Raw genomic sequence first — 55462 nt, 5'->3', positions numbered from 1 at the left:
GACGGCGTCTCGCGCTCACCCCGGTGGCAGGCGCCAAGGAGATCGGCGAGATGCAGCCGATCAGCTCGATGAACCGTCTCATCGCCGAGTTGAACCAGAACGTGGTCGGCGTGGTCGGCGGCGCGCTGCTCGGCGGACTGCTCGGGGCCCTGATCGGCCTGGGCTTCTTCAGCATCATCACCGGCCCGATCGGCCTGGTCGTCGGCGCGATCGCGGGCGGAGCCATTCAGGGTGGACAGCCGTTCACCGACGCGCTGATGGCGGTCGTCAACGGCGAACCCTGATCGATGGCGCGGATCGGATGCGGCAGGCGCACCGCAGCGCGCCTGCCGCACCCGGACCGGGTTGTCGATCGTCGTGGCGTTCGTCGAGGGCGGAGGTTCGGTCCCCGCCGGGACGGCGCCACGGCAGAGCGATGAAATCGCGCGAACGCCGGATACCGCTGGACGCGTGCTATCGCGCGGGTACTGCGAAGATCAACGCTCGGCGGAACCGGACTCGCCGTCACGGTGCTGGCGAGATAGTCGCCAGAGGAACTCCGGGTCGTCGTCGGGTCCGATGACGCGCTTGCGCCGTGGTGAACGCGATTGCGGGGCAGTGGGTCCAGTCCGCTCGGGGCCGAACGCCTTCCAGCACAACACCGCTATTGCCACCACCGCGATGAGTGCCAACAGGTACGTCACGTCGCTCACCTCCTGATTACGAGGGTAGCCGCGGACGTGACTCCAGCACACCGCAGACGCGAAAATGGTCTGCGGGCGAGCGCGGACCCGAGCACGACAGGTCCGCGCGCCCTGCGATCAGCGTGCTGCGGTCGCCTCGGTGGTCAGCGACTTGAGCAGCTGGAGTACTTCCGATTCGCGGAACCGGCGATGTCCGCCCGGTGTGCGCAGCGACCCGAGGCGCCCGGCGTGAGCCCAGCGCGTCACGGTCTTGGGGTCGACGTGGAACAGGGCAGCAACCTGGCCCGGAGTCAGCAGGGTGTCCTGGCCGCCGACGGTGATCGCAGTCATAGCAAACCTCTCCGTTCTCGACAGTTCCCTCATCAGATGGCGCCATCGTCGCACTGAAACCCCTAGGTACTCGAACCACCTACAGTTGGTAAAGGGGAGGTAATAGACAAATCGGATGCGCGCCCCACCCCCGGCTGTTGGGCGTGCACCGGGGGCGGGCAACAGCTTCGCATAGGCTGAGGGATGTGCGTGACGCGAATCCACCAAAAGGTGCTTCCGGACAGCAAACGGCTGGCGCTGGTCGTCGTCTGGCCCGCAATCTGGCCCTTTACACCGTCGCCAGGTTGGGTCTCGTGGTAGTGCTCGCCGCGCTGATCGTGCTGGCCGCGCGGCTGGTGTCGGTGGACATCCCCATCGTGGTCGCCGCCTTGTTCGCGCTCATCATCGCGATGCCGCTGTCGCTGGTGCTGTTCCAGCGGCTGCGGGCCAAGGTGAACGAGGACATCGCCCTGGTCGACGAGCGCAGGCGCCGCGACAAGGCCGAGCTACGGGCGAGGTTGCGGGGCGACGAGCCGCCCGCTCCGCCGGAGTCGGGGACTTCTTCGTGAAGTCCTGCGATCACACCGCTCCGCGCGACTGGGTCGACAACGCGGTGCGGTTGATCGACGCCGACACCCAGCGCAGCGCGGACACCCACTTGCTGCGCTACCCGCTGCCCGCCGAGTGGAACATCCAGCTCTATCTCAAGGACGAGTCCACCCACATCACCGGCAGCCTCAAGCACCGCCTGGCTCGCTCGCTGTTCCTGTACGCGATCTGCAACGGCTGGGTCGGCGAGGGGACGACCGTGGTGGAGGCGTCCTCGGGTTCGACGGCGGTCAGCGAGGCCTATTTCGCGAAACTGCTCGGCTTGGACTTCGTCGCGGTGATGCCCGCGAGCACCTCTCCGCAGAAGATCGCGCTCATCGAGGCGCAGGGCGGGCGCTGTCATTTCGTGCAACGCCCGCCGGACATGTACACCGAGGCGGCGCGGCTGGCGGCCGAGTGCGGCGGTCACTACATGGACCAGTTCACCCACGCCGAGCGCGCCACCGACTGGCGCGGCAACAACAACATCGCCGAGTCGATCTTCCAGCAGATGGCGTTGGAGACCAATCCGGTGCCGGAGTGGATCGTGGTCGGAGCGGGCACGGGCGGCACCAGCGCCACGATCGGCCGCTACATCCGGTATCGCAGGCATGCGACCAAGCTGGCCGTGGTCGATCCGGAGAACTCCGCCTTCTACGGCGGCTACGAGACGGGCGATGCGGGTTACCAGACCGGAATGCCCTCCCGGATCGAAGGCATCGGCCGCCCCCGCGTGGAACCCTCGTTCGTCGGTCAGGTGGTGGACCGAATGTTCGAGGTGCCCGACGCGGCATCCATCGCTGCGGCCCGGTTCGCGAGCGTGCGGCTCGGCCGCCGGGTCGGCGGCTCCACCGGCACCAACCTGTGGGGCGTTTTCGCCTTGATCGCCGAGATGCTCTCCGAAGGGCGCGGCGGCAGTGTCGTCACCCTGCTGTGTGACGGCGGGGATCGCTATGCCGGAACGTATTTCGACGACGCGTGGGTGGCGTCCCAGGGGCTGGAGCTCGCGGAGTCCACGGCTGTCCTGGAGAAGTTCGTGGCGACCGGAATCTGGGACGCCTGATCGGTTCGTGCCCCGGCCAGGGGTTTTGTTCGCCTGAGGCGGAACGGGGTCGAATCGCGCCCGCGGTTGTCAATTTTTGTTGACATCGCGAGCATGTGTCAATCAAAATTGACGTCATGACGGAAGCAACCACACTCGCGGCAGCCGCGGGCAGCCCCGATCCGAAGGTCGGGCTGCGCGCGGTGCTCGCGCTACGCAGGCTGCTCGAACGTCTCGAGGCGATCCAGGTGGCCAACGCCCGTGCTCAGGGCTGGTCGTGGCAGGCGATCGCGGAGGCGCTCGAGGTCAGCAGGCAAGCAGTCCACCAGAAGTACAACCGGAAAGGCAGGATCCGCTGATGTTCGAGCGGTTCAGCAGGTCTGCGCGCACGGCGATCATCGTCGCTCAGGAGGACGCGCGCGAACTCCACGCGTCGAATATCGAGGTGGAGCACGTATTGCTCGGCGTGCTCGCGCATGCCGAGCCGGAATTGGCGGCGTTGCTCGCGGACGCGGGACTCACTCGCGACGGCGTGCGCAGCGCGCTGGCCGAGCAGGGCAACGGGATACCGCTCGGCCCCGAGGACGCCGAGGCCTTGCGCTCCATCGGCATTGATCTGGACGCCGTCCGGGAGTCGCTGGATACGCATTTCGGCGAGGACGCGCTCGACCGCGCCGCGCCGGACCCGCGCCGTGGGCCGTTCCCGTGGAGCCGCGGTGGGTACTACGGGCACATTCCGTTCACGAAGGAAGCGAAGAAGGTGCTCGAGCTCTCCCTGCGTGAGGCGCTCGGTCGCAAGGACAAGACCATCGAGTCGGGGCACATGCTGCTCGGCATCCTGCGCGCCCCGAACGAGACGACGGTGCGCCTGTTCGGCGGCTCCGACGCGATCGGTGAATTGCGGCCCAAGGTGCACGCCCTGCTCGACCGTGCGGCTTGAGCAGGCGGACATGCGCTGCGGGAGTTCGTGTTTTCCAGCGGCGCGTGTCCGCCTCCGACGCCTAGCATTGGGCCATGCAGCTCGTGATTCGGTTGATCATCAACGCGGTGGCCATCTGGCTGGCCGCCGTCTGGGTCGACAAGATCGACATTCTCGCTCCGGAAGGCGGCAACGGCGCCAAGATCGGTGTGGTCCTCGCGGTGGCCGCGGTTTTCACGGCGGTGAACGCCCTGGTCAAGCCGATAGTGAAACTGCTGTCGCTACCGCTGGTGATCGTGACGCTCGGCCTGTTCCTGCTTCTGATCAACGCGCTCATGCTGTGGCTGACCGCCGAGATCACCGGAGCATTCAGCCATTACGGCCTGCGCGTCGAGGGCTTCTGGGCCGCGGTGTTCGGCGGCATCATCGTCTCGCTGGTGAACTGGGTGCTCGGCATCCTGGTTCCGGACGAGGATTAGTCCGCGCCGCCGCGAACCCACGACGCTCGGTCACGCATCGCGCCATCGAGTCCACCTGGTCGGTGCGGTCCGCGATCGCGAGGTCCGCGCTAACCCAGCCCGACCGCCAGCGCGGTGATCGCCGACCAGACCAGCAGTGCCAGGCCGGAATCCCGCAGCGCGGGAATCAGTTCCAGCCCGCCCTTGCCGCCGCGCACCGGGGCGTTGGCGCGGACGGCGAGCGGTATCGCGAGCAACCCGGCCAGTGCCCATGGCGTGCGGGCGACCAGCGTCAACGTCACGAGGAACGGCACGGTGAGCAGGGCCAGGTGCAGCGTGCGGGTGCGCGGATCGCCGAGTTTGACCGCGAGTGTGACCTTTCCGGACCCGGTGTCGGTGGGGATGTCACGCAGGTTGTTCGCGACGAGCACGGCACTGGAGAACGCGCCCACCGCGATCGCCAGCAGCGCACCGACCCAGTCGATCCGGCCCGCCTGCACGAACTGGGTGCCGAGCACGGCGATCAGGCCGAAGAAGACGAACACCGCCACTTCACCGAATCCGCTGTAGCCGTAGGGCTTGCTGCCGCCGGTGTAGTACCAGGCGCCGGCCAGGCAGGCCGCGCCGACGAGCAGCAGCCACCAGGCGCTGGTGAGCACCAGCACCAGGCCGAAGACGGCCCCGACGACCAAGCTGACGATCGCGGCGGTCTTCACCGCGGTGGGCGAGGCCAATTTCTGCCCGACCAGGCGCAGCGGGCCGACCCGGACGTCGTCGGTGCCGCGGATGCCGTCGGAGTAGTCGTTGGCGAAGTTCACGCCGATGATCAGCGCCAGCGAAACGAACAGCGCGAGAATCGCTTTCCACCACACCGCACCGTCGATCGACGCGGCGGCGCCGGTCCCGGCGAGCACCGGGGCGATCGCGTTCGGCAGGGTACGGGGTCGCGCGCCCTCGATCCATTGCGCTGCAGTAGCCATGTTCGCAGCATAATCGGCGCAGTCGGACGCAGTCCGGTCCTCAGTCCGCGCATGGCCGGAGCGAAGGCGGAGGTACGCATAATGGGCAGAGTCGGACGTAGTCCGTTCTCAGCTCGCGCACGGCGATCAGGCCGTTTCGGCCGTCACCGCCTCCTGCATGCGCGCGAGTCCCTTCTCGAAGTCCCGGCCGACGAACTTGTCCATCGGGATGAGTTTGCCGATGACGGCCATCAGCCCGGTCTGCCGGCCGGTCATCCGCCAGGTCACTTCGGTGCCGGTCTCGACCGGGTCCAGGATGAAGGTCACCATGTTGGTGGCCTTCATGGGCTTCATGAACTCCAGGCGCACGCCGATCTCGCGCTCGGCGCTGCCGACGATCTCCATGCTGCCCGCTCCCGCCTTGCGGTTGCCGCTCCAGGCGTAGCGCGCGCCGACACCGGATTCCGCGCCGGAGTAACTGCGCTGGAGCTGCGGGTCGAGGTCCTCCCACGGCGACCACTCGACCCACTTGTGGAAATCGTTGATCAGCCCGTGCACGCGCGCGGGGTCGGCCGTGATCACGGCCGATCGGACCACCTCGAACTCAGCCATGGGGGTCACACTATGCGACCGACCGCTCGTAGTCGCGGCAAAGAATTCGTGTCGAGCTTCTCGGGCCTGCTCGCCTACGATGACCGCGGGATGTTTCCGGAGCACAGCGGCCCGCACGGCCACAGTCGAGCAGTGACGACGCCCGCAGGCGAATCGGTCGTGGTGGCCTTGCTGGGCGAGGTCGCGCTGCGCCGCGACGGCACGCTGACGCCGCTGCCCGGTGCGCGCTCCCGGCTGCTGCTCACCGCCCTGGCCCTGCGGCCGGGTCGCAGCCGCGGCGCGCAGGCCCTGATCGAGGACGTCTGGGGCGAACAGCCGCCGCGCTCGCCGATGAACGCGCTACACACCCAGGTTTCCCGGTTGCGTTCGGCGCTGCCGGAGGGCGCGCTGGAAATCGGCCCTGCGGGCTATCGGTTGACCCTCGGCGCCGATCAGGTCGACTTGTCCTCGGTGGGCGAGCGCGTGGCGCGGGCGCACGGGCTGCGCGCGGCGGGAGACCTTCCGGGATGCCTGGCGGAAATCACCCGGGCGCGGGGTCTGTGGCGCGGGGATCCCGGTGCCGATCTGCCGCCGGGCGACCTCGCCGACGAGCTGCGGGCGGCGGCCGGGCGGCGTCTGACCGAACTGGACGAACTCGAACTCGCCGCACGCGAGGACGGCGGCGACGTCGATGGAGCCTTGCGTCTCGCTCGGCTGCGCGCCGCCGCCGAACCGCTGGACGAGCCCGCCCAACAGACCCTCATGCGCCTGTTGGCGGCAGCGGGGCGGCCCAACGAGGCGGTGGAATCGTTCGCCGCTTTCCGCTCCCGGTTGGCCGAGGAACTCGGCACGGACCCGGGGCCCGCGCTCGTCGAGATGCATACGGCGATCCTGCGTGGGGACCGGATAGGCCACGTCGCGCCGCCGCGCTCGGGCAGCGCGGCGAGCGAAGACGGCGGTTCCCGAAGCGGGCTCGCGGCCGAGCCGACGCCCTCGGCCGCTGACGTACCGACACCGCACCTCGCCGCGATCGGCCTGCGTGCCGCGCCCAACGCACTGCTCGGCCGGGCCGCCGACATCACCGAGCTGATCGAGCTGCTCCGCGATGCCCGGGTGGTGACCGTGCTCGGCCCCGGCGGTGCGGGCAAGACCAGGGTCGCCAACGAGATCGGTTGGCAGGCGGCGGCCACCTGTCCGGTGGCGCTGGTCGAGCTGGCCTCGGTGCGCGCCGAAGGCGACGAAGCCAGGGTCGAGATCGAGGCGGCGATCGCCGCGGTACTCGGGCTCAGCGAGGTCACCTTCGACGCGGCCACGCTGCGTTCCGGGCAGATCGTCGATCTGCGCGGGCGGCTGCACGACGCGGTGTCGGCGCGCTCGATGCTGCTGATCCTGGACAACTGTGAGCATCTGATCGACGCCGTCGCCGTGGTGGTCGCCGATCTGATCGGCGTCGCTCCGAGGCTGACCGTGCTCACCACGAGCCGTTCGCCGCTGACCATCACCGCCGAGACGGTCTATCCTTTGCCTCCGCTGACCATCGATCCGGCGGGCTCGCCCGCCACCGAGCTGTTCGCCGCGCGCGCCAGGGCGGTGCGGCCCGGCGTCCGGCTGGATCCGGACGTGGTCGCCCAGCTGTGCCACACCCTCGACGGGCTGCCGCTGGCCATCGAGCTGGCGGCGGCCCGCGTGCGCGTGATGAGCGTCGAGGAGATCAACGAGCGGCTGGCCGACCGGTTCGCGCTGCTGCGCCACGGCGATCGCAGTTCGCCCGAACGGCATCGCACGCTGCACGCGGTGATCGACTGGAGCTGGAACCTGCTCGACACCGAACAGCAAGCCACGTTGCGCCGGTTGTGCCGATTTCCCGCCGGTTTCACGCTGTCGGCGGCCGAGGCGGTCGCGGGCGGAGCCGACGTGGTCGATGTCGCCGCGGCCGTCGACGGCCTGGTCAACCAATCGCTGCTCACCGTGCTGGACGACGAAGTGCTCGGCACCCGCTACCGGATGTTGGAGACGGTGCGGGAATACGGTGAAGAGCAGCTGGCCGCCGCGGCGGGAGAGCCGGAATCGGTCGATACCCGGATGATGCGGTGGGCCAAGGACTACGCCGATGACGTGGCGAGCCGGTATATGACCGGCGATCAGTTCCACCTCGCGCTCTCCGTGGCGGCGGAGGTGGACAACTTGCTCGCCGCGTTGCGTTGCGCGATCGAAAGGCGGGATGCCGCGACGGCCTACACGGTGTTCCCGGTCGTCGCCACGCTGTGGATCATCCGAGGATCGCACTTGGAAGTGATCGCCTGGGCTCAGCGGGTCATCGAATTGGAGCCGGCCGACTTCGGGCAGGAAGGTCCGCGTCCGGATCTGGTGCTCGTCACCTACCAGATGACGTTCTTGCATCTCGCTTACACCAACGGCAGCGCCAGGGAGATCGCCGTGCTCCGCAAGCGCGTGCGCCGACTGCTTCATCTTCCCGTCGAACTCACCGAGAACAGCCGATTCATCGCCCGGGTCGTGCTAACCAGGGCCGACGGACGCGGCTTCAGCAGGCTCCTCGCCGAGGCGGCGCGTTCGGCAGATCCGGAGACCAGGGGTTCGGCGCTGTTGTTGCGAGCCAACATCCGGGAGAACCTCGGCGATGTGCGCGGCTCCACCATCGATGCGATCAAGGCGCTGGAGGTGCTCGGGCGCGAGAACGTCTGGAGCGTGGCCATGGTGAGCAGGCACCTCGGACAGGTTTGTGGACAGATCGCCCGCTACGACCAGTCGGTGACCTATTACCGCCGCGCGCTCGAGGTGTTGCAGCGGCTCGGCGCCTACGAGGACACGGTGGAGATCCGCAGCCTGCTGGTGGCTTCACTGGTCGGAATCGGCGAGCTGGAGCAGGCGCGGCGGGAACTCGACCTCGCGTTCGGCACGCCCGACTTGGACAACTCGTCCCTCGGACAGAACCGGCTGCTGTCCACCGTGATGCAGAGCTCGGCGGAGTTGGCGTTCGCGGAAGGTGACACCGCGGGCGGGTTCACTCGCTACGAACGCGCGCTGGAACTGTTCGGCTGGCCGGACAACGCGCTCGGCCCCGGGCCCGGCGCCCTGATGCTGGCCGCGGCGGCGCTCGCCGCGCAGGTGATAAACGGCGCCGCCGACCCGGACGCGACTCTGCCCACGCAGCTTGCCGAGACGGCTCTGCCGACCATGACCCAGTACCGCGACCTGCCGCAGATCGGCGGCGTCGCCTGCGCGATCGGCTCGTACCTCATCGCCGTCGACCGCGAGGTCACGGTGGGACTCGACTTGCTCGTCCTGGCCCCGAACGTCCTCTGCCGACAGGACTTTCCCTCGATGCGGTGGCAACGGCACTTGGACGCGGCGACCGCGAAGCTCGGTCCCGGCCCGGTCGCCGAAGCCCGCCGCCGCCTCGGCCACCTGCGCCGGAACAGGTCCGCGGATCGCATCATGGAATTGCTGCAAGGCCTGGTCGACGCTCGCTGATCAGCCGACGCCGGTGATCTGGTTTGCGCGAGGAATCGAACCGTCGTGCGCGGCAGCACAGCGAAAGCGGGCCGGGTGACGATGGTCACCCGGCCCGCCGTGGTGCGGTGATCGGTCACGCCCGGCGCATGTACGCCTTGACCGTGAGCGGGGCGAAGATCGCGATGACGACCAGCGAGCCGATCAGCGACCAAGCCAGATCGCTGCCGAAGGCGGCGCCGTTCATCAACCCGCGGCACGTGTTCACCATGTAATACACCGGGTTCACGTGATTGAGGCCCTGCATCCAGCCCGGCATCGTGCTCACCAGCGCGAAGGCGCCGGACATGAAGGTCAGCGGGAACATGATCATCATCGAGATGCCCTGCACGCCTGCCGCGCTCTTGCCGGTGACCCCGACCAGCGCCCAGATCCAGCTGATCGCGAACGAGCAGAAGACGATGACCAGACCCGCCGCGACGACCCCGAGCACACCGCCCTCCGGGCGATAACCGATGGCGACGCCGACGACGATGGTGAGCACGGTGGCGAGGGCGTAGCGCACCATATCCGCCAGCAGAGCGCCGGCCAGCGCCGAGACACGGGCGATCGGCAGGGATTTGAACCGGTCGAAGACGCCCTTGTCCATGTCCTCGCGCAACTGGGTGCCGGTGACGACCGAGGTGAGCACCACGGTCTGCACCAGGATGCCGGGAATCAGGACCGGCAGGTAGTCCTGCACGCTGCCGCCGATGGCGCCGCCGAAGATGTAGGCGAACAGGGCGGTGAACAGGATCGGCTGGATCGTCACGTCGAACAGCTGCTCGGGCTTGTGCTTGATCTTCAGCAGGCCGCGGTAGGCCATGGTGAACGAGTTCGCCGCCGCTTGGACGAGCGGAACGTGGTTGCTCACTTCGGGGATCTTCGTCGGCGCCGTTCGGCGCGTCTCGGTCGCGGTGATGGTGGTCATGGTCGTGCTCCTTCTCTGCGTGCGCGGGATCCGGCGTGGTCACGCGGGCTGCTGCCTGCGGTCCGGACGCTCATGCCGCGCTTTTCGCGGAATCGTCGGTGGTGTCCTCGGCCGGGTGGCCGGTGATGGTGAGGAAGACCTCGTCCAGGCTCGGTTTGGTCACGGTGATCTCATCGATGCCGATCTCCCACTCGCGCAGGCGGATCAGCAGATCGGCGGTGACTCCGGCGTCGGTCAACGGCGCGGTGAGCCGCCCGGCCTCCGGGGTGATCTGCGCTTCGACCCCGAGGAAATCGCCGACGATGCGGCGCGCCTCGTCGAGCTGGCCGCGATCGACCAGCGTCAGATGCAGCGACGAACCGCCCACGGAGGCCTTCAGTTCGTCGGCCGTGCCGTCGGCGATCACCTTGCCGCGGTCGATCACCGCGATGCGGTCGGCCAGTTGGTCGGCCTCGTCCAGGTATTGGGTGGTGAGCAGCACCGTCGCGCCTTCGCGGACGAGGCGGCGGATGGTCTCCCACATCTGGGCGCGGGTGCGCGGGTCGAGCCCGGTGGTCGGTTCGTCGAGGAACAGCAGCGGCGGCGTCGCGATGAGACTGGCCGCCAGGTCGAGGCGGCGTCGCATACCGCCGGAGAAGTGCCGCAGCGGCTTGTTCGCCGCCTCGGTGAGATCGAATTCCTCCAGCAGCTCGGCCGCCTTGCGCCGGGCGTCGACGCGACTCAGGCCGAGCAGTCGGGAGAAGACGATCAGGTTCTCGGTGGCGCTCAGGTCCTCGTCGACCGAGGCGTACTGCCCCGTGACACCGATGAGCGAGCGGACGGCGGTCGGCTCGGCGACCACGTCGTGGCCGAAGATGCGTCCGCTGCCGCCGTCCGGTCGCAACAGGGTCGCGAGCATCCGGATGGTCGTGGTCTTGCCTGCGCCGTTCGGTCCGAGCACGCCGTACACCGAGCCCTGCGGCACCGCCAGGCTCACGCCGTCGACGGCCCGCTGTTCCCCGAACACCTTGACCAGGCCGTCCGCCTCGACGGCGAGCGCTGAAGTTGGTGCGAAAGAAGTCATGTGGACAACTGTGGATGCCCGGACTTGCACGGCTCTTGCGTCGTGCTGGCTTGATTTCCGCCGCTACCCTCACGAATGTGAGCACAGCCGCTGATACGACTGCCGTGACGAACCTGATCATGAAGTACGCGGAACTGGTCGACGCCGGGGATTTCGCCGGTGTCGGCGCGCTGTTCGCCGACGGCGTCTTCGTCGGCAGCGGTACGACGATCAGGGGCCGGGAAGGCGTCGAGAAGATGCAACCCGTGGCGGCAGGCCGCTACCACGACCGCTTCGAACGCGTCGACGGGCAGTGGCGATTCGTGGAGCGCCGGGTTCATATTCACCTGACGGGCGATCTGAGCCGTTACTTGCGCGCCTAGCCATGGCCGGGAGAGCTTCGCCGGACGCGTACGCTGCCCGGCGATCCGCTAGCGGGTCGACTCGGCCAAGAGGTATTCGCGCAGTTTGGCGCGGTCGGGCTTGCCGGGGCCGCGGAGCGGGAATTCGTCGAGGACGGCTAGTTCGCGGGGGGCCGCGATGGAGTCCAGTTCGGCGGAGACGTATTCGCGCAGCTCGGGGAGGCTGGGGGTGGCGCCTGGGGCGGGGATCACCGCGACCGCGACGCGCTGGCCGAGCCGTTCGTCGGGCAAGCCGAGGACGACCACCTCGCTGATGGCCGGGTGGTTGATCAGCACGGCCTCGACCACCTGCGGGATCACCAGCAGGCCGCCGGTCGTGATCGCCTCGTCCAGTCGCCCGGTGATGCTCAATACGCCGTTGTCGAAGGTGCCCGCGTCCTCGGTGCGGAACCAGCCCGGCTCGGCGAAGGCGGGATGGTCGGGCTGATTGCGGTAGCCGGAGGCGATCATCGCGCCGCCCAGCACCACCCGGCCCTCTTCGATACGGACCTTCGTGCCCTCCAGCGGCACGCCGTCGTACACGCAACCGCCGCAGGTCTCGCTCATGCCGTAGGTGCGCACCACGGTGATGCCCGCGGCTCGCGCGCGCTCGTAGACCGGCAGCGGAGTTGCCGCGCCGCCCACCAGCACACCGTCGAGCTCGGCCAGCGCGGTGGCGGCGACCGGCGACTCCAACGCTTTGATCAGCTGGGTCGGCACCAGGGCCGTGTAGCGCCGCTCCCCGCGCATACCCGAGATGGCGCCCGCCAAGGCCTCGGGCAGGAATCCGCCGGACACGTCGAGCACGGTGGGTTCGGTCCCCGCCAGGATGCTGCGCAACAGCACCTGGATACCGGCGATGTGATGGGTCGGCAGGGCCAGCAACCAGTTGCCGGGGCCACCGAGCCGGTCGTGGGTAGCGGTGCCGCTGGCGCGAAGGGCCGACGAGCTGAGCATCGCGCCCTTCGGTATGCCCGTGGTGCCCGAGGTGGTCACCACCAGAGCGATGTCCTCGTCGATCGGCTCGCCCGGCGACAAAGCGTCGCTCAGGCGCCTCGCCTCGCGCCGATCGCTGGTGGGAATGGGGAGCCAGGCGGCCCCGTTACCTTCCAGCGCCTCCCGTAGGTGGGGCATGACGTCGCCGAGACCGGACCCGGTCGGCATCGGCAAGGTACGCAGTTTCTTGGTCATGCCATGCCTCGCCGCTCGCCCGGCTCGGTGGTGCCCAGAGCCGCTGTGCCCATGGCTCGCTCGCTGCACTCCCTCACGGTAGGGATCGTGTCATGCCCGCGCCGCCGCGTGCGGAACGGGTCGGTATGCCGGAGTGGCGCGCCCGTAGCGCGGCCATCCGGTCGGATCGGGGCTCAAGTGGGACAGGCATCGAGACTGCGATTCACTCGTCGGACGGGACACGGACACAGCCGGCCCGGACGTCGGCGGTCGGGTGGCCATCCGAGCGTTATCGTCCTCGCCGGTCGACGCGTTGGCAACTCGGTGCGGCCCGCCGAACTACCGAATGGAACCGTTGCTACGACGCCTGCCAGCGGGAATCCCGCCGGATCGGATGGGCAGGCGGAACCTCCACCAGAACGATCGGCACACCGTCTGGATCGCGTATCCACATCTCGTGCAGACCCCACGGCTCCTCGACGGGGGCGCGATCGATCGCGATGCCCTTCAGCGCCAGTTCCACGGCGGCGGCGGAGACGTCGCGCACCTGGAGCCAGATCGCGCCCTCGAACGACGACGATTCTCCGGACCCGCCGTGCGCGGCCACCTCGATCAGCGACTGTCCCGCGAAGAAGACCGTGCCGCCCGGATACTCCCGCGCGATGGCCAGTTCCAGCCCGTCCCGGTAGAACGCGAGCGTGGCCTGGTAGTCGGCGGGCCGCAGGATGATCCGGCTGCTGAGGATGTCCATGTCAGAAGTACCAGGGGTAGGGGGTCCAGTCCGGCTTGCGTTTCTGCAGGAACGCGTCGCGGCCCTCGACGGCTTCGTCGGTCATGTAGGCCATCCTGGTCGCCTCGCCCGCGAAAAGTTGCTGGCCCACGAGTCCGTCGTCCAGCAAATTGAACGCGTACTTCAGCATGCGCTGCGCCTGCGGGGACTTGCCGTTGATGTCGGCGGTCCACTCCAGCGCGACGTCCTCCAGCTCCGCGTGGTCGACGACCTTGTTCACCGCGCCCATCTGGTGCATCTCCTCGGCGGTGTAGGGGCGGCCAAGGAAGAAGATCTCGCGGGCGAACTTCTGGCCGACCATCTTGGCCAGGTACGCGCTGCCGTAGCCGCCGTCGAAGCTGCCCACGTCGGCGTCGGTCTGCTTGAACCGGGCGTGCTCGCGGCTGGCCAAGGTCAGATCGCAGACCACGTGCAGGCTGTGACCTCCGCCCGCGGCCCAGCCGTTCACCAGCGCGATCACCACCTTCGGCATGAAACGGATCAACCGCTGCACCTCCAGGATGTGCAGGCGGCCCGCACGGGCCTGGTCGACCGTGTCGGCCGTCTCGCCGCTGGCGTACTGGTATCCGCTGCGACCGCGGATGCGCTGGTCACCCCCGGAGCAGAAGGCCCAACCGCCGTCCTTGGGGCTGGGCCCGTTGCCGGTGAGCAGCACCGCGCCGACGTCCGGAGTCATCCGCGCGTGGTCGAGTGCCCGGTAGAGTTCGTCGACCGTGTGCGGGCGGAACGCGTTGCGCACCTCCGGCCGGTCGAACGCGACACGCACGGTGCCCTGCTCGATGTGCCGGTGATAGGTGATGTCGGTCAGGTTCTCGAATCCCGGAACGGGGCGCCACAGCTTCGGATTGAACGTCACCGGGCAATGCTAGGTCTCGCTTCGCCTGAAAGTCGTGGTCGGGCCCGTAAGCGGCGACGACCCGGGACTTGCGATCCAGCGGCGGCGGAGGCGAGCGGTGCGGTCGAGGTCCCGCGAACCCGGGCATTCGCGCGGGGTTGGCCGGACTTCGATTTGACGGTGTAAAACTACGCGTTACCGTGCAAGTATGAGCGAGCGAGTGAAACCGGTTATAGACCGGAGCGCGGTGGACGGGTCCCGGTACGAGAAGCACGGCGGGTTTCCGAAGGTCACACCCGCGAAGGTCGGGCCGAACTTCGGCGGGTTCATCGAAGCCATGCGGACGTTGCAGGATCTCGCGGTGAGCGCGAACGCGCCGGACGACGTCTTCGGGGCCGCGCAGGCCAAAGCCCGCGAGCTGATCGACCTGCTCGAGCCCTACCGCGCCCCCGAGTTGCATGGACCGGCGGGCCGCGCGGTCGAATTGCCTGGGCGGGGAAGCCTTCTGCTGTTGCCGTGGCGGGTGGTCGAGGCGGGCCCGGACGGCCTCGAGATGACGGGTGTGTTCCGCCGCTTCCATCTCGGCGGCAACGGCGCCGCGCACGGCGGTGTGCTGCCGCTGCTGTTCGACGATCTGCTCGGCATGATCGTGCATTACGCCGGACGGCCGATCAGCCGCACCGCGTATCTTCACGTCAACTACCGCAAGATCACTCCGCTCGAGACGGAACTGACGGTTCGCGGACGGGTCGATCGGATCGAAGGGCGAAAAACTTTTATCACCGCCGAATTGCTCGATGAGCAGGGCGATCTCCTCGCGGACTGCGAAGGTCTGATGGTCGAGTTGCTACCGTGGCAGCCGTAGCCGGGTGAATGCTGGCGCGGGCACGTATAGTTGCCCTCGCTCGTTCATCGATACCGATCCGGAGGAACCTGAAAGTGGTTGCAGCACTGTCTGAATCCCTGCTCGACGACGCGAAGCGCCCGGCTTTCCTTGCCGATGCCGTCGAGGTTCTCGACGCCGAGGTGTCGGACAAGGGTGGTGCGTCCGGCCTGGCTGTGAAGGGTGGCTACGCGGCGGTCAAGAAGATCAGCCCGTCCATCGTGCCCGATGCGCTGGAGTCGTTGGCGCCCAAACTGGTCGCGCAGCTGGAGCCGTTCTGGCAGGAGTACACGGCGTCGGGCTCCGGCAAGTTCGCCGATCTGCTCGTCGCCAAGTCCGATGAGGTCGCCGAGGCGTTGCTCGCCGTCACCGACGCCCGGGCCGAGTCCTCCAGCCGTCCTGCCCTGCAGAAGGTCTACTCCTCGATGCGTTCCTCGGCGAAGAAGAACGTCATCGAGGCGCTGCCGCGGGTCGGCGACCTGATCCAGAAGCACGCTGGATGATTTTGTGACTCGCGTCCGAGCGACCGCCGCCGGCGACTTCGTCGCGTACGCGGCGGCACTCGGACGCGAGCCCGGCCGTGGATGGGCCCGTGTGCGACGACACAGTGTGATTGCGAACCTCCCGGCGCGGACTTCTAGTTGACTGTCTGCCAGTCTGGAGGCGTGAACCCGTCTACAGCACAAGCGCAGGTCGTCGTCGACGAACTCGTGCGCGGGGGCGTGCGGGATGTCGTCCTGTGCCCCGGCTCCCGGAACGCTCCGCTGGCATTCGCCCTGCAAGCCGCCGATTCGGCCGGGCGACTGCGCCTGCACATGCGGATCGACGAGCGAACGGCGGGCTTCCTCGCCGTCGGGCTCGCGATCGCGAGCCGACTCCCGGTCCCGGTCGTGATGACCTCGGGTACCGCGGTGGCCAATCTCGGGCCTGCCGTGCTCGAGGCGAACTACGCTCGGGTCCCGCTGGTGGTGCTCAGCGCGAACCGGCCCTACGAGCTGCTCGGCTCCGGCGCCAATCAGACCGTCGAACAGTTCGGCCTGTTCGGCAGCCAGGTTCGCGCCACCATCTCGCTCGGTCTCGCGGAGGAGGAGCCGGGCGACGCCGAGCATCCGCCCTATGGCCGGCAGAACAGCCAGTGGCGCTCGGCGGTCTGCCGGGTGCTTGCGGCGGCGCGCGGTACCCGCTCCGGCAACGCCGGCCCGGTGCACTTCGATGTGCCGCTGCGCGAGCCCTTGGTCCCCGACTTGAAACCGGGTGAGACGGCTCCGGGGGGCCGCGCGGGGGAGTGCGCCTGGACCGACACCCAATACGCCACCTTGGACGTGCCGCTCGATCTCGACCTCACGCCCGACACGGTCGTGATCTCCGGACACGGCGCAGGCTTGCGGCCGGAGCTGGCGAATCTGCCCACCGTCGCCGAACCCACCGCCCCGATGCACGGTCCCGCGCTGCATCCCCTCGTGCTGCCGCTGTTGCGGCCGACGCAGGCGATCATCACCGGCCGCCCGACCCTGCACCGGCAGGTATCGAAGGTGCTCGCCGACCCGGACGTCCGGGTCTACGCGCTGACCACCGGTCCGCGTTGGCCCGACGTGTCCGGCAACGTGGTCGGCACCGGTACCCGCGCCGTCACCGTCGGCGCACCCGGCGCGCAATGGCTCGAGCACTGCCGCGAACTGAACGCGAAAGCCGACCAAGTGGTGCGTGGCGCACTCGCGCGGCACCCCAAGCCGACCGGGCTGCACGTCGCCGCGGTCGTGATGGACGCACTGCGCGACGGTGACCAACTCCTGCTCGGCGCCTCGAACCCGGTGCGGGACGCGGCGCTGGTGTCGCATCCGCGTCCGGGGATCAGGGTGCTGTCGAATCGCGGCGTAGCGGGTATCGACGGCACGGTGTCCACCGCGGTCGGCGCCGCTCTGCACCACGACGGGCGCACCATCGCCCTGATCGGTGACCTGACCTTCCTGCACGACGCGTCCGGCCTGCTGATCGGGCCCGGCGAACCGCGGCCCGCCGATCTGACCATCGTCGTCGCCAACGACGACGGCGGCGGCATCTTCGAACTGCTCGAGCAGGGCGACCCGCAATACGCGGGCGTGTTCGAGCGGGTCTTCGGCACCCCGCACGGCATGGATCTCGCCGCCTTGTGCGCCGCCTATCGCATTCCGCACCGGCAGGTGGATCCGCAGCAGCTGGCCGTCGAGCTGACCGGGCACGCCCATGGCATGCGGGTGCTCGAGGTGGCCACCGAGCGGTCCAGCCTGCGGGAACTGCACGCGACGGTGCGGGCCGAGATTCAGCCCTGACCGGGTCAGTAGCCGGATTCGTCCTCGGGTTCGTCATCGAGCGGAACCGCGATGGACTGTTCGATCACGTCCGCCGGGTTCGCCTCGAAGGTGTCGCGCTCCGGAGTCGCCCGTCCGACGGCTTCGTCCTGCTCGGGCTCGTCGGCGAGCACCGGCTCCTCCGGATACGCCGGAACGGACTGCTCGGCGAGATCGGCCTCCGGGATCGCGTCGGCAAGGGGATCTGACATCGTGCGCTCCTCTCCGCGTAGGCCTCTCGATCGGCATACCCGTCGTGGCACGCCGCAATCGAGGCGGACGATCAACTCGGACTGCATCGAGGATGCCCGCGGTCCGGGCGTACGGCAAGCACCCGGCGCTCAGTGTTGTCGCGCTTCGCCCACCTGCGCCGCCGTCGCGTCCGCGGGGTGCTCGACCAGCGCGAGCATGCGCCCGGCCATGAACCGCGCGGTCCGCACGGCCGTCCCCGATCGCGTCACTTCGCTGACTTCGACCACGCCTCGCGCGATCCTCACCTCGACCCGCCTACCCGCTCGGGTTGCCGCGATTTCGTAACTGCGGGACCCGTCGCCGACGTCGACGACGATCTCGACCCGATCACCCTTCATCTTTCAATTATCCGCTTTTCCAGGGCTTTTCGCCGCTACAGGTTGATTGCGGAACGACTCGCCGCTCAATTTCGGCGTCTCGCTCCGTCTCTATTTCCGGAGACGTCCCACACCGAGGAGGCCCGATGAATCCCGAGTTCGATTTCGAGCCCGCGGCCGCCACTCTGGCGACCGTCGTCGGCGGCATCGCCGACGACCAGCTCACGGCGCCGACACCGTGCGCCGACACCACGGTCCGCGATCTGCTCGCCCACGTAGTCGATCTGACCGAGGCATTCCGTCAGTCGGCGACCAAGGAGGCCGTCGGCGGATCCGTCGCGCCCGGCGCCCCTGCCGAGCGCGCCTTGGCAGAGGACTGGCGCGAGCGCATTCCGGCTCAGCTCGATGCCTTGGTGGCGGCGTGGCGGGAGCCGGCGGCCTGGGACGGCGACACGGAGGCGGGCGGGGTGAACGAGCCCGCCCCGGTGATGGCCAGGATCGCGCTGGACGAGGTGGTCGTGCACGGCTGGGATCTCGCGAAGGCCACCGGTCAGCCGTTTTCGTGTGCCGCCGAAGATCTGGCGACCTTGCTGGACATGCTGCGCGGCACACCCGCCGAAGGGGTGCCGGGTCTGTTCGGGCCGGTGGTGCCGGTCGCGCCCGATGCCACCGCCTTGGAGCGAGTCCTCGCTTTCACCGGTCGCCGCGCCGACTGGACCGCGGGTGACCGGGGAGCGGTGCTGGGCTAGTCGGCGGCGGACACGAACGTGCCCGCCCGTACGGCATCGACGGCGGCGCGGGCGGCGCGGTCCGCGACGATGTCATCGATCGGATCGCCGCTGGCGAGCAGCCGGTAGTACAGCGGTGCCGACACCGCGGACAGCACCGCGCGTGCGTCGGTGCGCTCGGGCGCTTCGCCGCGCGCGATGGCGGCCGCCACGCAGACCGACCATTCGGTGAGTCGCACGTCGTAGAAGCGGCGCAGGGCGGCTGCGGTGGACTCGTCGCAGGTGGCGGCCGCGATTACGGCGCGGAAGAGCCTGCCTTGGCGGGGATCGGACAGGGTTTTCGCGACCAGGCGGGCATTGGCGGTGAGGTCGCCGAGGAGCGAGCCGGTGTCGGCGTGCGGCAGCGACTGCTCGGCCATGTCGACCAACAGGTCCGCGATCAGGCCGGTGGGTGTGCGCCAGCGGCGGTAGACGGTGGTCTTGCCGACCTCGGCGCGCGTGGCGACTTCGGCGAGGTCCAGGTGGGCGAAGCCGCGTTCGGTCAGCAGGTCGCCCGCGGCGCGCAGGACGGCCGTCCGGACCCGGGCGGTCCGTCCGCCGGGCCGGACGGAGCCGGGTGTCGCGTCATCCATGGCTAATAACGGTACTCCAGTTTCATTTACGCGCGAAGCGGTGTACCGTCCGAAGTGTTAATGGAACTACAGACCCTTTAGGAGGGCGGTCCAGTGAACGTTCGGATGGTTGAGACGCAGATGGAGTACCGGCGGCTCGGCGCGTCGGGCCTGCACGTCCCGGCATTGAGCTTCGGGGCGGGCACCTTCGGCGGTCGCGGCGAGCTGTTCGGAGCATGGGGCGATACCGATGCCCAACAGGCGCGACGGCTGGTCGACATCAGTTTGGACGCAGGCGTGACCATGTTCGACACCGCCGATGTCTATTCCGACGGTGCCTCCGAAGAAGTGCTCGGCGCCGCCGTGAAGGGCAGACGCGATCGGCTGCTGCTGTCCACCAAGGCGACGCTGCCGACCGGACCGGGTCCGCGGGACGCCGGTTCCGGCCGGGCCAGGTTGATCGGTGCGGTGGAGGGATCGCTGCGCAGGCTGGGCACCGACTACATCGATCTGTTCCAGCTGCACGCATTCGACGCGGGCACGCCGGTCGAGGAAGTCGTCGCCGCGCTGGACGATCTGGTGCGCGCGGGCAAGATCCGCTATGTCGGCGCGTCCAACTTCGCGGGTTGGCAGTTGATGAAATCCCTTGCCGCGGCGGATCGCAACGGGCTGACCAGGTACGTCGCGCACCAGGTCTACTACTCGCTGGTCGGGCGGGACTACGAATGGGAGCTCATGCCGCTCGGCCGCGACCAGGGCGTAGGCGCGGTGGTCTGGAGTCCGCTCGGCTGGGGCAGGCTCACCGGCAAGATCCGCCGCGGACAACCGCTTCCGGAAGGTAGCCGCCTGCACCGGACCGCCGAGGCAGGCCCTCCGGTGGACGACGCGAAGCTCTACGACGTGGTCGACGTCCTCGACGAGTTGGCCGCCGAAACCGGCAAGACGGTCCCGCAGATCGCGCTCAATTGGCTGCTGCGCCGCCCCACCGTCGCGACGGTCATCGTCGGCGCCCGCAACGAGGAGCAACTGCGCCAGAACCTCGGCGCGATCGGCTGGGAACTCGACGCCGACCAGATCGCCCGCCTGGACAAAGCCAGCGCCACCACCCCGCCCTACCCCTACTACCCGTACTACCGCCTCCCGGACTTCACCCGCCTGAACCCACCCGCGGTGTGAGCAAGTATCGACGGCGGGCGGTCAGCACCCTCGGATCGGCGTCGCGGTGAAGCCGAACTTGCCGATCGTGATCACGGCCGGACCGTCGATGCGGTCCAGGTCGTATATCGCCTCGCCGAGGTGGGTGGACATCAGGACCATCCACCAGTCCCACGAAGTTGTGGCGCTGCCTCGTGAACCGTCCCGCGCGATACGCCGGTAGTACGCGAGCAGCGTGTCGGGCGAGAACCGCATGGCGATCGGCGGAGTCAGCGCCGCCTCGTCGCGTTCGACAATGTGTGGGATGCCATGAAATAACTGGATTTTCAAGCCTTCCCAGGTCCCGGCTCGAACGATGGAGTCCGTCAGTTCGTCGTGTGTCGGCTCTTCCACGGCAGCCTCGTCCCCCAGCGGTCGGTGACGGTCGCTTCGAACCCGTCGTGTTCTCGACGGAGCGGGGTGCGACCGCGTTCCATGATGTGATATATATCACTGAATCGGGCGCTGTGAGCCTGGCGATACGGTCGGTCAGTACACGTCGCGGACATAGCGCTTCTCGGCGACGAGTTGCTTCTTGAAGGCCAGTGCGCCGTCCTCGTCGAGTTTGCCGTGGATGCGGGCGATTCGTAGGAGCGCCTCGTCGACGTCCTTGGCCATGCGGCTGGCGTCGCCGCAGACGTAGAAGTGGCCGCCGTCGCGCAGCCAGGACCACAGCTCGGCGCCGTGCTCGATCATGCGGTGCTGCACGTAGATCCGTTCGCGCTGGTCTCGGGAGAAGGCCAGGTCGAGCCGGGTCAGGAAGCCGGAACGGAACATGTCCTCCAGCTCGGTGCGGTAGTAGAAATTGTGCGCCGCGTGCTGATCGCCGAAGAACAGCCAGTTGCGTCCGGTGCAGCCGAGGGCCCTGCGCTCCTGGAGGAATCCGCGGAATGGGGCGATGCCGGTGCCGGGGCCCACCATGATCATCGGCGCGGTCGGGTCGGCCGGAGGACGGAAATGCGGTGCGCGCTGCAGGAAGATCGGCACCGCCGTGTCGGTGAGGTCGGCGCGATCGGCGAGAAAGGTCGAGCAAACGCCGCCGCGCCGCGCCGCCGAACCGGTGGCCGCCGGGTCGCCGTAGCGCACGATGCCGACGGTCAGCTCCACTTCATCCGGGCTGACCCGCGGACTCGACGAGATCGAATACTGGCGCGGCTGCAGCTTTTTCAGAGTGCCGAGCCACTCCACCAGATCGGCCCGCACGGGGAAATCGCGCAGCACGTCGACGGCCTGCCGATCCCACAGGTAGTTCGCCAGCTCGTTGCGATTGTCTCGGCGCAGCAGTTTGGCGAGTTTGCCGCTGGCGTTGCGCTCGGCGAGGAAGCCGAGCAGATCCTGACCGACCTTGGTGATGTCGAAGTGCGTGCGCAGCGCATCGGCCAGGGGAACTTCGCGCTCGTCGACTTCCACCACGCGGCGACCGTCCAGCCCGGCGGCGGATAGCCATTCGCTGACCAGAGCGGTGCTGTTCACCGGCCAGACGCCCAGCGAATCGCCCACTTCGTACGCGGCGTCCAAGCCGCGCAGATCGAACGCGAAGCGGCGCACCTCCTTCGATGATCCCGCGGCGGAGAGTAACTCGTTGCGCACCAGTGCGGCACGCAGCGGCGCGGCCCGGGTGAACGGTGCGGTGCGGGTGCGGCCGAGCGCCGGGGCCATGCTCGGCGACTCCACCGTGGCCACCCCGCCGCCACGGGGCGTGGGTCGGCTCGGCGCGGCCGCACCGGTCACCGGCGAATCGGCGGGGTCCTCGGCCGGGCCGTCGCCCAAGGCGGCGAGCACGTCATCGAGCCAGCGCTGTGCCGCGTCTTGGTAGTCGGGTTCACTGTCGACGCGCGAGAGCAATCGGGTCGCGCCCAGTTCGGCGAATTTCTGGTCGAGTTTGCGACCGTAACCGCAGAAGTCGTCATAGGAGGAGTCGCCGAGCGCGAACACGGCGTAACGCATACCGGTCAGCCGCACGACGCTGTCGGCCAGCCGATCCCAGAAATCGGCTCCGTTGTCCGGCGGCCCTCCGTCGCCGAACGTGCTGCTGACCACCAGCACGTCGCCCTGGAGCGCACCCGGATCGCAGGAGTCCAGGTCCGATAGGCGCGGTGTGAATTCGTGCTCGGCGAGATGTGCCGCGACGGCGGCGGCGAACTCTTCGGCGTTGCCGGTCTGCGAGGCCCACAGCACGGTGACCGTGCGAGCGGCGGCGCCCGTGTCCGTCGTGGTCGCCGCACTACGCGAATACATCCCGGCCAGCAGCCCGTCGACCCACAGCCTGGTGTGCGCGGACATCGGCGCCGTCTCCGGAAGCACCGGCTGACCGGTCACCGGAAGCGCTTGCAACGCCGCCAGATAGCCGCTGAGGTAGATCCGCTCGGTCTCGCTGAGCGTGGGGGCGGTGCCGCTGTCGAGGCCGAGCACGGCGGCCAGCGGGTGCGCCGCCTGAGCCGCGGGCAGCGCGGCGGGATCCTGCGGCCACGGCACGGAAGCCACCCGGCGTAGCGCCACCGCGCAGGCCTTGAACTCCGGTTGCAGCGAGGCCGGATCGACCGCGTCGTTGGTGACCGCGTTGATGGTCAGGTATTCGCCTTGCTCGTCGTTCCAGTGGAACGGCACGAAGCAGTCGCCCTGCCGCACCCGGTCGCTGACCTGCACCGGCAGCACCGCACGGCCACGGCGGGAGGCGATCTCGAGCTGGTCGCCCGTGCGCAGACCGAGCCGCTCGGCGTCGGCCGGATGCACCTCGACGAACGGCGTGCCGTTCAGCTTGGTCAGTTTGTCGATCTTGCCGGTCTTGGTCATCGTGTGCCACTGATGCTGCAGGCGACCGGTGTTCAGCAGGAACGGATAGTCGTCGTCGGGCATCTCCTCCGGCAGCAGGTGCGGCCGGGGCCAGAACACCGCGCGGCGGCTCGGCGTGGCGAAGGCCAGCCGGGGCCGGTGGCCGTTCTCGTCGATGAACAGCGTCTGGCTGACGCCGTCGTTGACGTAACGGATCGGGTTGCGCCTGCGGTCCGGCTCCGCGCACGGCCACTGCATCGGCCCTTCGCGCAGCGCCGCATAGGTCACGCCGCGCAGGTCGTAGCCGGTGGCGGGATTCGCGAACCGCTTGATCTCGTCGAACACCTCGGCGCTGGAGGCGAAGTCGAAGCCGGGGAAACCCATGGCGGTGGCGACGTCGGCGATGATCCGCCAGTCCGGCCGCGCGTCGCCGATGGGCGGGACCGACTGCTGCAGCAGGGTGAGGTTGCGTTCGGAATTCACCATCACCGCGTCGGCTTCCGCCCACAGCGTGGCGGGGAGCAGCAGGTCGGCGTAGGCGTTGGTCGCGGTCTCGGTGTAGGCGTCCTGGGCGATCACCAGTTCGGCCGCCTCCAACCCCGCGATAACGGTCTTCCGGTTCGACACCGTGGCGACGGGGTTGGTGCAGATGATCCAGGCCGCTTTGATCGTTCCTTCGGCCAGTTCACGGAACATCTCCACCGTGCCGGGTCCGGCTTCGGTGCGCAGGGTGCCGGGCGCCAGTTCCCACGCGGTCTCCACGAACGTGCGGTCCTCGGCGGAGAGCAGGCTGCGCTGGCCGGGCAGGCCGGGGCCCATGTACCCCATCTCGCGCCCGCCCATCGCGTTCGGCTGCCCGGTGAGCGAGAACGGCCCGCTGCCGGGACGGCAGATCGCGCCGGTGGCCAGGTGCAGGTTGCACAGCGCGTTGGTGTTCCAGGTGCCGTGTGTGGACTGGTTGAGTCCCATCGTCCACAGCGACATCCACTCGCCCGCCGCGCCGATCCATTCGGCCGCGGTCCGGATGTCGGCCTCGGCCAGTCCGGTGATCTCCGCCACGCGCTCCGGCGGATAGTCGGCCAGGAACTCCGGCATCGCGTCCCAGCCCTCGGTGTGCTCGGCGATGAACTCCGCGTCGATGTGGCCGCCTGCGACCAGCAGGTGCAGCAACCCGTTGAGCAGCGCGAGATCCGTGCCGGGCGCGATCTGCAGGAACAGGTCGGCGCGCGCGGCGGTCTCGGTGCGGCGCGGGTCGACCACGATGAGCTTCGCGCCCGTCTTCAGGCGATCGGCCATCCGGAGAAAAAGGATGGGGTGGCAGTCGGCCATGTTCGCGCCGATGACGAAGAACAGGTCCGCGTGCTCGAAGTCGTCGTAGGAGCCGGGCGGCCCGTCCGCGCCGAGCGACTGCTTGTACCCGGTGCCCGCGCTGGCCATGCACAGCCGCGAGTTCGCCTCGATGTGCACCGTACGCAGATAACCCTTGGCGAGTTTGGTCGCGAGGTACTGCGCCTCCAGCGACATCTGCCCGGAGACATACAGCGCGATCGCGTCCGGACCGTGTTCGTCGAGAATCGCGCGCAACCGAGTGGCCGCCTCGTGGACGGCCTCGTCGACGGGGAACGGCACCGGAACCTGGCCGCGCTCGAAGCGCCGGTAGGCGGTCTCCATCCGTCCGGGAGTGCGCATCAACTCCGCGTGGGTCGCCCCCTTGGTGCACAGCCTGCCGGCGTTCGCCGGATGCAGTTTGTCACCGCTGACCTTGGCGATCACCGGCTTGCCCGCGCCGTCGGCGGCGGTCGACACGGTTATCCCGCAGCCGACGCCGCAGTACGAGCACGCCGTTCGGGCGGTGCCGTCGCCGCGGCCGGTCACTGGATCGGTCATGTCTCCGATCATGCGGACCGCCGATTGCGCCGGATTTACCTCGCGTTATCGCCAGGTGACATTCCTCCTCACCGCTCCCGGATGGGTCGGTGAGGTGTGATCCAGGTCTCCGGCTCAGTCCAGCTTGTAGGCGCGGTGCAGGGCCACCACGCCCCCGGTGAGGTTGCGCCACTTCACCGACGACCACCCGTTCGCCGCGATCCGCATCGCCAGCCTGCGCTGATTGGGCCACTCCGTGATCGATTCGGCCAGGTAGACGTAGGCTTCGGGATTACTGCTCACCACGCGCGCCACCTTGGGCAGCGCTTTCATCAGGTACTCCAGGTACACCGTGCGGAACACCGGCAGCACCGGCGCGGAGAACTCGCACACCACCAGCCTGCCGCCGGGCTTGGTGACCCGCAGCATCTCGCGCAGGGCGAGGTCGGTGTCGGCCACGTTGCGCAGCCCGAAGGAGATGGTCACCGCGTCGAAGGAGTCGTCGGCGAACGGCAGCGCCATCGCGTCGGCCGCCACCATCGGCACGTCGCGGAACCGGCCCGCGCTGAGCATGCCCTTGGAGAAGTCGGCTGCGAGGCACCACGCGCCGGATTTCTGCAATTCCAGGGTGGATACACCGGTGCCCGCCGCGAGGTCGAGCAGCCGCTCGCCCGGCCGTGCCGCCAGCGCCTTGCGGGTCGCCCAGCGCCAATAGCGATCCTGTCCGGCGGAGATCACCGTGTTGGTCAGGTCGTAGCGCCGGGCGACGCCATCGAACATCGCCGCGACTTCGCGCGGCTGCTTGTCCAACGAGGCCCGGTTCGATTGCGTTTTCGGCACGGGAAGACCCTAACTCGCGGTCTGATACGAACCGAGCGCGGCGCGTGGATACCTCCGTCACGCTTCGGCCGGGTTCATGCCGTATGCGGCAACCGAATCCGCGCGCCGGTCACTTCGGTGTAGTGGCCCATCAACTCGGTGCAGATGGCGGGCCAAGTCCGCGACAGCACCGACTTCCGCGCCGCCCCGGCGAACCGGGTCCGCAGCTCCGGATCGTGCAGCGCCCCGACAGCACTGGGCAGCAACTCGCTGAACCGGTCCACCGGAAGCAGATAGCCGTTGCGGCAGTGGGCGATCAGGTCGCGGGGACCGCCCGCGTCGGGACCGATCACCGGGACACCGGAGGCCAGCGCCTCCTGCACGCCCTGGCAGAACGTCTCGTGTTCGCCCGCGTGCACCATGACGTCCAGACTGGCGTACGCCCGCGCCAGCTCGCCGCCGCCGAGTTCGCCGGTGAACACCGCGGTCGGCATCAGCCGGGCCAGCCGCTGACGCTCCGGCCCGTCGCCGACGATCACCAGCTGGATGTCCGGGTCGGCGGCCAGCACCGCGAGCCGCTCGACGTGCTTCTCCGGCGCGAGTCGCCCCACGAAGCCCACCAGCAGGCGGTCCCGGCCCGCGAGCCAGCCGTCCCGCAGTTCGGCGGAGCGGGCGCTCGGCGTGAACCGCGCGATGTCGACGCCGCGCCCCCAGCGGTGCACGCGCGGGATGCCGTGCCTGGCCAGGTCCTCCGCGGCGGCCCGGGACGGGGCGAGCGTGCGGGTGGCGCCCTCGTGGATGCGCCGGGTCCAGCCCCAGGCGGCACGGCTCGCCAGCCCGAGCCCGTAACTCTTGGCGAAGCCGGCCACGTCGGTCTGATACACCGCGACAGTGGGCAGATCCAGCCGCAATGCCGCGCCGAGGCCGCCGGCGCCGAGCAGGAACGGAGAGGCCAGGTGAACCACCTCGGCGTCGAAGTCCTCGATGGCCGAGACGATGCCCGGCTGGGGCAGCCCGACCGGCAGCGAACTGACCTTCGGGACCATGACCGCGGGTACCCGGTGGACCGGGAAACGCTCGTAGTGGCGCGGTGCGGCGGGCTGTCCGCGGGGGGTGTCCGGCGCGATGATCAGCGCTTCGTGCCCGTTCCGGTCCAGGTGGTCGAGCACCCGCAGCACCGAGTTGACCACGCCGTTCATGTTCGGCAGGAACGACTCCGCGACGATCGCTACACGCACGCTCCCAGCGTGACCGCTACACCGCGCCACGCCGCCACGCCGAAGTGAAGCGCACGGAAAGATCCGGCGAACTATCGGAACCCCGACCGCTTTCCCGGTGACGCGGATCTCAGGCCTGCGGCGCGGGCCTGACCACCGGCGCGGGACCACGCCTACCCGCGCGGAAGAGCAACCACAGCGCGGGCAGCGCGAGCAGCCACACCACGACGATCACCGACAACGCGGGCGGAATGGCGACGCGCACGTCACGGCCCTCCACCCGCACCAGGTCCGGGTCGCTGCGGCGGTACTCCACACGAATCCGCTCGCCCGCGGTCAAGTTGGTGGGATAGAGCACGCCGACCTTCGGATTGTGTGTCTCGCCGTCCGGTGTGACGTACATGACCGCCGAGCGCAGCCGTCCCGCCGAGAGCACCTCGGCCGTCGTGCTGCCCTTGTCCGAGCTGATCAGATAATCGTTGCGCCACGCGGCCAGCACCAGCAGCCCGACGAGCACGCTCACCGCCGTCGCGGCGATCAACACGCCGATCCTGGCCCGTCGCAGGCGGATCGGCCGCCTGGTGAACTGGCTGGTTTCCGACACCGCCACAGGCTACCGATCGGCTCGGCTACGGTGGCGGCCATGTCCCGAAAATTCAGCTTCACCGTGCCGTACACAGTCCCGGTCGAAGATCTCCACCGGGCACTCATCACCGACGACGTCTGGCGGTCCCGCTTCGCCGAGGCGGAGACGGCGACAGTCGACCTGTCGCATCCCGACGGCGCGGGCACCATTCGCATCCATATGACCGAGAAGGCTCCCGAGGACAAGGTGCCCGCGCTGGTCCGCAAGGTGCTCAGGAGCGAACTCACCTTCTCCCGCACCGACAACTGGCAGCCGCTGGTCGGCGAGGTCGCCAAAGGCACCTTCGAGGTCTCCACCGGCGGCATCAACACCGCGATGTCGGGGTCCTACGAGATCCGTTCCACCGCGGAAGGTTCCGAGATCGAGGTCGTCGGCACCGTGCGGGTGAAGGTTCTCGTGGTCGGCGGCGCGATCGAGCCACTCGCCGAGCAGTTGCTCCACCGAGTGCTGAAGGGTGAGCGCAAAAGCATCGAGGACTGGCTGTCCGCCGAGTCGACCGCGTGAGCGCGCGCGTTGCCCCAGCGCGCCGGGGCAACGCCGTCGCGGCCTAGGCGAAGGCCTGCGGCGAGAACTCCTTCGGCTGCACCAGGACCAGCCAGTTTCCCGAATTGTCCCGGATGATCGCCTCGGTCCCGTAGGGCCGTTCGGCGGGCGGCTGCACGAACTCCACCCCTTTGGCGGTGAGTTCCTCGAAGGTCTTCTGGCAGTTCTCGGTCCGCAGGCCGAGCGAGCCGTGCGTGCCGTTGGCCAGCGCCCGCCGGACGGCGTCGGCGTAGTTCTCGTCCAGCGGCGGGCCGGGAAGCATAAGCGTGATCTCCAGCTCGGGGTGCGCGGGATGCGCGACGGTGACCCAGCGGAAACCGTTGTCGCCCATCGTGACATCACTGGTCTCGATGAAGCCGAGCTTGTCGACGTACCACTCTTTCGCGGCGGTTTGGTCCGTCACGTACACCGTCACCAGGGAAACGTTCGTAATCGTCGTCATGCGGTCCACGCTATGGCGGGCGCGGGGCCACCGGCTTCTCCGAAATTGCGCCGTTCGGTCAGCCTGGCGGCTTGCGGTCGGAGAGCCCGTGCATGAAAACGAAACAGCCGGGGATACGCGGAGCGCCGTCGGCGAACTTCGCCTGGTATTCCGACGGCGTGACCCCGACCAACTGCCGGAACTTGCTGCTGAACGAGCCGAGGCTGCTGTAGCCGACCAGCATGCACACCTCGGTGACCGTCAGATTGGTCGAGCGCAGCAGGTCCTGGGCGCGTTCGATGCGCCGCTCGGCCAGGTACACGGCGGGGGTGCGGCCGTAGACCGCGGCGAACGCGCGCAGGAAGTGGTATTTCGACACCCCGGCGGCCGCCGCCAGTTCCTCCAGATGCAGCGGGTCGGCGTAATGGCGGTCCGCGAGGTCCCTGGCTCGGCGCAGATGCGGGAGCAGATACAGCGCGGGCAAGCCGCGCGCTCGTTGTCCGCCCATCGCGCCGCCCTCGTCCCTAAGCGAACGGCGGACGCTCGTCGAAGCGCAGCAATGCCCGGCCCGCCATCCGCCACGCCCGCGCGGTCAGGTCGACGTCCTCGTCGGTCACCAGATTGCCCATCACCCGGACGGCGGTGCGCTGCAAGTACTTCGACCGCATCACCGGGGGACCGCCCAGCGGCACCATGCGCGGGTGCGTGGCCAGGCCCGCGATCCGCCGGGCGACCGAGAACGTGCGTCCGTAGCGGGCGCGCAGGGTCTGCGGCCAGATCGTGGTGAAGTCGGGCTCGTCCAGCAGGCCGGCCAGCATGTGGCCGCCCTCCAAGCCGTAATCGATGCCTTCGCCGTTCAGCGGGTTCACACACCCCGCCGCGTCGCCGATCAGCACCCAGTTGCGCCCCGCGACGTTCGAGACCGCCCCGCCCATCGGCAGCAGGGCCGAGGCGACCGCGCGCAGCGAGCCCTCGAATTGCCATTCCTCGGTGCGCAGCGCGGTGTAGTGCGCCAATAGCGGCTTCAACGCGATGTGCGAGGGGCGACGTTCCGTGGCCAGCGACCCCACACCGATGTTGACCTCGCCATTGCCGAGCGGGAACACCCAGCCGTAGCCGGGAACCAGTTCGCCGGAGGCGTCGCGCAACTCCAGATGCGAGGTGATCCACTGGTCGTCGCTGCGACCGGACTTGATGTAGGCCCGCGCGGCGGTGCCGTAGGCGTACTGCCGATGCCAGACGCGGCCGAGCAGCCGCCCGATCGGCGAACGCACCCCGTCGGCGACCACCAGCGTCCGGCAGGCGATGGTGCGCGTGCCGCCCGCCGTGCGCACCGTCACACCCGTGACGCGGTCACCCTCCCGGGTGACATCCATTACCTTCGTCCCGTCCACCATGCGCGCGCCCGACTTCACCGCCGTCTCGCGCAACTTGTCGTCGAGTTCGGTTCGGGGAACCGCGCTTCCGTACGTGGGGAAGGAACCGCCCGGCCAGTTCAGCAGCGCTTCGCGGCCGAAGCCGGTCATCCGGAGGCCGTGGTTGACGACGTGCGCGCGCACCCACTCGCCGAGCCCCAGCTGCTCCAATTCGGCGGTCGCACGCGGGGTGAGCCCGTCACCGCAGGTCTTGTCCCTGGGAAAAACGGCGGAATCGACGAGCACTACGTCCCGTCCGGCCCGCGCCGCCCAGGCCGCCGACGCCGATCCGGCCGGGCCCGCGCCGACGACCAGCACCTCGGCCCGGCTGGGCAACGCGTCCTCGTCGGGCGCGGGACTCGCTTCCGGTGAACCCATGCGGTCCATACTCGCAGGGCCGTCTCGCCGATGTCGACGGCGGTCGCGCTCGCGTCGTGGACGGTCACCATCGAGGCGGTGCGACAGTGGACGATCCGCCACAGAGTGACGGTGTTCATGGGCCATCCGACGGGGACACGCTAGGTTCTCTACCGTGGGGTCGGACGCATCGCTGGGAGAAGGAATGAGCACATCGGCCATGAGCGAGCGCAGCGAGCGAATCATGGACACGGCGCACGGCGGGCACAGCGAAGCCGGGAGCGACGCGGGCACGGTCGTGGCCGGGGTCGATCTCGGTGACGTCGGGCTGGCCGACACCGTGCGCAACGGCTTGGCTGACGTGGAGAGACTCCTCGTCGACGAGCTGTCCGACGGCGCGGAATTCCTCCAGGAGGCGGCGCTGCACCTGGCCAAGGCCGGCGGCAAGCGATTCCGTCCGCTCTTCACCATCCTCACCGGACAGCTCGGCCCGCGCCCCGCCGATCCCGCTCTGGTCACCGCGGGCACCGTCGTCGAACTCGTGCACCTGGCGACGCTGTACCACGACGACGTGATGGACGAGGCCCCGATGCGCCGCGGCGCGCCGAGCGTCAACTCGCGGTGGGGGAACAACATCGCCATCCTCGCGGGCGACTACTTGTTCGCGCACGCGTCCCGGCTCACCTCCACCCTCGGTCCCGACGCGGTGCGCATCATCGCCGAGACCTTCGCCGAACTCGTCACCGGTCAGATGCGCGAGACCATGGGCGCCCGCGAATCCCAGGACCCCGTCGAGCACTATCTGCGCGTGGTGTGGGAGAAGACCGGTTCGCTCATCGCCGCCGCAGGCCGCTTCGGCGGCACCTTCTCGGGTGCGGATGCCGAGCACGTGGAGCGACTGGCCCGCCTCGGCGACGCGGTCGGCACCGCCTTCCAGATCTCCGACGACATCATCGACATCTCCTCCGCCTCCGAGCAGTCCGGCAAGACCCCTGGCACCGACCTGCGCGAAGGTGTGCACACGCTGCCGGTGCTGTACGCGCTGCGCGAGGAGGGCGTCGACGGCGACCGGCTGCGCAAGCTGCTCGCGCGTCCGCTGGAGACCGACGACGAGGTGAAAGAGGCGCTCGACCTGCTCGCCGACTCCCGCGGCATGGCGCTGGCCAAGGAGAAGCTCCAGGGCTACGCCGACCTCGCCTACGCCGAGCTGTCCGCCCTGCCCGGCGGCCCCGCGAACGACGCGCTGGAGCGGCTGGTCCGCTACACCATCGAACGCGTGGGTTGAGTGGTCCGCCGCTCATGAGCCGGGGCGCATGTCGGCGGGGATTGATTTCCGCCGGCTGATTTCGGCTTGGCGCGCATTCATCGGAACTTTGCCTGGAGCTTCTATCGTTTATCTGCTGTAAGGCGACTCGGTGAACGGGGGAGCGGCAAGGGAGACGTATGCACGGGCACGGGTTTGCGAACGGGCTGAAGACCTTCGGGCTGATGGTGGGCCTGTCGGCCCTGATCGTGTTCATCGGCGCGCTGTTCCGCAACCCGACGATCCTCGTCGTCGCGATCCTGCTCGCGGTGGGCATGAACGCCTACGCGTACTTCAACAGCGACAAGATCGCGTTGCGGGCCATGCACGCGCAGCCGGTCAGCGAGCTGGAGGCGCCGGTCATGTACCGGATCGTGCGCGAGCTGGCCACCATCGCGCGCCAGCCGATGCCGCGGCTGTACATCAGCCCCACGAACGCGCCCAACGCCTTCGCCACCGGACGCAATCCGCGCCATGCCGCGGTGTGCTGCACCAGCGGCATCCTGCAACTTCTCGACGAGCGGGAACTGCGGGCCGTGCTCGGCCACGAACTGTCGCACGTCTACAACCGCGACATCCTCATCTCCTCGATCGCGGGTGCGCTCGCCGCCGTCATCTCGGGCCTGGCCAACCTGGCCGTCTACGCGTCCATGTTCGGCGGCAACCGCAACGGCGAGGGACCGAACGTGCTGGCCGTGCTGCTGGTGTCGTTGCTCGGCCCGATCGCGGCCACGCTGATCAAGCTGGCCGTCTCCCGCTCGCGCGAATTCCAGGCCGACCAATCCGGCGCCGAACTGACCGGCGACCCGCTGGCCCTCGCCTCCGCACTGCGGAAGATCGAACGCGGCGTCCACACCGCGCCACTACCGCCCGAACCGCGGCTGGCGTCGCAGTCGCATCTGATGATCGCCAACCCGTTCCGTCCGGGTGAGCGGGTCGCCCGCTGGTTCACCACGCACCCGCCGATGAACGAGCGCATCGCCCGGCTGGAGGAGATGGCGGGCGGTCCCCGCCGGTACTGAGCCCGGCGGCCTCAGTCGTCCGAGGCCAGTTGGTCTTCGTAAGCGCGGAACGTATCGACGAACAACTTCCGCTGTTCGGCCGTGAGCGGCTCGAGCACCGTACGCCAGGCGCGAGCGCTGCGTCCCAGCCATTTGTGCACGGATCGCTCGTGCGCCGATGCGATGGCGACGATGGTGCGTCTGCGGTCGTCCGGGTCCGTGCCGCGTTCGAGCACACCCTGCTTGCTGAGTTCGCCGACCATGAGACTCACCGTCGTCGGCGCCACCTCCAGCCGGGCGGCCAGGTCCGTCACCGTGGTCGGGCCGTCGAACACCAGGTTGGCCAGCAACGACAGGTGCCGCGGCGCCAGCGAGAAGGATTCCAGCTCCGGGGGAACGCCCAACTTCTTGGCCCGTCCGACCACGCGCGGCATGAGCAGCAACAACGTGCGGATGCCCTCGTCCACGCCGAGTCCGGCCCGCTCCTCGGTCGACATGCAGTCCCCTCTAGCACCCTCGTAAACACGCTGAACGCGACCGACCCGGCCGCGCTGCGGACCCGGAGCTCAGCGGTAGTTGACGAACTGCAGCGCGATCCCGAAATCCTCGCCCTTCAGCAGGGCGATGACGGCCTGCAGATCGTCGCGTTTCTTGCTGCTCACGCGCAGCTCGTCGCCCTGGATCTGCGCCTTCACGCCCTTGGGGCCCTCGTCCCTGATCTTCTTGGAGATCTTCTTCGCGTGCTCGGAGTCGATGCCCTGCACCAGCGAACCGGTGATCTTGTAGACCTTGCCGGAGGAGACCGGCTCACCCGCGTCGAACGCCTTCAGCGAGATGTCGCGGCGGATCAGCTTTTCCTTGAACACCTCCAGCGCGGCCTTGACGCGCTCCTCCGCCTCCGCGGTGAGGACGATCTTGTCCTCGCCGGACCATTCGATCGACGCGCCGGTGCCGCGGAAGTCGTAGCGGGTGTTGAGTTCCTTCTCCGCCTGATGCAGGGCGTTGTCGACCTCCTGCCGGTCGACCTTGCTCACAACATCGAAAGACGAATCAGCCACGCTGCGCTCCTGTTCTGATGGTCCGACGGGTGAGTTGAACCGGACGCTTCCAGCCCCCGTCAGTTCTACCCGGAGACCCGAGGGTAGTCGCGTCGCACGGCCGATAGCCAGCCGGTTTGCATTCAGGGTGCGGGTTCGATGTATTCTGCTCAGCGCGCGAAACAATGCGCGAAAGGCAGGTTGCCCGAGCGGCCAATGGGAGCAGACTGTAAATCTGTCGGTGAAAGCCTACGTAGGTTCGAATCCTACACCTGCCACTCCGCTCACTAGGCGAGCCCTGTACGCAGAAAGCGCGTACAGGGCTCGCTTCGTAATGTCTTGTGGGGGTGCAACCCCCACGCCCCGCCCGGCGGGGCTTCGCCCCCCGGACCCCCCTTCCAGTGGTTGCGTTGGTCACATGCGTTTCGTTTGATTGTGGGATTGCGTGTGAACCCGACAGCCCTGTGATCGCTCACTCTGTTCGTCGATCGATTGCCGAGTGGCGGCGATTTCGATCACTTCACGTCGGCGATTTCGATCGGCGCGTATCTCGGATGACGCTGCAGTTCTGTGCTCACGCGCGGGGGCGGTCGCGGATGGCTTCCTCGCAGCGCTCCACGGCGTGGTCGTTTGCGCGCTCAACGCGGTCGGGAGCGGCGCTGGCTTGCGTGCGAGCTCCGGCTACGCGTGCATCGCCGTGTCCGCGCGGGCGAAAAATGTACCTCTGACCACTCGGTTTGGTAGTGGGAGCGGTGAGTGTGTAACCTCGTTCAAGACTTCACCGCGCTGAGGTCGAGTGTTCGAGGCTCGGTGCGGAAGTAGTCATGCCCCCTTAGCTCAGTCGGCAGAGCGTTTCCATGGTAAGGAAAAGGTCAACGGTTCGATTCCGTTAGGGGGCTCGCCGGATTGCCGGTGGTGACCGACTCGGCATCGCTCCCGATAGTGCGGGCTCGGCACCATGGCAATGCGACGCCGTGGCGGTGTAGCTCAGTCGGTAGAGCAAACGACTCATAATCGTTGTGTCGCCGGTTCAAGTCCGGCCATCGCTACCACAACCGATCAAGCCCATCAGGTACCGGAAAGAAGGCATATCGTGGCCGCGAAGTCCACCGATGTCCGGCCAAAGATCACCTTGGCCTGCGAGCAGTGCAAGCACCGCAACTACATCACCAAGAAGAACCGGCGCAACGATCCGGACCGCCTGGAGCTGAAGAAGTTCTGCCCGAACTGCGGCACGCACCGGGCGCACCGCGAATCCCGCTAGTCATCCACGCGTGAACTACCGCGTGGTGTAGCGCCGGGAGTCGCTCCCGGTATCTCGGGCCGTGGCACCGCGAGGGCCGGACAATTGTCCGGCCCTGACGCATTTCACGGTGTGGGTGCGGTGGTGAGCGCTCCACAGACTCCGGGTGACGGGGTCAGATAGGTACAGTCCTCCCGTGACAATCAACACCGGTACAGACGAAGCGGTCCAGACGAGCGAGGCGCTCGACCCCGCGGCGAACGCCGCGGCGATGGTCGGTCACCACTACCGCGTCGACGACTACTACGAGGTCGGCCGCGAGAAGGTGCGTGAATACGCCCGCGCCGTGCAGGACTACCACCCGGTGCACTGGGACGAGGACGCGGCGCAGGAGTACGGGTACGACAACCTGCTCGCGCCGGTTACCTTCATCTCCCTGGTCGGAATTCTCGCCCAGCGCAAACTGTTCGAAGAGGTCGTCACCGGCTACGACCTCAGCCAGATCATGCAGACCGACCAGATCCTCGAGTTCCATCGCCCGATCAAGGTCGGCGACCAGCTCACCTGCGATGTCCACCTGCACTCGTTCCGGCAGGCATTCGGCGGCGACATCATCGTGACCAAAAACATCGTCACCGCGCAGAACGACGAACTGGTGCTCACCACTTACACCACCCTCGTCGGCCGCAGCGGCGGCGATATCGACCCGAACCTCAACGCCGCCGTCCGGAACGTGCTCATGCACGGCATCGGCGAGGACGCGCCGGGGCATCGTCCGCGCTCGCTCGCGGTGACCCAGGCGCCCGCGCCGGTCGTGCCGCCCGTGGACGGTGTGCGCACCAAGCACGCCATCGGGTTCGAGGACGTCTCGGTGGGTGACGAGCTGCCCGCCCGCGTCGTCCGGCTCACCCGCGGCGATCTGGTGAACTACGCGGGCGTCTCCGGTGACGCCAACCCGATCCACTGGAGCGACGAGGTCGTGAAGCTGGTCGGCCTGGAGAACGTGGTCGCGCACGGCATGCTGACCATGGGCCTCGGTGGCGGTTTCGTCACCTCGTGGCTGGGCGACCCGGGCGCGATCAAGGAGTACAACGTCCGCTTCACCAGCCCGGTCTACGTCGGGTCCGACGAGGCCGCCGAAGTCGAGTACACCGGTAAGGTGAAGTCGGTCGATCCGGAGACCAAGACCGCGGTCGTGGCCATCGTCGCGAAGGCGGCGGGGAAGAAGATCTTCGGCCGCGCCACCGCGACGGTGCAGCTGGCCTGACCAGGGACAGCGACCCGGATTGGCTAATGGCGCGGACGGTAACGTACACTCAGGTTTCTGGGGTCGCCAGCCGCTGCGCGCTGCTCTGAGGGGCTGGTTCCAGGCGATCCGCGAGGATTCGCCGACGGGGCCGGCAACTGCCGGAGCGGCGCGCGTGTTGTGTGACACCAGGGCACAACTGAATATCGAACAGTGGTTGGACAGTCAACACCGTCCGACCAAAGGGGCGTAGCTCAACTGGCAGAGCAGCGGTCTCCAAAACCGCAGGTTGCAGGTTCAAGTCCTGTCGCCCCTGCCCTGGATGCCAGCGACGAGAGAGGATCGACGTGAGCGAGCGTAGCGAGCGAGCCATTGGCACAGCGCGCATCGCGCACGACGGCACCGAGCTCAGCGAGGAGAAGGCGTGAGCGACGAGCGGGACACTCGCCGCGGCGCACATGCCGCCCACGAAGGCGACGACACCGCCGCAGCGACACGGCCGAGCGGAAAGCGGTCCGCGCGGCGGACCCGTGCCGGGTCTTCGGAGGTCGACACGGGCGCTATCGCCACGCTCGACCGTCCGTCGCGGAAGGCAACCAAGGCGACCGATCGGGCCGAACGCAAGAAGTCGGGTAATCCGTTCAAGCGTTTGCTCAAGTTCCTGCGTGAGGTCATCGCGGAACTGCGCAAGGTGATCTGGCCCAACCGGAAGCAGATGGTCACCTATACGAGCGTTGTTCTGGTGTTCGTGATTTTCATGGTCGCGTTCATCAGCGGGTTGGATCTGGCGTTCATCAAGGGTGTCAACTGGCTGTTCGGCTAGCTGAACGACGCCGACGCCGGTAGCCGATCCCGGGCGGAGACGGGTGGAGTGATTTCGCCGCGCGCCCGGCCCGGCACGCAGAGGATGTACGTGACGACACAGGAAGCGAGTGCCCCAGTGAGCACCCCGGAGAACGACACACACGACAAGTTCCCGGCCGACGACACGGTGGCCGAGCCCACCGACTCCGTCGAGGAGTTCGCGACCGACGAGCCCGCGGTCGAGGAATCGGAGCCCGCTGAGTCCGCCCCTGCCGCCGCCGTCGACGCCGAGCCCGCCGACCCGGTCGCCGAGATGAAGGCGGCGCTGCGGCGCGCTCCCGGCGAGTGGTACGTCATCCACTCCTACGCCGGTTACGAGAACAAGGTGAAGGCCAACCTCGAGACCCGCGTGCAGAACCTGGACCTGGAGGACTACATCTTCCAGGTGGAGGTGCCCACCGAAGAGGTCACCGAGATCAAGAACGGGCAGCGCAAGCACGTCAACCGCAAGGTGCTGCCCGGTTACATCCTGGTCCGCATGGAGCTGAACGACGAGTCGTGGGGCGCGGTGCGCAACACCCCCGGCGTCACGGGTTTCGTCGGCGCCACTTCGCGCCCGTCGCCGCTGTCCATCGATGACGTGGTGAAGTTCCTCGTTCCGGCCGCACAGCAGCAGAAGAAGCCCGCCGCCGCAGCCGCTGCGGCGACTCCAGAGACCGCGGGCGGCGAGATCGCGCCGAAGCCGGTCATCGAGGTCGACTTCGAGGTCGGCGAGTCGGTGACCGTCATGGACGGCCCGTTCGCGACGCTGCCCGCCAGCATCTCCGAGGTGAACGCCGAGCAGCAGAAGCTGAAGGTGCTCGTGTCGATCTTCGGCCGCGAGACCCCGGTCGAGCTGGCGTTCACCCAGGTCGCGAAGATCTAGACCAGCTCTGTCGGCGGCCGGGTGAATCCGGCCCCGGGCGAGGATCGCAACACCAGACTTGCAAAGAGCAAGGGACACCAACACCTAGGAAAGAAAGATGCCCCCCAAGAAGAAGAAGCTCGCCGGGATCATCAAGCTTCAGATCCAGGCCGGCCAGGCGAACCCGGCCCCTCCGGTCGGCCCGGCGCTCGGTCAGCACGGCGTCAACATCATGGAGTTCTGCAAGGCGTACAACGCCGCGACCGAGTCGCAGCGCGGCAACGTCATCCCGGTCGAGATCTCGGTGTACGAGGACCGGTCGTTCGACTTCAAGCTGAAGACCCCGCCCGCCGCCAAGCTGCTGCTCAAGGCCGCAGGCGTGCAGAAGGGCTCGGCGGAGCCGCACCGCAACAAGGTCGCCAAGGTGACCATGGACCAGGTGCGCGAGATCGCCAAGACCAAGCAGGAAGATCTGAACGCCAACGACCTCGAGCAGGCGGCCAAGATCATCGCGGGCACCGCGCGTTCGATGGGCATCACCGTCGAGGGCTGAGCGGAACCGCTCCCCGGTGGGAGGGCCGGCCAGGCCCGATAACCACGTCTGAACTACCAACAAGGACAGAGAATCATGGCAAAACGAAGCAAGGCGTACCTCGCCGCGGCCGAGAAGGTCGATCGCACCAAGCTCTACTCCCCGCTGGCCGCCGCGCGCCTGGCGAAGGAGACCGCCACCACCAAGACCGACGCGACCGTCGAGGTCGCCGTGCGTCTCGGTGTGGATCCCCGCAAGGCGGACCAGATGGTCCGCGGCACGGTCAACCTGCCGCACGGCACCGGTAAGACCGCCCGCGTCATCGTGTTCGCCGCGGGCGAGAAGGCCGCCGAGGCCGAGGCCGCGGGCGCCGATGCCGTCGGCGCCGAGGACCTGATCGAGCGGATCCAGGGCGGCTGGCTGGACTTCGACGCCGCGATCGCCACCCCGGACCAGATGGCCAAGGTCGGCCGGATCGCGCGTGTCCTCGGCCCGCGTGGCCTGATGCCGAACCCGAAGACGGGCACGGTCACCACCGATGTGACCAAGGCCGTCAACGACATCAAGGGCGGCAAGATCAACTTCCGTGTCGACAAGCAGGCCAACCTGCACTTCGTCATCGGCAAGGCGTCCTTCGACGACAGCAAGCTGGTGGAGAACTACGGCGCCGCGCTGGACGAGATCCTGCGGGCCAAGCCGTCGACCGCCAAGGGCCGCTACGTCAAGAAGGTGACGGTCTCGACGAACACCGGACCGGGCATCCCGGTGGACCCGAACCGCACCCGCAACCTCTTGGAAGAGGACGCGTAAGCAGCAGCGAGCCGCGGCAACGGCGGGAACGCATTGTGCGTTCCCGCCGTTGCGCGTTCGAGGACTAATCCGCCCGACGGCGTGGTTGGGGTGGATGTGACCGTCGTTCTGTTGATCTCCGGTAGTACTCGCGCCGCCTCCACCAATTCCGCCGCACTACGAACCGTCTCGGCGATGGCCCCGGACGGTGTCGAAACCGTCTGGTACGACGGGCTCGCGGACCTGCCCGCTTTCGCTCCGGACGACGACGGCACCGCTCATCCCGCGGTAGTCGCGCTCCGCGAACAACTTTCGCGCGCCGACGCCGTGCTGTTCTCCACGCCTGAATACGCGGGCACTTTGCCGGGCAGTTTGAAGAACCTGCTGGACTGGACGGTTGGCGCCGGTGATCTCTACGGCAAGCCGGTCGCTTGGATCACGGTCGCGCCGGTGGGTCGCGGTGACGGCGCGACCGCCACACTGCGCAGCGTGCTGGGTTACGTCGGAGCCGACATCGATCCGGATGCCTGCCGACGACTCCCCGTGCCGCGCGAGGGCGTCGGCCCGGACGGACTGGTCGCCGACCCTGAATTCCGGTCCGGCGCCACGGCCGTGTTGCGCGGTCTCGCGCGGCATGCCGCGACCGCGACTTCGTGAGAAACACCACTCGCCGACGCGGACCGCGGCATCGCATTCCAGGCGGCGCACGGGTGTGCACCGCGGAAAAGTGAGTCGCGGCACAACGATTCGACGGCCGAGTGGTTGCGATCGGACGTCTGCCGGGGCCCGTTTTGGCAGATGGGAACCCATGCAGGTACATTGGAAGTCAGTTATCGACGAGTTCGATCGCTACCCAATCCGTTCTACCGAAGACCGTTGGTCGCCGATCCCGTATGGGTTCGGTCGAAGGTCCGGCGACATTGCCGGCGGCCCACGCAGGGAGAGCCGAGGCTGGGAATTGATCCGGATACGCACCGGATCGGTTTTCTGTTGCGCCCCGGAACGCTCTGCGTTCGGGGCGTTTGTTTTGTCGCCGTCCCCTGATCGGTAGTTCGCGTATACGAACCGACCAATCAGAGAGGAGGCGAAGTATGGCAAAACCCGAGAAGGTCACCGCGGTCGAGGAGATCGCGGAGCAGTTCAAGAGCTCGACGGCCACCGTCGTCACGGAATACCGTGGCCTGTCGGTCGGCAAGCTCACCGAGCTGCGGCGCGCGCTCGGCGCCGACGCCACGTACTCCGTCGCCAAGAACACCCTGGTCAAGCGTGCCGCCGCCGAGGCGGGCGTGGAAGGTCTCGACGAACTGTTCGTCGGGCCGACCGCGATCACCTTCATCACGGGTGAGCCGGTCAACGCGGCCAAGGCCCTGAAGACCTTCGCGAAGGACAACAAGGCGCTCATCATCAAGGGCGGCTACATGGACGGCGCTCCGCTGTCCGTGTCCGAGGTCGAGCGGATCGCCGACCTGGAAACCCGCGAGGTGCTGCTGGCCAAGCTGGCGGGCGCGCTCAAGGGCAACCTCACCAAGGCCGCCGGTCTGTTCAACGCTCCCGCCTCGCAGGTGGCCCGCCTGGCCGCCGCGCTGCAGGAGAAGAAGCAGGCCGAAGAAGGCGCACCGGCCGCCGAGTAAGACCCGTGCGGCACGACTCGCCCGCATAGACATCAACTACCGAAAGGAACACAACAATGGCCAACGTTGACGAACTGCTCGAGACCTTCGGCAACATGACCCTGCTCGAGCTGTCGGACTTCGTGAAGAAGTTCGAGGAGAAGTTCGAGGTCACCGCGGCTGCTCCGGTCGCCGTCGCCGCCGTCGGCGGTGCCGCCGCTCCGGCCGAGGCCGCTGAGGAGCAGGACGAGTTCGACGTCATCCTCGAGGGTGCGGGCGACAAGAAGATCCAGGTCATCAAGGTGGTCCGTGAGATCGTCTCCGGCCTGGGCCTGAAGGAAGCCAAGGACCTGGTCGAGAGCGCCCCGAAGCCGATCCTGGAGAAGGTCGCCAAGGATGCCGCCGAGGCCGCCAAGGCGAAGCTGGAAGAGGCCGGCGCCAAGGTCTCGGTCAAGTAATTCACGACCGAACACGCCGAACGGGCGGTCCCCTTTGGGGATCGCCCGTTCGCGTTTTTGGCAATCCCGCCGCTATCGCCGATACCGAAAGGATTGCGGAGTTACTACGCAGTCAGGTTGGGGTGTGCCCGATCTGTCCCATGAGTTACAGTGACCGAACCCACACGTGACGGACCGCGATGACCGAGCGCGCGGTTCGCCGGTGGGCAGCTCGCTGAGAATTTGTGGAGGTTGGCGTGGGCGTCGAGGTCAGGACCGAGAGTGTGACCAAGTCTTTCGGTTCCCAGCGCATTTGGCAGGACGTGTCGTTGACGTTGCCTTCGGGTGAGGTCAGTGCGTTGCTGGGGCCGTCGGGTACCGGTAAGTCGGTGTTCTTGAAGTCGCTGATCGGTCTGCTGCGCCCGGAACGTGGTTCGATCTTCATCGATGGCACGGATATCACGACGTGTTCGAACAAGGAGCTGTACGAGATCCGGAAGTTGTTCGGCGTGTTGTTCCAGGACGGTGCGTTGTTCGGGTCGATGAACCTGTTCGACAACGTGGCGTTCCCGTTGCGGGAGCATACGAAGAAGAGCGAATCCGAGATCAAGAAGATCGTGATGGAGAAGCTGGAGTTGACCGGTCTGCTCGGGGCAGAGGGCAAGCTTCCCGGTGAGATCTCCGGTGGTATGCGGAAGCGTGCGGGGTTGGCGCGGGCGTTGGTGTTGGATCCGCAGATCATTCTGGTGGATGAGCCGGACTCGGGTCTGGATCCGGTGCGTACCTCGTATCTGTCGCAGTTGTTGATCGATATCAACGCGCAGATCGACGCGACGATTCTGATCGTGACCCACAACATCAATCTGGCGCGGACGGTGCCGGACAATATCGGGATGTTGTTCCGTCGTCAGTTGGTGATGTTCGGTCCGCGGGAGGTGTTGTTGACCTCGGAGGAGCCGGTGGTCAAGCAGTTCCTCAACGGGCGGATGATCGGGCCGATCGGTATGTCGGAGGAGAAGGACGAGGCGCAGATGGCGCGCGAGCAGGCGTTGGTGGACGCCGGGCATCATCACGGTGGCGCGGAGGAGGTCGAGGGGATCATTCCGCAGATGCGCGCGACTCCGGGGATGCCGGTGCGTCAGGCGGTGTTGCGGCGGAAGGAGCGGGTGCGCGAGATCATGCATACGCTGCCGCATGCCGCGCAGGTCGCGATCCGTGAATCACTTGACGACAACGACGATACGCAGGTGATGGCATACAACAGCGGCGACCTGGCTAATTATCAAGGTGGTGCTTTCGACACCACCGTGCGACACAACACAACTAACGGGTAACATCTGCGATCGTGAATTCGACCCTGGCGCGATTGCGAACTCCCCTGGAGTCGGGGTTTGCCCAGGCCGGCAACATCTTTGCGCTGCTCCTGGACGTTTTGCGAAAGACTTTCCGCCGCCCCTTCGAGTGGCGGGAGTTCATCGAGCAGTCGTGGTTCATCGCGAGTGTCTCGATCCTGCCCAGCGCGCTGGTCGCGATTCCGTTCGGCGCGGTCGTGGCATTGCAGACCGGCTCGTTGATCAAGCAGCTCGGCGCGGAATCCTTCACCGGCGCGACCAGTGTGCTGGCAACCGTCCAGCAGGCGGCTCCCGTCGTGACGGCCCTGATCATCGCGGGCGCGGCCGGGTCGGCGGTGGCCGCCGATCTCGGCTCGCGGACCATCCGCGAGGAGATCGACGCGATGGAGGTGCTCGGCATCGATCCGGTGCGAAAGTTGGTGGTGCCGCGCGTACTCGGCATGATGCTGGTCGCGCTGCTGCTCAACGGACTGGTGTCGGTTGTCGGCATCGCGGGCGGGTACTTCTTCAACGTCCTGCTGCAGGGCGGCACTCCCGGCGCCTACCTGGCGTCGTTCTCCGCCCTCGCTCAGCTGCCGGACCTGTGGATCGGTGAGATCAAGGCGGCGGTATTCGGTCTGCTCGCCGGCGTCATCGCCGCGTACAAAGGGCTGCATCCCAAGGGGGGCCCGAAAGGAGTCGGTGACGCGGTGAACCAATCCGTGGTGATCACGTTCATGGTGCTGTTCTTCGTGAACCTCATCCTGACCATGGTGTACCTACAGGTCGTCCCCGCCAAGGGTGCCTGACAGATGGCCACGTCATACCGAACCCCGGTCGCCAAGTCCATGCGCCGGGTGGGTGAAGTCGCTCGTATGCCGCTCAACGTCATCGATCGCGCGGGCGAGCAGATGTCGTTCTACTCGCGGGCCATCGCATGGATCCCGCGGACCGCGGTGCACTACCGCAAGGAAGTCATGCGGCTGCTCGCCGAGGTCACCTTCGGCACCGGCGCACTGGCGGTGATCGGCGGCACCATCGGCGTCATCGTGTTCATGTCCGGCTCCGTCGGCGTCGTCGTCGGCCTGCAGGGCTTCAAGGCCCTCGACGCGCTCGGTAGCTCGGTGCTCACCGGCTTCCTCACCGCCTACATCAACACCCGTGAGATCGCGCCACTGGTCGCCGCGCTCGCGCTCTCGGCGACGGTCGGTTGCGGTTTCACCGCGCAGCTCGGCGCCATGCGGATCTCCGAGGAGATCGACGCGCTCGAGGTGATGGCGGTACCCAGCGTGCCGTTCCTGGTGACCAGCCGCGTGATCGCCGGGTTCCTCGCGGTGATCCCGCTCTACATCGTCGGGTTGCTCGGCACGTTCATCGCGTCGCGGACGATCAGCATCTGGTTCAACGGGCAGTCCAGCGGGTCCTACGACCATTACTTCAGTTTGTTCCTGCCACCGGAGGACGTGCTCTATTCGTTCCTCAAAGTGCTGGTCTTCGCGTTCGTGATCATCATGGTGCACTGCTACTACGGGTTCCACGCCACCGGCGGCCCCGCCGGCGTCGGCGTCGCGGTCGGCCGCGCGGTCCGCGCCGCGATCGTCCTGGTGAACGTGCTCGACTTCTTCCTCAGCCTCGCGATCTGGGGCACCACCACCACGGTGCGGGTGGCCGGATGAGCCGCACCCAAACCTGGCGCTCCACCGCGAAGCTACGTACTCGGGCGCTGGGGATCGCGTTCTTCGTCGTGGTCGCGTTGTTCCTGTGGACCACCATCGCGATCTACAACAAGCAATTCGTGAAGACGGTGGACGTCGATCTGATCACCGACAGCGTGGGCAACGCGCTGACTCGCAACGCGGACGTGAAGGTACGTGGCATCACGGTCGGCGAGGTGCGCTCGAGCAGTTCCGAAGGCGGCGAGGTGACCTTGAACCTGGCCATCAATCCGGACAAGGCGCAGCAGATTCCCGTCAACGCGACCGCGCGCCTGCTGCCCAAGACGCTGTTCGGCGAGCGCTACGTGGACCTGGTGATCCCGGAGCAGCCGAGCCCCCAGCATCTGACCGACGGCGTCACGCTGCACCAGGACGTCAGCGGCAACGCCATCGAGTTGAGCAAATTGCTCGACGATGTGCTGCCCTTGCTCCAGGCCATCCCGCCGCAGGATCTCGCGGCCACGTTGGGCGCGCTGTCCCAGGCGCTGTCCGGGCAGGGCACCGCGCTCGGCCAGACCTTGGACAAGCTCGACGACATCTTCCGCCAGGTCAACGTGGTGCTTCCGGACCTGCGGGCCGACCTGCGCAGTTTCGCCGAGGTGGCGGCCACCTACTCCGACGCGGCGCCGCAGCTGATCCAGGCCCTGGACAACCTGCGTACCACCAACGCCACGATCGTGCAGCGGCGCACCGACATCGATGCCCTGTACGCGACGCTGACGCCGACCTCGGCCACCACCACCGAGTTCCTGCTCGCCAACCGCGACAACATCGTCGACGTGGCGGCCGACTCCCGTCCCGCGCTGGAGCAGCTGGCCTACTACTCGCCGAACTACGCCTGCGCGCTGGCGAACTTCGCGCAGCTGAAGCCGCGCATCGACCGGATCTTCGGCAAGGGCACCGACAACCCGGGTTCCCGAGTGACCATCGAGCTGACCAACACCCGCGGCAAATACCTGCCCAACCAGGACGAACCGCGCTGGCTGGACACCAGGGGGCCGTGGTGCATCCCCGAGATGCCGTTGGGCGTCGATCCCGGCCAGTACACCGGCGGCCCGAACAACGACGGCTCCTACGCCGTCCCGAGTCGTAACCCGGGTGACCAGCAGACCGGTCATCTGGAGCCGCCGCAGTTCGGCGTCCACCCGGCGAGCAAGATGCCGACGATCGCCGGTTCCCCCATGGAGCAGCAGTCGCTCGGCGCGATCTACGGCGCGGCCAACGGTGTCGCCCCGGATCAGGTGCCTGGCTGGGTGACCAGGGTCGGCGCGCCCGCGTTCCGCGGAAGCGAGGTGAGCGTGCGATGAAGCAGCAACTGCGCGGCCTGGGCGGGCCGTTGACCAAGCTGGTCATCTTCGTCGTGGTGACCTTGTTCGTGACCACCGTGCTCGCGTTGTCGATCGCCAACTACAGCGGCGGCGGCACGCATTTCAAGGCCAGGTTCACCGACGTCACCTCGCTCAATCCCGGCGACGAGGTCCGCATCGCGGGCGTGCGGGTCGGCAAGGTCACCGCTGTCTCGATCGTCGACAAGCGCCTGGCCGAGGTGAAATTCGACCTCACCGACCGGGACTGGCTGCCCGCGTCGACCACCGCGACGATCAAGTACCGCAACCTGGTCGGCCAGCGCTACATCGCGCTGGAGCAGGGGACCGGGGAGCAGGGACGGAAGCTGAACAAGGGCAGCACCATCCCGCTGGAGCACACCAGGCCCGCGCTGAACCTGACGACGCTGTTCAACGGTTTCCGGCCGCTGTTCCGTACGCTGACCGCCGACGACGTGAACAAGCTCTCCTTCGAGATCATCCAGGTCTTCCAGGGTGAGCAGGGCACGATCCACGATCTCGTCGCGACCACGGCGAACCTGACCAACAAGATCGCCGACAAGGACGCCGTGATCGGTGAGCTGACCCGCAATTTGACCGCCGTGCTGGACACCGTCAATCAGCGTGACGACCAGTTCGATCAGTTGATCGTGAACACCGAAGCGTTGATCAGCGGCCTCAACGCCAATCGCGACACGATCGGCCGTTCGGTGACCTCGCTGGCCAACCTGACCTCGGCGACCTCCGACCTGCTCGTCCCGGTGCGTCCGACCCTGCAAGGGTCGATCGCGGGTCTGAGCCAGTTGACCGGCACGCTCGACGAGCGCCAGGACGAGGTGAACGAAGCGCTGACCAACCTGCCGCTCAAGATGGAGAAGCTCGGGCGCGCCGCGAGTTACGGCTCCTGGTTCCAGTTCTATCTGTGCGGCATCGACATCGTCGTCGGGCCGGGCGCCGTCGACGCGCCGCAGCTCAACCTGCCCGCAGGACTGCCGACGATCAACCAGCCGCTGTACACCAACGCCGCGCCGCGCTGCCACGGGAAGGCTCGCTGATGGATGATCGCATTCTGCTCGGCAAGCGCAGCCCGGCGTTCCTGGGCGCGCTCGGCCTCGCCGTGGTGCTGTTGGTGACGGTGTCGGCGTTCTTCCTGGATCAGCTGCCGATCATCGGCGCGGGGACCAAGTACACCGCGGAATTCCGTGAGGCGGCGGGCCTGAAGAAGGGCAACGAGGTCCGGGTGGCCGGCGTCAAGGTCGGGTCGGTGTCCGACGTCCGGCTCGACGGTGACCGGGTGCTCGTGGACTTCCGCACCAAGGACACCTGGATCGGCAACGACACCACCGCGTCCATTCAGATCAAGACGCTGCTCGGCCAGAAGTACCTCGCACTCGATCCGCGAGGCTCGAAGCCGGCCGATCCCAGTTCACGGATCCCGCTCTCGCGCACGGTCTCCCCGTACGACGTGGTGGACGCGTTCACCGACGCCGCGCGCACCATCGATCAGATCGACACCACGCAGCTGGCCAAGAGCATGCAGGTGCTGTCGGACGCCTTCGAGACGACGCCGCCGGAGATCCGCGGCTCCATCGACGGCGTCGCCCGGCTGTCGGAGACGCTGGCCAAGCGCGATCAGGAGTTGAAGAAGCTGTTCGCCGCGACCAGGCAGACCACGCAGATACTCGCCGACCGCAACGCCCAGTTCGAGCGGCTGCTCGCCAACGGCGGCCAGTTGCTCGCCGAACTGAACGTCCGCCAGCAGTCCATCAGGCAGTTGCTGTCGGGCGCCAAGACGGTCTCCGCGGAGCTGAGCGCGCTCGTGCACGACAACGAGGAGCAGATCGGGCCCGCGCTGAAGAATCTGCGCGCCGCCATCGACCTGCTCAACGACAACCAGCAGAACGTCTCGAAGACGCTGGAACTCGCGGCGCCGTTCTACAGCCTCTACGCCAGCGTGCTCGGCACCGGGCGCTGGTTCGACGCGGTGATCGTCAACGTGGTGCCGCCCGCACTGCCCGAAATCCCCGGCTACCGTCAGCCGATCCGCACCTTGGGAGGTAACTGACGTGGCGGACAACTGGCGTAGCGATCCGGTCGGCGCGGTGCGCGGCTCCAGCCGTGGCGCAAAGGTCGGCATCGCGCTGGTCGTCGTGCTGGCCGTGCTGGTGGCGGTGGTGCTGTGGTGGCTGTTCGACCGGCTGACCACAACCAAGATCACCGCCTACTTCGATCGCTCGGTCGGCATCTACGAGGGCTCGGACGTGCGCGTTCTCGGCGTTCCGGTCGGCTCGGTCGCTTCGGTGGAGCCGCAGGGCGATCAGGTCAAGATCGTGATGAGTGTGGATCGCAAGTACGACGTGCCCGCGGACGCGCGAGCCGCGCAGATCACGCCGTCCATCGTGTCGGATCGCTACATCCAGCTCACCCCGGCCTACACCGGCGGCCCGAAGATGGCGCGGAACGCGACCATTCCGCGCGAGCGCACGGCCACGCCGGTGGAAGTCGACCAGCTGTACAAGAGCATCACCGAACTCTCCGACGCGCTGGGGCCCAACGGCGCCAACGCCGAGGGAGCGGTGAACGAGCTGGTGCGCACCGGCGCGGCGAACCTGTCGGGCAATGGCGAGGCGCTGGCCAACAGCCTCACCCAGCTGTCCAGGGCGGCGCGATACCTGTCGGACGCCCGCGGCGACATCTTCGACACGGTCAAGAACCTGCAGGCCTTCATCACCATGCTGGCCCAGAACGACCAGCAGGTCCGGCAGTTCAACACCCAGCTGGCCGACCTGTCGTCCTTTCTCGCCGACGAGCGGCAGAATCTCGGCGCGGCACTGAATCTGCTGTCGATCGCGCTGGGTGACGTCGCCCGCTTCATCGACGACAACCGGGACCTGATCGCGAGCAACGCCGACAAACTGACCCAGCTCACCAAGACGCTGTCGGATCAGCGCAACGACGTTGCCGCCCTGCTGCCGGTCCTGCCGCTGGCGTTGAGCAACCTGATCAACGTGCACAACGCCGAATCGGGCACCCTCGACATGCGCGCGAACTTCCCCGAACTGCAGGACCCGTTCGGCGTGGTGTGCAAGATGCTCGACCTGTCCAAGCTGATGCCCGGCGATCCCAAGTTCGAGGCGCTCGGCAGGCAGATGCGGCCGATCCTCGACCACTGCAAGGAGATCACCGACCAGATCACCTCCGGGGTGCAGACCCCGACGCTGAACCTGCCGTTCGGCATCCTCAGCGGCGAGAACCAGCAGCGCGATCCGGTGCCGGGCACCGTGCCCGGCACGCCGTCGGACCGGCTTCCGCCGTCGCAGGGAGGGGCGCGATGAGCACTCGAATCCGTTCGCTCGTACGCGGTTTCGGCGCGGCGCTGGCGTTGGGCCTGACCGGCGCGCTGATCACATCGTGCGCCTCCGACGGCATCTACAGCGTGCCCCTGCCCGGCGGCGCCGACGTGGGCGAGCATCCGATGCACATCGACATCCAGTTCGACGATGTCCTCGACCTCGTGCCGCAGTCGGCGGTCAAGGTCGAGGGCGTGCCGGTCGGCCGGGTCGAGAAGATCAGCATCGGCAAGGACCAGTGGACCGCCACGGTGCGCACGGTGGTCAACTCGTCGGTGAACCTGCCCGCGAACGCGCGGGCCGAGGTCCGGCAATCGAACCTGCTCGGCGAGAAGTTCATCGAGCTCTCCAAACCCGCCGCCGAGCCGGAGTCCACCCGGCTGGCCGACGGCTCGGTCATCCCGGTCGACCGCACCCGGCACGCCACCGAGGTGGAGCAAGTGCTCGGCGCGCTGTCGCTGCTGCTCAACGGCGGTGGCGTCGCGCAGTTGCAGCCGATCGTCACCGAGTTGAACAAGACCCTCGGCGGCCGCGAGGGCCGGGTGCGCTCGTTGATCGAGCAGGCGAACACGCTGATCGACGGCCTGAACCAGCAGGTGGACGACATCACCCGGGCGCTGGACGGTCTCGACGTGCTCAGCAGCCGGGTGAGCAAGCAGACCGATCAGATCGGCAAGATCCTCGACGAACTGCCCAAGGGCATCAAGATCCTGGAAGAGCAGCGCCCGCAACTGGTCGCCCTGCTCGCGCAGTTGGACCGGCTCGGCGAGGCAGGCTTCGACGTGCTGAACACCGCGAAGGACGACCTGATCCGCGACCTGACCTCGCTGCGGCCCACGCTGCAGGAACTCGGCCGGTCTGCGCCGGATCTGGTCACCGCGGTTCCCTTGATCCCGACCTACCCGTTCCCCGATTCGGCGCTGGAGAGCACCTTCGGCGGCAGTGTGAACACGTGGTTGTCGGTCGACCAGCAGATCGGCGTCACGCTCAGCAACCTGGGTGTGGGCAAACCCGATCCGGTGTACATCCCGCCGGTCGGTCCGCCGGTGCCGGTGAACCCGACCAACCCGTACTACAACGGCAACGGTCCGCGGCCGGGCTGGCCTACGGTGTCGATCCTGCCGCTGCCGCCGCTGATGGCGCAGCCGCCCGCGCCAGGCGTGCCAGGTCCGGTCGGGGCGATTCTCGAGCAACTCGGCGTAGGGAGTGGTCCGCGATGACACGTCTGGTGCGGTGGCAGCTCATCGCGTTCGTGGTCATCGCGGTGCTCGGCGTCGTGTACGTGGGCGGCAAGTACATCCGGCTCGACCACATGTTCGGGCTCAACCAGTACACGGTGAAGCTGCGCGCGGCGCAGACCGGCGGCATCTACAAAGGCGCCGAGGTGACCTACCGCGGCGTCCCGGTCGGCCGGGTCGGCGAGCTGGAACTCACCGGTGAGGGCGTGGTGATGAATCTCGTCATCGACTCGAGCGCGCCGAAGATCCCGGCGTCGGCAAAAGCCGTGGTGGCCAACCGGTCCGCGATCGGTGAGCAGTACGTGGATCTGCAGCCCGATTCGGACGCAGGCCCGTTCCTGCGGGACAACTCGGTGATCACCTCGGCGACCCTGCCGGTGTCGGTCGAGCAACTGGTGTCCAGCGTGGACACCTTCGCCAGCTCGGTGGACCTGACAGCGCTCAACACGACGGTGCGCGAACTGGGCAAGGCGTTCGACGGCAAGGGCGACGATCTGCAGGTGCTGATCGACTCGCTGAACAAATTCACCGAGACCTTCCATCAGACGCTGCCGCAGACCATCCAGCTGGTCCGCGACGGCAGGGTCGCCCTCGGCACGCAGGCCGAGCAGTCCGCGCAAATCCGCGAATTCAGCGACGGCCTGGACAAGCTCACCGCCCAGTTGCGCTCCAGCGACCCCGACGTGCGCAGGCTCATCGGCACCGGAACCGACGCGGGCGAGCAGATCGGCGCGCTGCTCGAGCAGAGCGGCGGCTCGCTCACCCAGGATTTGTCCAATCTGCGGCTGTTGTTGCAGGCGATCTCACCGAAGTTCTATGCGATCAAGCCGTTGCTGCAGATGCTCCCGCAGCTGTCGATCGGCGGTTCCTCGACCGCGCCCGGCGACGGGACCAGTCACTTCGGCCTGGTGCTCGAGACCAACAATCCGCCCGCCTGTACGGTGGGCTACGAGGGCACGCATCGGATTCTCGAACAGATGAAGGCGCAGAACCCGAACTTCGACGACACGCGCGACGAGTTCCCGTTCAACAAGGACGCCAAATGTCTTGTGCCGTTCGGTAATCCGACCGCCGTCCGGGGTGGCGAACGAGCCGATCTCGCCGATCCGGCCATCGTCCAGCCCTGGGACTCCAACCCCAAAACCGATCCGGAAAAGCTGAACCTGACTCCGGTGGCCGTGCAGTTGTCGACCCTGCTGGGGGTCACGCCGAAGCGGTGACCAGGAGCAATGACGTTAGGGTGTCTCGCGTGAGTGACTGGAGCGAGCGAACCACGGGCATGCCGTGGAGCGCGACCGAGCCGACCGACGGCGAGGCGCTGTCGTGACCGCCGATCTGACCAAACGGTCCGATGCGGCGGCGCCGGACGCGCCGGACACCGTGACGACAGCGGCGGAAACGCCCACGGCGCAATCCGACGCCGGTGATCGGAAAGTCACCGACCGGGCAGGCGCCGAGTCCGCTCGCCTCGGTGGTGCGTCCGTGCTCAGCCGGGTGGTCCTCGTCTGCTCGGCCGTGCTGCTGGTCATCGCTCTGGTCGGCGCCGCATGGTTCGGCGCGGGCTGGGTACGGGCCGCGTTCACCGACGGCCCGCGCGCCGAGGCCAGGGACACCGCCCTGGACGCCGCGCGCCAAGCCGCGCTCAACATGACCTCGATGAACCTGGACGACGTGCCCGGCTCGCTGGCGCTGGCCCGGTCCTCGATGACCGGAGCGTTGCTGGACTCGGCCACGAAGAACAAGGACCAGGCGGAGCAGATGGCGCAGCAGAGTGGGGTCGGGATGACCTCGAAGGTGCTCGGCTCCGCGCTCACCTCGCTCAACAGCGAGGAGGACAAGGCGTCGGCGCTGGTCGTGCTGCAGGTCACCGAGAAGGGCAAGGACAAGCCGCCCGCCGACTACCGCTACACCTGGACCGTGGACCTGGCCAAGGACGGCGAGGTCTGGAAGGCCGAGCAGATCTCCTCGCTCAGCCAGCCGGTGTTGCTGAGCGGCGGGCCCGCCGGGCGGCCGACCGCGCCCGCGGCCGACCAGCCGCCCGCCGCGCCGAAGCCGGGATCGTAGGAGGACACCCATGACGTCTCGCCGACCGGTCAACCGGGTCACCTCCAAGCGCAGGCCCGGCGCGGAACCGCCCCGTACCGCGTCCTCGCGCACCGAACGGCCCGCACAAGCCCGCAAACCGCGTGTGGCGGGCGTTTCCCGGCCCGCCGCGGAATCGGATAACCCCCGCGCCGAACAAACCCCTGCGGGTGCCTCTCGATGGCGCGAGATCATCTCGCGCGGCAAGGACCGTCCGCGGCGCACGACCGGACGGCCGCGCTGGGGCGTCAGCGCGGCCCTGCTGATCGCCGCGCTCCTACTCGGGGGTTTCGCGTGGCTCGCCGCGCAACAGCCCGGCGTGGACACGTCGAATCAGGCCTACGTGGACAACGAGGCCACCCAAGAGGTGCGCGCGGCCGCCGACAACGCGCTGCGGACCGTCTACGCCTATGACGTGAAGAAGATCGACGGCTATCGGGACACCGCGAAGCAGGTGCTCACCGGGAAGATGCTCGCCGATCTGGACAAGTACGCCGACACCACCATTTCGGCGGTCAAGCAGGCGCAGACCAGTGCCGACGCGAAAGCCGATCCGATTGCTGTGACATTGCTCACCGACGATCGCGCCGAGTTGATCGTCAATCTGGTGGTGAGCGCCACCAAGGACGGCGTGGCGCAGCAGAGCGTCTCGGGCCCGGTTGTCCTGCACATGCAGAAGGTGGGCGGTCGCTGGCTGGCCAGCGACATCGTGGACCAGTAACGGCTACCACATCGGCCGGGATGACGCAGCGCGGCAGGCGATCTCGCCGGCACCCCGGCCGGGCCTGCCACTTGACGAGTTTCGCCCGAACCGTCACGCTATTCACAACAGCGGCAGCTGTCACAGTGGCTTCCAGTGCACCGTGGGTCAGGACGCAGCCAGCGGATTCGGCCCGGCGCGGCAGCCATGCGGACGATCACACGGGTGGTACTTTGACACCCCCGTGTACTTGGGTGTAGGTTTGGACGTTGCGCTGGCTGCCTCCTGTCCATACCTCGATTTGCACACGTAAGTTCACCCTTCCGGTGTTACTTCCGTTGTTGCCTGTTCGAGTTTCGTTCGGGTAGTAACCAGCGGAATTCGTAGCAGACAAGCGACGGTCGCGGACCACCACGCGACGCGCATGAGGTGCTGGAAGGACGCATCTTGGCAGTCTCCACCCAGACCAAGGCAGTTGCCGGAATCCCCGGAGCCCCGTTGCGGGTGTCTTTCGCGAAGATCCGTGAACCCTTGGAGGTGCCCGGGCTTCTCGATCTACAAACGGAATCGTTCGCTTGGCTGATCGGTTCGCCGGATTGGCGTGAGCGCGCGGCGGCTCGCGGCGACGTCGGCCTAGTCGGTGGCCTCGAGGAGGTACTCGAGGAGCTTTCTCCGATCGAGGACTTCTCCGGCTCCATGTCCCTGTCCTTCTCCGATCCGCGCTTCGAAGAGGTCAAGGCCTCGATCGATGAGTGCAAGGACAAGGACATGACGTATGCGGCTCCGTTGTTCGTGACGGCGGAGTTCATCAACAACAACACCGGTGAGATCAAGAGCCAGACGGTCTTCATGGGTGATTTCCCGATGATGACCGATAAGGGCACGTTCATCATCAACGGCACCGAGCGGGTCGTGGTGTCGCAGTTGGTGCGTTCGCCGGGTGTCTATTTCGACCACAGTGTCGACAAGGGCACGGAGAAGGACTTGCACAGTGTGCGGGTCATCCCGAGCCGTGGCGCGTGGCTGGAGTTCGATGTGGACAAGCGCGACACCGTGGGTGTGCGCATCGACCGCAAGCGCCGCCAGCCGGTCACCGTGCTGCTCAAGGCGCTGGGGTGGACCACCGAGGAGATCGTCGAGCGCTTCGGCTTCTCCGAGATCATGATGTCGACCCTGGAGAAGGACAACACCGCCGGTCAGGACGAGGCGCTGCTGGACATCTACCGCAAGCTGCGTCCGGGCGAGCCGCCGACGAAGGAGTCCGCGCAGACCCTGTTGGAGAACCTGTTCTTCAAGGAGAAGCGCTACGACCTGGCGCGCGTGGGCCGGTACAAGATCAACAAGAAGCTCGGCATCCACCTGGGCGAGCAGGTCGTCGGTTCGGTCTTGACGAAGGAAGACATCGTCAACACCATCGAGTACCTGGTGCGCCTGCACGCGGGCGACAAGCTCATGACCGCCCCCGGCGGCGTCGAGGTCCCGGTGGAAGTGGACGACATCGACCACTTCGGCAACCGCCGCCTGCGCACCGTCGGCGAGCTGATCCAGAACCAGATCCGGGTCGGCCTCTCCCGTATGGAGCGCGTGGTCCGCGAGCGGATGACCACTCAGGACGTCGAGGCGATCACGCCGCAGACCCTGATCAACATCCGCCCGGTCGTCGCCGCGATCAAGGAGTTCTTCGGAACGTCCCAGCTGTCGCAGTTCATGGACCAGAACAACCCGCTGTCGGGCCTGACCCACAAGCGTCGTCTCTCGGCGCTGGGCCCGGGTGGTCTGTCCCGTGAGCGCGCCGGTCTGGAAGTCCGTGACGTCCACCCGTCGCACTACGGTCGCATGTGCCCGATCGAGACCCCGGAAGGCCCGAACATCGGCCTGATCGGTTCGCTGTCGGTGTACGCGCGGGTCAACCCGTTCGGCTTCATCGAGACCCCGTACCGCAAGGTCGTCGACGGCCGGGTCACCGACGAGGTGGTCTACCTGACCGCCGACGAAGAGGACCGCCACGTGCGCGCCCAGGCGAACTCGCCGGTCGGCGCGGACGGCCGCTTCCTCGAGGATCGGGTCCTGTGCCGTCGTGGCAACGAGGAGAACGAGCTCGTCGCCGCTAGTGAGGTCGACTTCATGGACGTCTCGCCGCGCCAGATGGTGTCGGTCGCGACGGCGATGATCCCGTTCCTCGAGCACGACGACGCCAACCGCGCCCTGATGGGCGCGAA

The 55462-nt window shown here is 67.8% G+C and carries 58 protein-coding genes, 4 tRNA genes and 1 pseudogene (1 of these 63 cut by a window edge); 41 read left to right on the top strand and 22 right to left on the bottom strand.

From position 1 onward, the window contains the following. On the top strand, positions 1 to 284 hold the 3' end of the coding sequence (locus ACIA5H_RS34140; protein ID WP_356962556.1) for a hypothetical protein. Its footprint begins 325 nt before the window's first position; only the last 284 of its 609 coding nucleotides appear in the window; its start codon lies beyond the left edge, outside the window; the stop codon is at positions 282 to 284. Positions 285 to 476: 192 nt separating this feature from the next. Here ACIA5H_RS34140 and ACIA5H_RS34135 read toward each other — a convergent pair whose 3' ends face one another. Then, on the bottom strand, positions 477 to 683 hold the full coding sequence (locus tag ACIA5H_RS34135) for a hypothetical protein (protein ID WP_355071985.1): 207 nt from the start codon (positions 681 to 683) through the stop codon (positions 477 to 479). Between the two features lie 117 nt (positions 684 to 800). Continuing rightward, positions 801 to 1013 carry a BldC family transcriptional regulator gene (locus ACIA5H_RS34130; protein ID WP_039802103.1) on the bottom strand — a complete coding sequence of 71 codons (213 nt, stop codon included), beginning with the start codon at positions 1011 to 1013 and terminating at the stop codon, positions 801 to 803. Between the two features lie 248 nt (positions 1014 to 1261). On the opposite strand from ACIA5H_RS34130, the gene ACIA5H_RS34125 reads away from it, so the two are divergent. From ACIA5H_RS34125 to ACIA5H_RS34105, 5 genes are all read left to right on the top strand, one after another. After that, a complete protein-coding gene (locus ACIA5H_RS34125) occupies positions 1262 to 1561 on the top strand; it encodes a DUF4229 domain-containing protein (protein WP_397080084.1) in 300 nt (99 codons plus the stop codon). Next, entirely contained in the window at positions 1558 to 2643 is a 1086-nt protein-coding gene (locus ACIA5H_RS34120) for a PLP-dependent cysteine synthase family protein (RefSeq protein ID WP_397080047.1), read from the top strand. The genes ACIA5H_RS34125 and ACIA5H_RS34120 overlap by 4 nt, the downstream gene beginning before the upstream one ends. A 116-nt stretch (positions 2644 to 2759) precedes the next feature. Then, the gene (locus ACIA5H_RS34115) at positions 2760 to 2981 is read left to right on the top strand and encodes a helix-turn-helix domain-containing protein (protein WP_039802098.1); all 222 of its coding nucleotides are present in this window, start codon (positions 2760 to 2762) and stop codon (positions 2979 to 2981) included. Next, positions 2981 to 3562 carry a Clp protease N-terminal domain-containing protein gene (locus ACIA5H_RS34110; protein ID WP_397080045.1) on the top strand — a complete coding sequence of 194 codons (582 nt, stop codon included), beginning with the start codon at positions 2981 to 2983 and terminating at the stop codon, positions 3560 to 3562. The genes ACIA5H_RS34115 and ACIA5H_RS34110 overlap by 1 nt, the downstream gene beginning before the upstream one ends. Positions 3563 to 3636: 74 nt before the next feature. Beyond that, entirely contained in the window at positions 3637 to 4020 is a 384-nt protein-coding gene (locus ACIA5H_RS34105; RefSeq protein WP_355071993.1) for a phage holin family protein, read from the top strand. Positions 4021 to 4109: 89 nt separating this feature from the next. On the opposite strand, the gene ACIA5H_RS34100 is transcribed toward ACIA5H_RS34105, so the two are convergent. Together ACIA5H_RS34100 and ACIA5H_RS34095 are read right to left on the bottom strand one after the other, a co-directional pair. After that, positions 4110 to 4979, bottom strand: coding sequence for a 1,4-dihydroxy-2-naphthoate polyprenyltransferase (locus tag ACIA5H_RS34100; protein WP_397080042.1), 870 nt, complete (start codon positions 4977 to 4979; stop codon positions 4110 to 4112). Between the two features lie 126 nt (positions 4980 to 5105). Continuing rightward, on the bottom strand, positions 5106 to 5570 hold the full coding sequence (locus ACIA5H_RS34095; protein WP_355071996.1) for an SRPBCC family protein: 465 nt from the start codon (positions 5568 to 5570) through the stop codon (positions 5106 to 5108). A 132-nt stretch (positions 5571 to 5702) separates the two neighbouring features. Here ACIA5H_RS34095 and ACIA5H_RS34090 point away from each other — a divergent pair, with 132 nt between their 5' ends. After that, entirely contained in the window at positions 5703 to 9041 is a 3339-nt protein-coding gene (locus ACIA5H_RS34090) for an AfsR/SARP family transcriptional regulator (RefSeq protein ID WP_397080040.1), read from the top strand. Positions 9042 to 9156: 115 nt separating this feature from the next. Here ACIA5H_RS34090 and ACIA5H_RS34085 read toward each other — a convergent pair whose 3' ends face one another. Beyond that, the gene (locus tag ACIA5H_RS34085) at positions 9157 to 9990 is read right to left on the bottom strand and encodes an ABC transporter permease (protein ID WP_355071999.1); all 834 of its coding nucleotides are present in this window, start codon (positions 9988 to 9990) and stop codon (positions 9157 to 9159) included. A gap of 70 nt (positions 9991 to 10060) precedes the next feature. Next, positions 10061 to 11053 (bottom strand): ATP-binding cassette domain-containing protein, encoded by a 993-nt coding sequence (locus ACIA5H_RS34080; RefSeq protein WP_355072000.1) that lies wholly within the window; start codon positions 11051 to 11053, stop codon positions 10061 to 10063. 77 nt (positions 11054 to 11130) lie between these two features. Here ACIA5H_RS34080 and ACIA5H_RS34075 point away from each other — a divergent pair, with 77 nt between their 5' ends. Then, complete coding sequence (locus ACIA5H_RS34075) at positions 11131 to 11415, top strand: nuclear transport factor 2 family protein (protein ID WP_397080037.1); 285 nt, start codon at positions 11131 to 11133, stop codon at positions 11413 to 11415. A 48-nt stretch (positions 11416 to 11463) separates the two neighbouring features. Here ACIA5H_RS34075 and menE read toward each other — a convergent pair whose 3' ends face one another. From menE to ACIA5H_RS34060, 3 genes are all read right to left on the bottom strand, one after another. After that, positions 11464 to 12624 carry an o-succinylbenzoate--CoA ligase gene (gene menE, locus ACIA5H_RS34070; protein WP_355072003.1) on the bottom strand — a complete coding sequence of 387 codons (1161 nt, stop codon included), beginning with the start codon at positions 12622 to 12624 and terminating at the stop codon, positions 11464 to 11466. A gap of 337 nt (positions 12625 to 12961) precedes the next feature. Beyond that, a complete protein-coding gene (locus tag ACIA5H_RS34065; protein WP_355072004.1) occupies positions 12962 to 13354 on the bottom strand; it encodes a VOC family protein in 393 nt (130 codons plus the stop codon). A gap of 1 nt (position 13355) precedes the next feature. Continuing rightward, positions 13356 to 14249, bottom strand: a complete 894-nt coding sequence (locus ACIA5H_RS34060; RefSeq protein ID WP_159841692.1) for a 1,4-dihydroxy-2-naphthoyl-CoA synthase — start codon at positions 14247 to 14249, stop codon at positions 13356 to 13358. 187 nt (positions 14250 to 14436) lie between these two features. Here ACIA5H_RS34060 and ACIA5H_RS34055 point away from each other — a divergent pair, with 187 nt between their 5' ends. The 3 genes from ACIA5H_RS34055 to menD all read left to right on the top strand — a co-directional run bounded on the left by ACIA5H_RS34055 (position 14437) and on the right by menD (position 17420). Then, positions 14437 to 15093, top strand: a complete 657-nt coding sequence (locus tag ACIA5H_RS34055; RefSeq protein WP_379253989.1) for a PaaI family thioesterase — start codon at positions 14437 to 14439, stop codon at positions 15091 to 15093. A gap of 74 nt (positions 15094 to 15167) precedes the next feature. Beyond that, positions 15168 to 15614 (top strand): DUF6918 family protein, encoded by a 447-nt coding sequence (locus tag ACIA5H_RS34050; protein ID WP_355072006.1) that lies wholly within the window; start codon positions 15168 to 15170, stop codon positions 15612 to 15614. A 162-nt stretch (positions 15615 to 15776) separates the two neighbouring features. Then, positions 15777 to 17420 (top strand): 2-succinyl-5-enolpyruvyl-6-hydroxy-3-cyclohexene-1-carboxylic-acid synthase, encoded by a 1644-nt coding sequence (menD, locus tag ACIA5H_RS34045; protein WP_397080033.1) that lies wholly within the window; start codon positions 15777 to 15779, stop codon positions 17418 to 17420. A 5-nt stretch (positions 17421 to 17425) separates the two neighbouring features. On the opposite strand, the gene ACIA5H_RS34040 is transcribed toward menD, so the two are convergent. Further along, on the bottom strand, positions 17426 to 17650 hold the full coding sequence (locus ACIA5H_RS34040; RefSeq protein ID WP_397080031.1) for a hypothetical protein: 225 nt from the start codon (positions 17648 to 17650) through the stop codon (positions 17426 to 17428). Between the two features lie 129 nt (positions 17651 to 17779). Then, the gene (locus ACIA5H_RS34035; protein ID WP_379253987.1) at positions 17780 to 18028 is read right to left on the bottom strand and encodes a hypothetical protein; all 249 of its coding nucleotides are present in this window, start codon (positions 18026 to 18028) and stop codon (positions 17780 to 17782) included. Between the two features lie 125 nt (positions 18029 to 18153). Between ACIA5H_RS34035 and ACIA5H_RS34030 the strand changes: the two genes are divergently transcribed. Then, positions 18154 to 18756, top strand: coding sequence for a TIGR03086 family metal-binding protein (locus tag ACIA5H_RS34030; RefSeq protein ID WP_379253986.1), 603 nt, complete (start codon positions 18154 to 18156; stop codon positions 18754 to 18756). On the opposite strand, the gene ACIA5H_RS34025 is transcribed toward ACIA5H_RS34030, so the two are convergent. Beyond that, positions 18753 to 19367, bottom strand: coding sequence for a TetR/AcrR family transcriptional regulator C-terminal ligand-binding domain-containing protein (locus ACIA5H_RS34025; protein ID WP_397080029.1), 615 nt, complete (start codon positions 19365 to 19367; stop codon positions 18753 to 18755). The two genes, ACIA5H_RS34030 and ACIA5H_RS34025, sit on opposite strands and share 4 nt — an antisense overlap. Before the next feature lie 120 nt (positions 19368 to 19487). On the opposite strand from ACIA5H_RS34025, the gene ACIA5H_RS34020 reads away from it, so the two are divergent. Then, positions 19488 to 20522 (top strand): aldo/keto reductase, encoded by a 1035-nt coding sequence (locus ACIA5H_RS34020; protein WP_397080082.1) that lies wholly within the window; start codon positions 19488 to 19490, stop codon positions 20520 to 20522. A gap of 21 nt (positions 20523 to 20543) precedes the next feature. Here the strand turns inward: ACIA5H_RS34020 and ACIA5H_RS34015 are convergent, their stop codons facing one another. The 5 genes from ACIA5H_RS34015 to ACIA5H_RS33995 form a co-directional block, all read right to left on the bottom strand. Continuing rightward, positions 20544 to 20894: a hypothetical protein gene (locus tag ACIA5H_RS34015; RefSeq protein ID WP_397080027.1), complete on the bottom strand. Its 351-nt coding sequence runs from the start codon at positions 20892 to 20894 to the stop codon at positions 20544 to 20546. A 135-nt stretch (positions 20895 to 21029) separates the two neighbouring features. Further along, on the bottom strand, positions 21030 to 25211 hold the full coding sequence (locus ACIA5H_RS34010) for a molybdopterin-dependent oxidoreductase (RefSeq protein WP_397080025.1): 4182 nt from the start codon (positions 25209 to 25211) through the stop codon (positions 21030 to 21032). A 102-nt stretch (positions 25212 to 25313) separates the two neighbouring features. After that, positions 25314 to 26018 carry a demethylmenaquinone methyltransferase gene (locus ACIA5H_RS34005; protein ID WP_355072019.1) on the bottom strand — a complete coding sequence of 235 codons (705 nt, stop codon included), beginning with the start codon at positions 26016 to 26018 and terminating at the stop codon, positions 25314 to 25316. 74 nt (positions 26019 to 26092) lie between these two features. Beyond that, positions 26093 to 27235, bottom strand: coding sequence for a glycosyltransferase family 4 protein (locus ACIA5H_RS34000; protein WP_397080023.1), 1143 nt, complete (start codon positions 27233 to 27235; stop codon positions 26093 to 26095). Between the two features lie 109 nt (positions 27236 to 27344). Next, entirely contained in the window at positions 27345 to 27818 is a 474-nt protein-coding gene (locus ACIA5H_RS33995) for a DUF3592 domain-containing protein (RefSeq protein WP_356962523.1), read from the bottom strand. A gap of 39 nt (positions 27819 to 27857) precedes the next feature. Between ACIA5H_RS33995 and ACIA5H_RS33990 the strand changes: the two genes are divergently transcribed. Then, a complete protein-coding gene (locus tag ACIA5H_RS33990; protein ID WP_355072025.1) occupies positions 27858 to 28364 on the top strand; it encodes a DUF2505 domain-containing protein in 507 nt (168 codons plus the stop codon). Positions 28365 to 28407: 43 nt separating this feature from the next. Here ACIA5H_RS33990 and ACIA5H_RS33985 read toward each other — a convergent pair whose 3' ends face one another. Genes ACIA5H_RS33985 through ACIA5H_RS33975 form a run of 3 tightly spaced genes read right to left on the bottom strand, consistent with a single transcriptional unit; the run spans position 28408 to position 30617 of the window. Then, on the bottom strand, positions 28408 to 28845 hold the full coding sequence (locus tag ACIA5H_RS33985; RefSeq protein ID WP_397080020.1) for a VOC family protein: 438 nt from the start codon (positions 28843 to 28845) through the stop codon (positions 28408 to 28410). A gap of 58 nt (positions 28846 to 28903) precedes the next feature. Next, positions 28904 to 29332 carry an AraC family transcriptional regulator gene (locus ACIA5H_RS33980; protein WP_355072027.1) on the bottom strand — a complete coding sequence of 143 codons (429 nt, stop codon included), beginning with the start codon at positions 29330 to 29332 and terminating at the stop codon, positions 28904 to 28906. 16 nt (positions 29333 to 29348) lie between these two features. Further along, positions 29349 to 30617, bottom strand: a complete 1269-nt coding sequence (locus tag ACIA5H_RS33975) for a geranylgeranyl reductase family protein (RefSeq protein WP_397080017.1) — start codon at positions 30615 to 30617, stop codon at positions 29349 to 29351. Between the two features lie 223 nt (positions 30618 to 30840). Here ACIA5H_RS33975 and ACIA5H_RS33970 point away from each other — a divergent pair, with 223 nt between their 5' ends. Further along, on the top strand, positions 30841 to 31881 hold the full coding sequence (locus ACIA5H_RS33970; protein WP_355072144.1) for a polyprenyl synthetase family protein: 1041 nt from the start codon (positions 30841 to 30843) through the stop codon (positions 31879 to 31881). A gap of 158 nt (positions 31882 to 32039) precedes the next feature. Continuing rightward, on the top strand, positions 32040 to 32921 hold the full coding sequence (gene htpX, locus ACIA5H_RS33965; RefSeq protein WP_355072031.1) for a zinc metalloprotease HtpX: 882 nt from the start codon (positions 32040 to 32042) through the stop codon (positions 32919 to 32921). Between the two features lie 11 nt (positions 32922 to 32932). Here htpX and ACIA5H_RS33960 read toward each other — a convergent pair whose 3' ends face one another. Further along, positions 32933 to 33397: a MarR family winged helix-turn-helix transcriptional regulator gene (locus ACIA5H_RS33960; protein ID WP_356962518.1), complete on the bottom strand. Its 465-nt coding sequence runs from the start codon at positions 33395 to 33397 to the stop codon at positions 32933 to 32935. 69 nt (positions 33398 to 33466) lie between these two features. Further along, positions 33467 to 33958 carry a YajQ family cyclic di-GMP-binding protein gene (locus tag ACIA5H_RS33955; RefSeq protein WP_039802015.1) on the bottom strand — a complete coding sequence of 164 codons (492 nt, stop codon included), beginning with the start codon at positions 33956 to 33958 and terminating at the stop codon, positions 33467 to 33469. Positions 33959 to 34132: 174 nt separating this feature from the next. On the opposite strand from ACIA5H_RS33955, the gene ACIA5H_RS33950 reads away from it, so the two are divergent. The 25 genes and pseudogenes from ACIA5H_RS33950 to ACIA5H_RS33830 all read left to right on the top strand — a co-directional run. Beyond that, a tRNA-Tyr gene (locus tag ACIA5H_RS33950) sits at positions 34133 to 34215 on the top strand. A 548-nt stretch (positions 34216 to 34763) separates the two neighbouring features. Then, a tRNA-Thr gene (locus ACIA5H_RS33945) sits at positions 34764 to 34836 on the top strand. Between the two features lie 77 nt (positions 34837 to 34913). Then, a tRNA-Met gene (locus ACIA5H_RS33940) sits at positions 34914 to 34989 on the top strand. 41 nt (positions 34990 to 35030) lie between these two features. After that, positions 35031 to 35201, top strand: coding sequence for a 50S ribosomal protein L33 (gene rpmG, locus ACIA5H_RS33935; RefSeq protein ID WP_011211653.1), 171 nt, complete (start codon positions 35031 to 35033; stop codon positions 35199 to 35201). A gap of 181 nt (positions 35202 to 35382) precedes the next feature. Next, positions 35383 to 36447: a fused (3R)-hydroxyacyl-ACP dehydratase subunits HadA/HadB gene (locus ACIA5H_RS33930; protein ID WP_355072146.1), complete on the top strand. Its 1065-nt coding sequence runs from the start codon at positions 35383 to 35385 to the stop codon at positions 36445 to 36447. Positions 36448 to 36669: 222 nt separating this feature from the next. Beyond that, positions 36670 to 36742, top strand: a tRNA-Trp gene (locus ACIA5H_RS33925). A gap of 108 nt (positions 36743 to 36850) precedes the next feature. After that, positions 36851 to 37249, top strand: a complete 399-nt coding sequence (secE, locus tag ACIA5H_RS33920) for a preprotein translocase subunit SecE (RefSeq protein ID WP_379253979.1) — start codon at positions 36851 to 36853, stop codon at positions 37247 to 37249. A 90-nt stretch (positions 37250 to 37339) separates the two neighbouring features. Continuing rightward, positions 37340 to 38155, top strand: a complete 816-nt coding sequence (gene nusG, locus ACIA5H_RS33915; RefSeq protein WP_379253978.1) for a transcription termination/antitermination protein NusG — start codon at positions 37340 to 37342, stop codon at positions 38153 to 38155. 97 nt (positions 38156 to 38252) lie between these two features. Next, entirely contained in the window at positions 38253 to 38687 is a 435-nt protein-coding gene (gene rplK / locus ACIA5H_RS33910; protein ID WP_043733097.1) for a 50S ribosomal protein L11, read from the top strand. A gap of 75 nt (positions 38688 to 38762) precedes the next feature. Beyond that, on the top strand, positions 38763 to 39476 hold the full coding sequence (rplA, locus tag ACIA5H_RS33905; RefSeq protein WP_067810457.1) for a 50S ribosomal protein L1: 714 nt from the start codon (positions 38763 to 38765) through the stop codon (positions 39474 to 39476). A 96-nt stretch (positions 39477 to 39572) separates the two neighbouring features. Further along, positions 39573 to 40112 carry an NADPH-dependent FMN reductase gene (locus ACIA5H_RS33900; RefSeq protein WP_397080013.1) on the top strand — a complete coding sequence of 180 codons (540 nt, stop codon included), beginning with the start codon at positions 39573 to 39575 and terminating at the stop codon, positions 40110 to 40112. Positions 40113 to 40546: 434 nt separating this feature from the next. Beyond that, positions 40547 to 41086 carry a 50S ribosomal protein L10 gene (gene rplJ / locus ACIA5H_RS33895; RefSeq protein ID WP_355072042.1) on the top strand — a complete coding sequence of 180 codons (540 nt, stop codon included), beginning with the start codon at positions 40547 to 40549 and terminating at the stop codon, positions 41084 to 41086. 56 nt (positions 41087 to 41142) lie between these two features. After that, positions 41143 to 41523, top strand: a complete 381-nt coding sequence (gene rplL, locus ACIA5H_RS33890; protein ID WP_040696004.1) for a 50S ribosomal protein L7/L12 — start codon at positions 41143 to 41145, stop codon at positions 41521 to 41523. Between the two features lie 236 nt (positions 41524 to 41759). Beyond that, positions 41760 to 42836: an ATP-binding cassette domain-containing protein gene (locus ACIA5H_RS33885; protein WP_355072045.1), complete on the top strand. Its 1077-nt coding sequence runs from the start codon at positions 41760 to 41762 to the stop codon at positions 42834 to 42836. Positions 42837 to 42847: 11 nt separating this feature from the next. Next, on the top strand, positions 42848 to 43642 hold the full coding sequence (locus ACIA5H_RS33880) for an ABC transporter permease (protein ID WP_355072047.1): 795 nt from the start codon (positions 42848 to 42850) through the stop codon (positions 43640 to 43642). 3 nt (positions 43643 to 43645) lie between these two features. Then, positions 43646 to 44509, top strand: coding sequence for an ABC transporter permease (locus ACIA5H_RS33875; protein ID WP_355072049.1), 864 nt, complete (start codon positions 43646 to 43648; stop codon positions 44507 to 44509). Then, a complete protein-coding gene (locus ACIA5H_RS33870) occupies positions 44506 to 45855 on the top strand; it encodes an MCE family protein (RefSeq protein WP_379253976.1) in 1350 nt (449 codons plus the stop codon). The genes ACIA5H_RS33875 and ACIA5H_RS33870 overlap by 4 nt, the downstream gene beginning before the upstream one ends. Continuing rightward, entirely contained in the window at positions 45852 to 46928 is a 1077-nt protein-coding gene (locus ACIA5H_RS33865; RefSeq protein ID WP_355072053.1) for an MCE family protein, read from the top strand. Before ACIA5H_RS33870 ends, ACIA5H_RS33865 begins: the two co-directional genes overlap by 4 nt. Then, positions 46928 to 47938, top strand: coding sequence for an MCE family protein (locus ACIA5H_RS33860; RefSeq protein WP_355072054.1), 1011 nt, complete (start codon positions 46928 to 46930; stop codon positions 47936 to 47938). The genes ACIA5H_RS33865 and ACIA5H_RS33860 overlap by 1 nt, the downstream gene beginning before the upstream one ends. Before the next feature lie 37 nt (positions 47939 to 47975). After that, positions 47976 to 49208 carry an MCE family protein gene (locus ACIA5H_RS33855; protein ID WP_355072148.1) on the top strand — a complete coding sequence of 411 codons (1233 nt, stop codon included), beginning with the start codon at positions 47976 to 47978 and terminating at the stop codon, positions 49206 to 49208. After that, positions 49205 to 50443: an MCE family protein gene (locus ACIA5H_RS33850; RefSeq protein WP_397080008.1), complete on the top strand. Its 1239-nt coding sequence runs from the start codon at positions 49205 to 49207 to the stop codon at positions 50441 to 50443. The genes ACIA5H_RS33855 and ACIA5H_RS33850 overlap by 4 nt, the downstream gene beginning before the upstream one ends. Further along, entirely contained in the window at positions 50440 to 51681 is a 1242-nt protein-coding gene (locus tag ACIA5H_RS33845; RefSeq protein ID WP_355072058.1) for an MlaD family protein, read from the top strand. Before ACIA5H_RS33850 ends, ACIA5H_RS33845 begins: the two co-directional genes overlap by 4 nt. Positions 51682 to 51784: 103 nt before the next feature. Next, complete coding sequence (locus ACIA5H_RS33840; RefSeq protein ID WP_397080006.1) at positions 51785 to 52525, top strand: hypothetical protein; 741 nt, start codon at positions 51785 to 51787, stop codon at positions 52523 to 52525. 10 nt (positions 52526 to 52535) lie between these two features. After that, positions 52536 to 53264 carry a hypothetical protein gene (locus ACIA5H_RS33835; protein WP_355072060.1) on the top strand — a complete coding sequence of 243 codons (729 nt, stop codon included), beginning with the start codon at positions 52536 to 52538 and terminating at the stop codon, positions 53262 to 53264. A gap of 408 nt (positions 53265 to 53672) precedes the next feature. Beyond that, positions 53673 to 55462: pseudogene (locus ACIA5H_RS33830) on the top strand (DNA-directed RNA polymerase subunit beta); the annotation flags it as partial.

This window comes from Nocardia sp. NPDC051900 (assembly GCF_044452545.1).
GTDB classification, from domain to species: domain Bacteria; phylum Actinomycetota; class Actinomycetes; order Mycobacteriales; family Mycobacteriaceae; genus Nocardia; species Nocardia sichangensis.
Note: the sequence above shows the minus strand (reverse complement) of the source record. Positions and strands in the feature narration are given on the sequence as shown.

Bases quoted from the DNA above. Each gene is read 5' to 3' on its own strand.
- ACIA5H_RS34030 (WP_379253986.1), top strand. From the start codon at position 18,154: ATGAATCCCGAGTTCGATTTCGAGCCCGCGGCCGCCACTCTGGCGACC.
- ACIA5H_RS34130 (WP_039802103.1), bottom strand. From the start codon at position 1,013: ATGACTGCGATCACCGTCGGCGGCCAGGACACCCTGCTGACTCCGGGC.
- ACIA5H_RS33985 (WP_397080020.1), bottom strand. From the start codon at position 28,845: ATGACGACGATTACGAACGTTTCCCTGGTGACGGTGTACGTGACGGAC.
- ACIA5H_RS33860 (WP_355072054.1), top strand. From the start codon at position 46,928: ATGGATGATCGCATTCTGCTCGGCAAGCGCAGCCCGGCGTTCCTGGGC.
- menE (WP_355072003.1), bottom strand. From the start codon at position 12,624: ATGACCAAGAAACTGCGTACCTTGCCGATGCCGACCGGGTCCGGTCTC.
- ACIA5H_RS34095 (WP_355071996.1), bottom strand. From the start codon at position 5,570: ATGGCTGAGTTCGAGGTGGTCCGATCGGCCGTGATCACGGCCGACCCC.
- ACIA5H_RS33875 (WP_355072049.1), top strand. From the start codon at position 43,646: ATGGCCACGTCATACCGAACCCCGGTCGCCAAGTCCATGCGCCGGGTG.
- ACIA5H_RS34080 (WP_355072000.1), bottom strand. From the start codon at position 11,053: ATGACTTCTTTCGCACCAACTTCAGCGCTCGCCGTCGAGGCGGACGGC.
- ACIA5H_RS34020 (WP_397080082.1), top strand. From the start codon at position 19,488: ATGGAGTACCGGCGGCTCGGCGCGTCGGGCCTGCACGTCCCGGCATTG.
- ACIA5H_RS33850 (WP_397080008.1), top strand. From the start codon at position 49,205: ATGAGCACTCGAATCCGTTCGCTCGTACGCGGTTTCGGCGCGGCGCTG.
- ACIA5H_RS34100 (WP_397080042.1), bottom strand. From the start codon at position 4,979: ATGGCTACTGCAGCGCAATGGATCGAGGGCGCGCGACCCCGTACCCTG.
- ACIA5H_RS33865 (WP_355072053.1), top strand. From the start codon at position 45,852: ATGAAGCAGCAACTGCGCGGCCTGGGCGGGCCGTTGACCAAGCTGGTC.
- ACIA5H_RS34040 (WP_397080031.1), bottom strand. From the start codon at position 17,650: ATGTCAGATCCCCTTGCCGACGCGATCCCGGAGGCCGATCTCGCCGAG.
- ACIA5H_RS33870 (WP_379253976.1), top strand. From the start codon at position 44,506: ATGAGCCGCACCCAAACCTGGCGCTCCACCGCGAAGCTACGTACTCGG.
- ACIA5H_RS33960 (WP_356962518.1), bottom strand. From the start codon at position 33,397: ATGTCGACCGAGGAGCGGGCCGGACTCGGCGTGGACGAGGGCATCCGC.
- ACIA5H_RS33990 (WP_355072025.1), top strand. From the start codon at position 27,858: ATGTCCCGAAAATTCAGCTTCACCGTGCCGTACACAGTCCCGGTCGAA.
- rplK (WP_043733097.1), top strand. From the start codon at position 38,253: ATGCCCCCCAAGAAGAAGAAGCTCGCCGGGATCATCAAGCTTCAGATC.
- ACIA5H_RS34035 (WP_379253987.1), bottom strand. From the start codon at position 18,028: ATGAAGGGTGATCGGGTCGAGATCGTCGTCGACGTCGGCGACGGGTCC.
- htpX (WP_355072031.1), top strand. From the start codon at position 32,040: ATGCACGGGCACGGGTTTGCGAACGGGCTGAAGACCTTCGGGCTGATG.
- rplA (WP_067810457.1), top strand. From the start codon at position 38,763: ATGGCAAAACGAAGCAAGGCGTACCTCGCCGCGGCCGAGAAGGTCGAT.
- rplJ (WP_355072042.1), top strand. From the start codon at position 40,547: ATGGCAAAACCCGAGAAGGTCACCGCGGTCGAGGAGATCGCGGAGCAG.
- ACIA5H_RS33980 (WP_355072027.1), bottom strand. From the start codon at position 29,332: ATGGGCGGACAACGAGCGCGCGGCTTGCCCGCGCTGTATCTGCTCCCG.
- ACIA5H_RS33975 (WP_397080017.1), bottom strand. From the start codon at position 30,617: ATGGGTTCACCGGAAGCGAGTCCCGCGCCCGACGAGGACGCGTTGCCC.
- ACIA5H_RS34115 (WP_039802098.1), top strand. From the start codon at position 2,760: ATGACGGAAGCAACCACACTCGCGGCAGCCGCGGGCAGCCCCGATCCG.
- ACIA5H_RS34110 (WP_397080045.1), top strand. From the start codon at position 2,981: ATGTTCGAGCGGTTCAGCAGGTCTGCGCGCACGGCGATCATCGTCGCT.
- ACIA5H_RS34010 (WP_397080025.1), bottom strand. From the start codon at position 25,211: ATGATCGGAGACATGACCGATCCAGTGACCGGCCGCGGCGACGGCACC.
- ACIA5H_RS33845 (WP_355072058.1), top strand. From the start codon at position 50,440: ATGACACGTCTGGTGCGGTGGCAGCTCATCGCGTTCGTGGTCATCGCG.
- ACIA5H_RS34055 (WP_379253989.1), top strand. From the start codon at position 14,437: ATGAGCGAGCGAGTGAAACCGGTTATAGACCGGAGCGCGGTGGACGGG.
- ACIA5H_RS33835 (WP_355072060.1), top strand. From the start codon at position 52,536: ATGACGTCTCGCCGACCGGTCAACCGGGTCACCTCCAAGCGCAGGCCC.
- ACIA5H_RS34105 (WP_355071993.1), top strand. From the start codon at position 3,637: ATGCAGCTCGTGATTCGGTTGATCATCAACGCGGTGGCCATCTGGCTG.
- rplL (WP_040696004.1), top strand. From the start codon at position 41,143: ATGGCCAACGTTGACGAACTGCTCGAGACCTTCGGCAACATGACCCTG.
- ACIA5H_RS34025 (WP_397080029.1), bottom strand. From the start codon at position 19,367: ATGGATGACGCGACACCCGGCTCCGTCCGGCCCGGCGGACGGACCGCC.
- ACIA5H_RS34065 (WP_355072004.1), bottom strand. From the start codon at position 13,354: ATGGACATCCTCAGCAGCCGGATCATCCTGCGGCCCGCCGACTACCAG.
- ACIA5H_RS34085 (WP_355071999.1), bottom strand. From the start codon at position 9,990: ATGACCACCATCACCGCGACCGAGACGCGCCGAACGGCGCCGACGAAG.
- ACIA5H_RS33970 (WP_355072144.1), top strand. From the start codon at position 30,841: ATGGACACGGCGCACGGCGGGCACAGCGAAGCCGGGAGCGACGCGGGC.